The organism is Blastococcus sp. DSM 46786 (assembly GCF_900109665.1).
GTDB classification, from domain to species: Bacteria; Actinomycetota; Actinomycetes; order Mycobacteriales; family Geodermatophilaceae; genus Blastococcus; species Blastococcus carthaginiensis.
Map to the genome: position 1 here is coordinate 55,363 of NZ_FOAO01000015.1, position 55,746 is coordinate 111,108.

Sequence of the window (55,746 nt, forward strand, 5' to 3'; positions counted from 1 at the left end):
CTCCTGCACGGCGGGGACGACGGCGGCCCGCACGGCCGGGCCCATGGCGAGGAAGGCCCCGGCGTCCGGCGGCAGGCCGGTCAGCCTGCCCGCCACGCGCCGGTGCAGCGTGCCGGTGAGCCGCCGCAGCGGTGACTCGTAGCGGCCGCGCCGCCCGGCGAACACCGCCGCCACGTCCCCGGTGGCCAGCCGGTCCAGCAGCAGCGGCACCGCCTCCGGCGGGTCCTGCAGGTCGGCGTCCAGGCAGACCCAGACGTCGGCGGCCGCCTCGTCGGCGAGCCCGCGCGCCAGCGCCGCGTGCTGCCCGACGTTCACCGCCAGCTCGGTGACCGCGATCCGGGCGTCCCGGGCGGCGAGGGCGCGCGCCACGGCGGCGCTGTCGTCCGGTGACGCGTCGACGACCAACCGGAGCCGCCACGGCCGGCCGGCGAGCGCCGCAGCCAGCCGGCCCGCGAGCTCCCCGAGCGTCGCCTCGTTGCCGTACACGGGGACGACGACCGCCACCCGAGGCTCCGCTCCCCCGCCGGCGGTCACCCGGCCGCCCAGGTCCGGGCCAGGCCCTCCGCGAGGTCGACCGTCGGCGTCCAGCCGAGCAGCCGCCGGGCCAGCGCCGGGTCGCACACCCAGTCGGCGGTGTCCCAGCCACGCCCCGGGTGGGCGCCCGGTGCGGTCGTGATCGGGCGGCCGGTCACCCGCTCGGCGAGGGCCACGAGCTCCTCCGTGCTGGTCTGCACACCGGTGCCGATGTTGAGCACGGCGCCGGGGGGCAGCCCGTCGTCGACCGCGGCGCGGACGCAGGCGTCGACGACGTCGCCCACCCACACCCAGTCGCGCCGGCTCAGGTGGGCGGGCAGCGCCACGGTGCCGCCGCTGCGCGCGGCGGTCATGACGACGGGGACCAGGCGGGTGGGGTGGTCCCCCGGTCCGTAGACCTGGAAGGCGCGCAGCACCGCCGCCCGGATCCCGCGCTCGGCGGCCGCCGCCTGCAGGAGCAGCGAGCCCGCAGCCTTGGTGGCGCCGAAGAAGCCGCGCGGCGCCAGGGCGGCGTCCTCCGCCAGCGGGTGCGGCGCGGCGGCGTACTCGGTCGAGGAGCCCAGCCGCACCACGGCCCGGCAACGATCGGGCAGCGCGTCGACCAGCCACGGGCTGGTGTTGACCGCCGTGGTCGCGGTGCGCTCCTCCGGCGTGGCTTTCGCGCGGCCGGCGGCGAGCGCGAAGACGACGTCGGGGTCCGCGGCCCGGACGGCGGCCGCACCGGCGACCGGATCGGCCAGGTCGACGTCGCGGCGGGTCAGCCCGGTGACGTGCCAGCCGTCGCGCTCCAGCCGTGCCACCAGGTGCCGGCCGACGAACCCGCCGGCTCCGGTCACGAGCGCCCTCACGCCGGCTGCGCCACCCGTGCCGCGCTCTCCCGGCTCGTGGCCGTGACGGCGGAGACGAAGGCGCGGCGGTTCTCGGCGGCCTGCTCGGCGCCGGCCCGGCGCAGCTCGTCGAGGCCGGCGAGCAGCCGCGGCACCTCCACGAACGGGTCGCGGCCGGCCATGTCGGCGGTGAACGAGCGGCGCAGGAACGTGAACTGGGTGCTGATGCGGACCAGCTCCGCGGCCAGCAGGTCACCGGGCACGGGGAACCCGCCGCCGGGGAGCGTGAGGCCGCCGACCCCGAACGGCACGGTCACCTGCGCCCGCACCGCCTCCACGGTGCCGTCCACGAGTGGTGCGAACAGCGTGGTGGAGCCGCGGTCGATGCGCAGGTCGTTGAGGCCGACGTAGATCCGCGAGAGCGGCCGCCGCGCGAGCTCCGCCGCCCGGTCCACCGCGTCCTGGGTCTCCACGAGGATGCCCAGGCCGCACCGCCCCGCGACGAGGTCGAGGGCCCGGTCGACCTCCTCGGTGGAGCGGACCATGGGCAGCAGCAGCTCGTCGGCCCCGCGGGCGACCGCATCGGTCACCTCGCCGGCGGTCCACGGCCCGAGACCGTTGATCCGGCAGATCAATCGGCCGGGGGTCGCCGCACGCATCCGGCTCAGGTCCTCGGGGGTGTCCGCGTTGATCTGGGTGCCTTCCCCCGCCTGGCGCCGCAGCTTGCCGCGCCGTTCCCAGTCGACGACGATGCCGGCCGCGCCGGCGGCCACGACGTCGCGCCCCCACCGGGGGTCGACGGTGAAGAGGAACAGATCCATGCGCGGCAGCTTAGGCTTTCCTAACCTGTGCACGCGGCCGGGTCCCGGCGCGTCGGCTCAGAAGGCCGGATCGGCGACGACGGGGCGCGCGGCACGAACGGCGGCCGGGAAGGTCAGCGCCGCGCCGGCCACCTCGATCGTGACCTCCTGCCCGACCGCGGGCAGCTCCGCGCCCTCCAGCCGGGCGGTGACCGTCCCGCCGTCGGGCAGGGTCAGCCACACGCGGGAGTCGTGGCCGTAGAAGTCGACCTCCCGCACCCGCGCCCGGGCGCCCGTGCCGAGCGGCGGCCCCAGACGCAGCTGCTCCGGCCGCAGCAGAACCCGGGCCGGCCCGTCGGCCGCCGCCCCGGCGACCGGCAGCGCACCCAGGACGCAGAGCGCGCTGCCGTCCCGGATCTCGGCGTCGAGCACGACCGACTCACCGACGAACGCGGCCACGTCGAGGTCGGCCGGGCGCCGGTAGAGGGTGCGCGGGTCGGTGAGCTGCACCAGCCGGCCGTCGCGCAGGACGGCGACCTGGTCGGCCATCGACAACGCCTCGGCCTGGTCGTGGGTGACCAGCACGGCGGTCGCCCCGGCGGCGGTGAGCGCGGCCAGGACGGCTCGCCGGGTGTCCTCGCGCAGCGCGGCGTCCAGGGAGGAGAACGGCTCGTCGAGCAGCACGAGCGCCGGCTCGGGGGCCAGCGCCCGGGCGAGAGCGACCCGCTGCTGCTGGCCGCCGGAGAGCTGGTGCGGCGCCCGGTCGGCCAGGTCGACGTCCAGCCCGACCAGGGCCAGCAGCTCGGCCACCCGTCCCCGGTCGCCGCGCCGGCGGCGCGGCAGGCCGAAGGTGACGTTGCCGGCGACGCTGAGGTGCGGGAACAACCCGCCCTCCTGCGGCACGAACCCGATCCCCCGCTGCCGGGCGGGCACGCCCCGCCCGGCACCGGCCACGACGCGGTCGCCGAGGCTGACGGTGCCGCGGTCGGGGTCGTCGAAGCCGGCGACGAGCCGCAGCAGCGTCGTCTTGCCGCAGCCCGAGGGGCCGAGCAGGGCGGTGAACCCGCCGGCCGGCACGTGGAGGTCCACGCCGGTGAGCACCGGTGTGGCGCCGAAGGCCTTGGTCAGGCCGGTCACGGTGAGAGAGCTCATGGGGTCGGACCTCGTCGGGTGTCGCGGGACAGCAGCACGGTGGCGGGCGCGGAGAGCAGCACCATGACGGCCGCGTACGGCGCGGCCGCACCGTAGGCGAGCGCGCTGCTCGCCGACCAGAACGCGGTGGCGAGGGTGGCCGTCCCGGTGGGGGCGAGCAGCAGGGTGGCGGTGAGCTCGGTGACCACCGCGAGGAAGACCAGGGCCGCGCCGGCGCCCAGGCCGGGCGCGAGCAGCGGCAGGGTGATGCGGCGCAACCGGTCGGCGCCGGAGGACCCGAGGGAGGCGGCGACGTCGTCGTAGAGGGGTGGGGACTGCTCGACCGCGGCACGCACGGGGACGATCGCCCGGGGCAGGAACAGGATCGCGTAGGCGGCCAGCAGCACCGGCACCGTCTGGTAGAGCCACGGCGTCGCCCGGATGCTCAGCGTGACCAGGGCCAGCGCGACGACGATGCCGGGCAGCGAGCTGCCCAGGTACGTCGCCCGTTCCAGGAGCGTCGCCGTGCGCCCCCGGGCGCGGACGGCCAGCCACCCGGTGGGCACGGCCATGGCCGTGGTGACCGCGGCCGCGGCGGCGGCCAGCGCCAGCGTCGTCCCGGTCGTCGTTGCGAGGTCGCCCCAGGAGAGGCCGGCCGAGGCGCCGCCGGCCAGCCAGTAGGCCAGCGCACCCAGCGGGACCAGCAGCGCCAGGCCGACCAGCCCGGCCAGCGCCAGCAGCGCGGGCCCGGTCAGCGCGCGCAGCTGCACCGGCCGGACCGGTCGGGCCGCGCCGCGGCCGCTGCCGGCGTAACCGCGGTGCCCCCGCAACCGGACCTCGGCCAGCAGCAGGACCAGGCACAGCAGCACCAGGACCCCGGCCAGCGCGGTGGCGGCCGGGCCGTTGAAGGTGGCCCGGTACTGGTCGTAGATGGCGGTGGTGAAGGTCGGGTAGCGCAGCATCTGCAGCGCCCCGAACTCGGCCAGCACGTGGAGCGCCACGAGCAGGGCGCCGCCCAGCAGCGCCACGCGGAGCTGCGGCAGCTGCACCCGCCGGAAGACGGCCCAGCCGGAGAGGCCCAGCCCGCGGGCCGTCTCCTCCAGCGCCGGGTCCAGGCCGCGGAACGCGGCCACCACCGGCAGGTAGACGAACGGGAAGTACGACAGCGAGACGACCAGCAGCGCCCCCGCGTAGGTGTCCAGCCCGGGCAGGAGGGAGATCCAGGCGAAGCTGTTCACGAACGCCGGCACGGCCAGCGGCGCGACCAGCAGCACGTGCCACAGGCGCCGTCCGGGCACCGACGAGCGCGCCACCAGCCACGCCGCGCCGACGCCCAGGACCGCGCAGACCGCGACCGTGCCCAGGGCCAGGCGGGTGGTGTTCCAGAGCAGCTCGGCGACCCGCGGCCGGAACACCAGCTCGCGGACGCCCGCCCAGCCGACGTCCACCGTGTACGCGGCGATGTGGAGCAGCGGCAGCAGGGCCAGGGCGGCGACGCAGGCGGCCAGCGCGAGGGTGACCGGTGACCGCCGCAGCGGTCGCCGTCCCCGGCTCACGGACGCGCCGGAGCCCCGGACCGCCGGCGGGGCCGGCGCTCCGGGGCCCGGGGTGCGGAGCGCGGGAGGGGTCAGAGCAGGCCCACTTCCTGCATCAGCTCGGTGACCTTCGGTGCGTCCAGCGACCCCGGGTCCACCGGGGGCGCCTGCAGCTCCGCCAGCGGCGGCAGCGCGTCGGCGGAGGCGACGCCGGTGCCGACGGCGTACTCGAGGGCGCTGCTGTCGGCCAGCCGCTCCTGGGCGGCGCGGCTGGTGAGGTACGCGACCAGCTGCTGGGCCTGCTCGGGCTGGTCCGAGGAGGCCAGCACCCCGGCGCCCGAGACGCTGAGGAAGGCGCCCGGGTCCTGGTTGCGGAAGTAGTGCAGCGCGGCGTCGTCGCCGATGAGCCCGTTCTGGGCCTGGTCGCGGAACCAGTAGTAGTGGTACGTGATGCCGACCGGGACCTCGCCCTCGTCGACGGCCTTCATGATCGCGGTGTTGCTCGCGTAGATCTCGGCGTTGCGCTCCAGCCCGGCGAGCCACTCCCGGGTGGCCTCCTCGCCCTCCAGCGCCAGGACGGCGCTGACGATCGCCTGGAAGTCCGCCCCGCCGGCGGCGATGCCGACCCGGCCCTGCCACGCGGGGTCGGCGAGGTCGAGCATCGAGGCGGGGAGCTCCTCCTCGGAGATCTCCGACGGGTTGTGGATCAGCGCGGTCGAGCGGGCGGCGAAACCGACCCAGTTGCCCGAGGACGGCCGGTACTGCTCACCGACCTGGGACAGCGTCTCCTCCTCCAACGGCGCGAGCAGCCCCGCCCGGTCGACGACGTCGATCGCCGGGCTGTTCTCGGTGAGGAAGACATCGGCCGGCGACGCGTCCCCCTCCTCGATGATCTGGTTGGCCAGCTCGGAGTCGTTGGCGTCGCGGAACTCGAGCTCGATGCCCGTCTCCTCGGTGAAGTCCTCGAGCATCGTGCGGACCAGGCTCTCGTGCTGTGCGCTGTAGACGGTGAGCGTGTCCGCGTCGGAACTGCATGCAGCCAACGAGGCCGCGAGGGTGAGGGTGGAGACGACGGCGGTCGTGCGCCCGAGCCTGGTCACGTGGATCCTCCTGGAGATAGGCGAGGCACACCTAAGCATGCCCGCACCCGCGTCGACGAGCCCCCACCCCCGCCGCGCCGTGCGGTGCAATGGACGGCGTGACGGCCCGGAGCACCCGAGACCCGGCGGACGACGCCGCGCTGCTGCACAAGGCCGCGGACCGGCTGGAGGCGCTCGCCACCGCGACGACGCCCGGCCAGTGGCGCCTCGGGGGGCTGCTGGCCAGCCGTCCCGAGGTGGTCGCCCACGGGCCCGGCGGCCGCACCGAGCACGTCGCCGAGGCGCGCGCCCGCAGCGCGGCCTGGATCGGTGCGCTCTCCCCCGCGCTCGCCGGCCCCCTCGCCGCCTGGCTGCGCGCGGCGGCCGCCGGGGTCCCGTTGCCGGAGGCGGCCGCGGTCGCCCGCGTGCTGCTGAAGCGGCTGCCGTGATCCGGGGACGCACCGCCGCCCGCGCGGGGTAGGGGACGTCGATGCAGCGCCCGCACCCCGATCCTCCGGACAGCTCCACCGGGCAGCACGTCCCCGAGCTCGACGACACCCCGGAGCGGACGGGGCTGGCCCGGCGGCTGGACAAGCCGATGGGTGCGCTCGGGCTGGTGTTCGTGCTCGTCGTCCTCGGCCAGTCGCTGGCCCGGCAACCCTGGCTGACCACCACGCTGGGCGTCGTCGGCTGGGTGCTGTGGGCGGTGTTCGTGGCGGAGTTCGTGCACCGGGCGGTCACCGCCCGCGACCAGCGCCGGTTCTGGGTGCGCAACTGGTGGCAGGTCGTCTTCCTGGCGGTGCCGTTCCTGCGGTTCGCCCGCGCCCTGGCCCTGCTGCGCGCGGCGCGCGTCGGGGGCGTCGTGTCGGCGGCGGTCCGCGGTTCGCGGTCGGCCGGGCGCCTGCTCAGCGGCCGCATCGGCTGGCTCGGCGCGGTGACGGTCGTGGTGGTGCTGGCGACCAGCCAGCTGCTGTACGTGCTCGGCGCCTACGACTCCTACGGCACCGCGCTCTACGACGCCGCCCTGGCCACGATCAGCGGGCAGCCCCTCACGGCCGACGGGGGCCTGGCCCGCGTGCTCGACATCGCCCTGGCCACCTACTCGGTGGCGGTGTTCGCCACCCTGGCGGGTGCGCTCGGCGCGTTCTTCCTGGAGCGGCGCACGGACGACGACCCCGCCGCGCGGGAGGCCTGACCTCCGGGGGCGGGAACGCCGAGTGCCCCGCCGGCGGACCGGCGGGGCACTCGGCGGAGCAGAGGGATCAGACCGGCTCGGCGCAGTAGACCGTGCCGGGCTCGGCCTCGTCGGCACCCACCCAGATGGCGCCGACGGCGGACGCGAAGTCGAGGCAGACGTCCTGCTCCAGGAAGTCCGCGTAGTTCAGCTCCTGCTCGTCGATCCCGACGATGCGGGCCTCCGCCTCGGCGGCCTCGCACTCGACGGTCTCGACCTCCTCGCCATCGAGGTTGGCCACGCAGTCGCCGACCTCGGGCTCGCCGCCGCCGAGCATGCTGAACAGCAGGCCGACGGCGACGAGGGCGACCAGGACGCCGCCCACGGCGAGCAGGACCTTCTTGGCCGGGCTGCCCTTCTCCTCCGGCTGGCCCCACGGCGTCGCGCCGCCCTGCGGCGGCACCCACCCGCCGGCGGGCTGACCCGGCTGACCCGGCTGGTCGGGCTGACCGGCCTGGTCGAAGGGCTGGTACGGCTGACCCGGCTGCGCGGGCTGGCCGTACGGACCCGGCTGACCGTACTGACCCGGCTGGCCCGGCTGGCCCGGCTGGCCGAACGGGCCGGGCTGGCCCGGCTGCTGGCCGGACGGGTTCTGGTCCGGGCCGTTCCCGGGGTGGCTCATGGGTGCTCCTGAGATCACTGGACGTGGTGCGTACCCGGGGATCCTTGCTCATGGCGTGGCACCGGTGGCCACGCGGGACGACCCTCTGCCTCGGAGGGGTCACGAGGCGCGCCGCGCACCCCACCCGCCCCAGCCGTCCCGGGCTCCGGGGCGTGCGCCCGCACCCGCGGGGAGCACCTCACGGTGTGCGAGGCCGAGGTGGAACAGGAGGGCGAGGCCCTGGTGTTCGCCGTGGCGACGTTCGCCCTGTTCGAGCGCTGAGCCGGCGGGGTCTCAGCGGAAGGCGGGGACCGGCACCTCGAGGACGACGGCGGTCGCCGCGCCCTCGTTGTCGAGGATCTCCTCGTCGTCGCCGGTGCTGCCCAGGGAGATGACCAGCATGTAGGTGAAGATCCCCAGGATCACCAGCAGGATGCCCAGCGGGATCAGCACGCGACCGAGCCGCCTGCCCTTCGGGGTGCCCTCCCCCTCGCTCCGGTCGCGGTCACCCTGCGGGTGGGGCTGCGCCATCGGGTTCCTCCTGCGGTCCGGGATCGGCGGGGTGACCGGACGGCCACCCCCTCCTCCATGCCCACGCCGCCGCGCGTCACGCCCCACATCGCGACCGGCGCCGCGGCCGCGGGCGGAGGACCATCGGGGCATGACCACCGCTACCTGGAACGGCGTCGTCATCGCCGAGTCCGACGACATCGTCACCGTCGAGGGCAACGCCTACTTCCCCCGCGACTCGGTCCGGGACGACGTGCTGCGCCCCTCGGAGAAGCACACCGTCTGCTCCTGGAAGGGCACCGCCTCCTACGTCACCCTCGAGGTCGACGGGCAGCAGAACCCGGACGCCGCCTGGTACTACCCGGAGCCCGAGGACGCCGCGCGGGAGATCACCGACCGGGTGGCCTTCTGGCGGGGCGTCGAGGTGCGCTGACCCCGGTGCGCCGGCAGCCGCTCCGGCTCAGCGGCCGGGGCGGGTGCCGGCGAGCTCGCGGGCGCGCTCGGCGGCCTCGGACTCGAGCTGCCGCTCGATCGACTCGGTGAAGGAGTCCCACGCCTGCTGCGGGGAGACGCCCAGCGCGGCGGCGATCTGCTCCCACTCCGCCCCGCCGCGCAGCGCGGCGCGGATCCCGACCAGCTGGCTGTCGTGGGCGCGGCGCGAGACGACCTCGCCGAGGGCGAGCAGCTCCAGCGCCTCGTCGACGTCCAGCTGGGTCCCGGTGTCGCGCATGGACGCCGACCAGTCGTCGGCGTCGGCGTCGTCGCGGACGACGTTCAGCGCGGTGTCGCCGTTGTCGCGGCGGCTGAGGAAGTCCAGCCGCGTCGCGGCCGTCGTCAGCGAGAACTCCGCCTCGAGGGCCTCGGGTGTGATGCTCATGGGTGCAGGCTTCCCCTTCGTCGTCGGCGTGCCAAACCCGGGCGGCACGCGATCTGGCGCACGCGGAGGGCCCGCACCCCCCGTGGGGATGCGGGCCCTCCGCGTACCGGGCCCCGTCCGAGGCGGACGGGGCCGCGCCTCACTTGCTGACGCCCACGGCCTCCTTGGCCAGGGCGGCCAGCTGGGTCTGCGCGGCGCTGGCCACGTTGGACCGGTTCTTGTGGGTCTCCTCGTAGCGGATGACCACGTTGATGTCGTGCGGCGTCTTCAGCTGCTTGATCGCCTTGACCGCGTCCTGCACGGACATCGAGTCGTAGCCCTTGATCGGCAGCTCGTCGGCGGTGACGTCGCCGAGCTCCTCGCGGGCGGCCCGGGCCGCCTGCGCGGCGTCGTCGTTCCCCTCGCGCTGGGCGATCTGCTCGGCGCGGCGCAGCGAGGCGGCGCGGCCGACGGTCAGGGTCTCGCGGACGGCGCCGGTGAACGCGGACGCGCGGTCACCCACCGCGGAGAACCGGTCGGAGGTCTCCTCGCCGGCGTGGCGCACCGTGTCGACGGCGTTGTTCACCGTGTTGGCCCAGAAGCGCACGGGGGCGTTGACCGCGCGGGCGACGCCACCGGCCACCTTCTGCACCGGGGTGGGCTGGAGTGCGGCGGGGCCGCCCAGGGCTTCCTCGGCGAGGACGACGGTCAGCCACTCGACGGTCGCGCTGTGCGCCTCGACCAGCTTCTCGGCGAGGCGCCGGGTCTGCGTCTCACCGGCGGTCTCGGCGAGCACCTTGAGGTAGGTGGCGCGGTCGAGCAGCTGGTGCTCCAGCTGGAGGTCCTGCAGCAGGGCCTCCTCGACCGAGGTGGTCTGCTCGAACGTGGCCTTGAGGACGGCGGAGAGGCGGCCGACGACCGGCGTCACGACGTCCGGGACGCCGCCGAGGGCGCGCAGCTGCTCGGTGATCTCCAGCGAGCGGGCCGCGGCGTTGTCGGCGTTCTGGGTGAGCTCGCGGCGCACGGCGTCGGTGCGGGCCTGGCTGATGCGGGTGCGCGCGATCTGCTCCTCGGTCTGCGTGAGCAGGACGAGGGCGCGCAACTGGTTGATCATCTTGGCGTTGTTGTCGGTCATGGTGGGACACAGCTCCAGGGTTCGGGGATGACCTGACGGTTCTGTGTGTGCCCCGGATCCCCGGCGTGCTAACAACTGCAAGCGGATTGCTAGCAGTGAGCCTCGTCACCCGGTCGGGTGAACGACGCTCGGAAACGCATGCGGGCGCCGCCCCCCGGGAAGAGCGGCACCCGCGCGGACGGACCCGGTCAGCCGACGCGGGCCTGCAGCCGCTCCCCGGCCGGCGCGCGCCGCTGCTGGACGTCGAAGCGCAGCACCGGTTGGGTCATGTCGTCGGTGACCTCGTAGGGCGGACGCGGGGCGAGGCGGACCGGGCGGGGCGGCAGCGACGACGGCGGCATCGTCCTGCCGCAGCCGACGCAGAAGCGGCCTCGCTGGTGCACGGCTCCGCAGTGCGCGCAGTTCATGACGTCTCCTCGGGGTCGGTACCGGCACGGACAGGCGGACCCTCGCAGCCGGCACGCCCCGGCGTCAGCCCGATCTGACGGGTGGGACGAGCCGTTACCCGAAAGTCATGAACGGCCCGGTTCCGCAAAGTCCGGCCAGCGGCCGGCCGACCGCGCGACCGCCCCGCCCAGCTCGAGCGGCGGTTCGCCGGCTCCTGACGGTGTGCGCGGACGCGCAGTTCCCGGCCCAGAAATCGCGCATCCGTGCACACCGTCGGCGCCCTCGCCTGCTTTCAGCGGCCGGTCCAGCGCGGCGCCCGCTTCTCCAGCCGGGCCGCGATGCCCTCCTTGCGGTCCTCGCTGAGGTAGGGGTTGGGCCCGACGTCGAGCCGCAGCCCCTGCCAGAGCGGCAGCTCCAGGGCCTTGACCGCGGTCTCCTTCATCCGGCGGACCGAGATCGGGGCGTTGGCGGCGATCCGGTCGGCGAGCTCCAGGGCGGTGGGCAGCACCCGGTCGGGCTCGACCAGCCGGTTGACCAGACCCCAGCGCTGCGCCTCGGTGGCGTCGATCGGGTCGCCGGTGAAGAGCATCTCCAGCGCGATCCCGACCGGGATCCGCTTGGGCAGCACCACCGAGCCGAAGTTGGCCCCCATGCCGATCGCGGCCTCCGGCAGGGCGAAGCGCACCGCCGGCGAGGCGATCCGCAGGTCGCAGGCGAGCGCCAGCTCGAAGCCACCCGCCACTGCCGGGCCGTTGAGGGCGGCGAGCACCGGCACCGGCGTCTCGGTGACGACCTCGAACAGCGACCGCACGGGCCGGCTCATCGGCGGCCGGAACCGCTCGCCCCGCTCGTCCGCGGCGCGGATCTCCTTGAGGTCGAGACCGGCGCAGAAGGCCGGCCCCGTACCGGTGAGGACGACCGCGCGCACGCCGTCCTCGACCACCCGGAGGAGCTCCTCCACGAGGTCGGCCTGCACCTCGGTGGAGAGGGCGTTGCGCCGCTCGGGCCGGTCGAGGGTGAGCACGCGGACGTGCCCGCGCTCCTCGACCAGCAGCCCGGAGTCGTGCCGTCGCATGGCGTCCATGACGGGCAACCTCCCCCGCCGTGCCACCACTCGGCAACCCGGGTGTCGGCACCTCTCCGTCGGCGCTCTGCCTCTGAGTGCAGGAACACTCAGAGGCAGAGGATCCGCATGTCCCTGCCCACGGGCCGCGCGCCATCGGCAGGACCGCCCCGGACCGGAACCGTCGGCGGGCCCCGGATCAGTGATCCCCGGCAACGTTCGGGCTCTCCCGTCACATCCGCCCCTCCCGTCGGGGACCATGGGCGGACCAGTCCGTCCGACCCGGTAGACAGGTGACATGGAGAGCCCTGCCGACATCCAGCTCGGTGATGTCGTCGCGCCGCCGACGGTGGTCTCCATCGAGCTGACCTCCACCCCGGTGCTCAGCTACGCGCTGGCCCACAACCGCATCCCGGTCGTGTCGCGCCTGGCGCTCACCTCCGGGCACACGCTGCGCGGGGCGACCGTGCGGTTGGCGGTGCGCGACGCCGAGGGCCCCATCGCGCAGGCGGTGGAGCTGCTCGCCGACGTCGACGGCGGCCGCACCACCGTGCTCACCGGCATCGGGCTGGTCATGGACCCGGCGGCGATGCTGCACGTCGAGGAGCAGCGCCCCGGCGTGGTCGACGTCGAGCTGTGGCACGACGACGTGCTCGTCGGCGAGGCCACCGCGCCGGTGCAGGTGCTCGCCGCCAACCAGTGGCTGGCCAGCCCGCTCCCCCTGGCGCTGGAGATGCTCGCCGCCCACGTCATGCCCAACCACCCGGCGGTCACCGGGCTGGTCGCCGAGGCCGCCGGGCTGCTCGAGGAGCGGACCGGCAGCGGCGCCCTGGTCGGCTACGCGGCCACCGCCGAGCGGGTCGACGAGGTCGTCGCGGCGCTGGCCGAGGTCCTGCGCCGCCGCGGCGTGCGCCACTCCGAGCCGCCGCTGAGCTGGGCCGACCTCGGTCAGCAGGTGCGCTCGCCCGGCGACGTCCTCACCTGGCGCGTCGCCACGCCCCTGGACGCCGTCGTCCTCCTCGCCGCCGCGCTGGAGCAGGCCGGCATCCGGCCGCTGCTGTGGCTGGCCGAGGGCGCCGGCGGGGGCCGCGCCGGCGGGGCGCACGCCTTCCTCGGCTTCTGGCGGGAGGAGCGCAGCTCCGAGTCCGCCGCCACGACTGACGCCGCGCCGCTGGCCAACCTGGTCGACCTCGGCCTGATCGGCCTGGTCGAGACCACGCTCCTCACCGGCGGGGGCGAGCCCGTCGCCGACCTGCACACCCCGGCCCACGAGCGCTGGCTGGCCGGCGAGCTCGACCGCGTCCTCGGCGTCACCGACGTCCACCGCGCCCGGCGCGACGGCATCCTGCCGCTGCCGGCGCGCGCCCGTACGCCGGAGGGCCTGCTGCAGGTCGTCGAGTACCGGCCGGCCGAGCACGGCGCCCCCGCGCTCCCCGCCCCGCCCGCGAGCGCATCACCGCAGCGCCCCGAGGCCCCGCCCCGGGTGCAGCAGTGGAAGAACGCGCTGCTCGACCTGAGCCTGCGCAACCGGCTGATCAACTACACCGAGCGCGCCGGGCTGCCGCTGACCCTGCCCGCGACCGCGCTGCCGATCCTGGACAACTTCCTCCACGACGGCACCCCGATCACCCTCCTCCCCGGCGACCGGCTGGCCGCCGTCCAGACCGAGCGCGGTCTCACCGGCGCCGGGGAGCTGCCCGCCGAGCAGCTGACCGAGCTGCTCGTCGAGCGCCGCGAGGTGCACGCCGACGTCACCGAGGGCGGGTACCTGCCGCGGCTGCGCAACCTCGCCTACCGCGCGAAGACGGTGCAGGAGGAGACCGGCGCCAACAACCTGTACCTGGCGCTGGGCTCGCTGGTGTGGGAGCTGGACGGCCGGCCGCTGCGCTCGCCGCTGCTGCTGGTGCCCGTCGTGCTCGCGCCGGTGGGCCGCACCGGGTCCTACCGGTTGTCGCTGGACGAGTCCGGCGCGAGCACCCCGAACTACTGCCTGCTGGAGAAGCTGCGCCAGGTGCACGGCCTCGTGGTGCCCGCGCTCAGCGACACCGCCGAGAGCACCCCCGACCTGGAGCGCGCGCTGGAGGCGGTCCGGGTGGGGCTGGTCGGCCACGGCCTGCCCTACCGGGTCGAGGCGACCGCGGACCTCGCGATCCTGCAGTTCGCCAAGTACCGGCTGTGGAAGGACCTGGACGAGCACTGGGGCGACTTCGCCGGCAACCCGCTGGTGCACCACCTCGTGCACGAGCCGACCGAGCCCTTCCTCGACCCGGCCCGCGACTCCGGCGCCCACGTCGACCTCGACGACCTGGCCGCCCGTCTGCCGGTACCCGCCGACGCCTCGCAGCTGCGCGCCGTCGCCGAGGCCTCCGCCGGCCGGACGTTCGTGCTGGAGGGCCCGCCCGGCACCGGCAAGTCGCAGACGATCACCAACCTGCTCACCCGCGCGGTCGCCGACGGCAAGCGGGTCCTCTTCGTCGCCGAGAAGCGCGCCGCGCTCGACGTCGTGGCCCGGCGGCTGGACGCCGTGGGCATGGGCATGTTCGCCCTCGACCTGCACGACAAGGGGTCCCGCGCCTCGATGGTGCGGGCGCAGATCCGGCTGGCGCTGGAGCACGCCGTCGCCGTCGACGAGCAGGGGCTGGCCGCCGACGGGGAGCGGCTGCGCTCGGCCCGCCGCCAGCTGGCCCGCTACGCCGACCGGCTGCACGCCGAGAACGCCGCCGGCCTGTCGCTCTACACGGCGCGCACCGCTGAGCTGACCGCCGGCACCGACGTCCCGGCCCTCCCGGTGCCCAAGCCGTTCGTCGCGAACGCGCCGGCCGAGGTGCTCACCGCGGTCCGCCGGGCGCTGGCGCTGCTGCCCGACATCGCCGACCTCACCCGGCCCTCGCCGCGGCACCCGTGGGCGTTCGTCGACTCCCCGGAGATCGACCTGCCGGCGGCCCGCGAGGCGGCGGCGGAGGTGGACGCGGCCGTCCGGGAGGCCGCGGGCTTCCCCGAGCTCGGCGGCGTGCTGCGCCACGCCCGCACGCCCGAGGACCTCGACGCGCTGGTCCACCTGCTCTCGGGCCCCCCGGTGGGCCTCGACGTGCTCGACGAGACCTTCAGCGGCCGCTGGACGACGGCGACGGGCGCGGTGCTCGGCGAGGTGGCCGCGTTCACGGCCTTCCGGCACCCCGGTCTCGACGTCGCCGAACCGGAGGTGCTCGGGCTGCCGCTGGCCGAGGTCTACGTGCGCGCGCAGACGGCGGCGGCGTCGGGCTGGTGGGGCCGCCGCAAGCGGCTGATCGCCGTCCGCGAGGAGATCGCCGGCTGCCTGCGTCCCGGGGCCAAGGTGCGCCCCAAGGACGTCCCGCTGCTGGTGGAGAACCTGTGGCGGGTGCAGACGGCGGTCCAGGCGATCGCCGGCCGGGTCGACTCGGTCCCCGGGCTCTCCGTCCCCGGGGCCTGGAACCCGTTCACCGATCCGGGGCTGCTGGAGCGCGAGGTCGAGTGGCTGCGCCGGGCCGGCACCGCCGTCGACGGCTCCTCGGCCTTCCACGTGGCGCTGCGCAAGCTCATCGTCGCCGGCACGCCCGCCGCGCCGGCACCCGCCGCCGCCGTCGCCCGGCTGCGCGACGCCGTCGTCTCGCTGCTGGCCGTCTGCCGCAGCTCCTCGGACCAGCTGGCCGCCTGGGCCGGCGAGGACGGCCTGGTCCTCCGCTGGTCGATGACCCGCCCCGAGCGCGGCGTCGAGAACTCGGTGCTCATGTCGCTGCGCCGCTGGGTCTCCTTCCTCGACACCCTGGAGCCGCTGCGCTACGCCGGGCTCTTCGACGCCCGCACCATGCTGATCACCGGCGCGGTCGCCGCCGACGACGCGGTGCGCGCGCTGGACCGCGGCCTGGCGACGGCGTCGGTCGCCGAGCGGCTGGACGCCACCGGCCTGGACCTCTTCGACGTCGACGCCCACGAGGCGGCGATCGTCCGCTTCACCGACGCCTCGCGCGCGGTGCGCGCGCACCTGACCGAGGTGCTGCCGGCGTCGGTGCTCGCCGCCCGGCCCTTCGACGCCGCGATGGGCACCGGCCAGGTCGGCGCGCTGCAGCGGGAGCTGGCCAAGCAGCGCCGCGGGCTGGGCGTGCGCCAGCTGCTCGCGCAGTACGGCGAGCTGGTCACCGCCGTCATGCCGTGCGTGCTCGTGTCGCCGGACTCGGTGGCCCGCTTCTTCCCCGCGAAGGCCGGCCAGTTCGACCTGGTGGTCTTCGACGAGGCCTCGCAGATCCGGGTGGCCGACGCCATCGGTGCGCTGGGCCGGGCGAAGGCCGCCGTCGTCGTCGGTGACTCCAAGCAGATGCCGCCGACGTCGTTCCTCGAGCCGACGACCACCGCGAGCGACGACCCGATGGAGGTCGTGGAGACCGCGGTCGAGGACGAGGAGTCCATCCTCGGCGAGTGCGTGCAGGCACGGGTGCCGCGGCACTGGCTCTCCTGGCACTACCGCAGCCAGGACGAGTCGCTCATCGCCTTCTCCAACGCCCAGTACTACGACAGCCGGCTCTCCTCCTTCCCGGCGCCCACGCACGGGCGGGCCTCGGCCGAGGCCGACGGGCGCGGCGTCTCGCTGGTGCGGGTGCCCGGCACGTTCCACCGCTCCGGAGCGGGCCGGCTGCTGCGCACCAACCCGGTCGAGGCCAAGGCGATCGTCGCCGAGATCCGCCGCCGGTTCGACGCGGTGCCGCAGTGGGACGGCATCGACGCCGTCCCCTCGATCGGCGTGGTCACCTTCAACGCCCAGCAGCGGTCCTACATCGAGGCGCTGCTGCGCGACGCCGACGACGACCGGCTGGCCGCCGCGCTGGACCGCACCGACGGCGAGGGGCTGTTCGTCAAGAACCTGGAGAACGTGCAGGGCGACGAGCGCGACGTCATCTTCTTCTCCACCGGCTTCTCCCCCACCGCCGACGGCACGCTGCCGCTCAACTTCGGCCCGCTGAACCGGCAGGGCGGCGAGCGGCGGCTGAACGTCGCGATCACCCGGGCCCGGCGCCAGGTCGTCGTCTTCTCCTCCTTCGACCCCGCGCAGCTGCGGGCCGAGGAGACCTCCTCGGTGGGCATCAAGCACCTGCGGGCCTACCTCGACATGGCCGAGCAGGGCACCGACGTGCTGCCCCGCTCGCCGCGGTCGGCCGCCGTCGTCGACCGGCACCGCGAGCAGATCGCGACCGCGCTGCGCCAGCGCGGGCTGGTGGTCCGCACCGACGTCGGGCTCTCGGAGTTCCGCGTCGACCTCTCGGTGAGCCGGCCCGCCGACCCCGCGACGCCGGTCATGGCCGTGCTGCTGGACGGGCCGGCCTGGGCGCGCCGCGGCACGGTCGGTGACCGGGACGGCCTGCCGCCGGAGGTGCTCGGCGACATGCTGCGCTGGCCGGTCGTGCAGCGGGTGTGGCTGCCCGCGTGGCTGGCCGACCCGGCGTCCGTCGTCGACCGGCTGGTGGCCGCGCTCGACGCGGCCCCGGTGCCGAGCCGGCCGGCCGTGACGCCGGTGCCGCTGCCCACGGCCGCCGTCGAGTCGTTCAAGGGCGTGGCGGCGCTGCGCTCCTCGGTGACCTCGATGGCGGTGCCCGCGGTGACCGCCCGTCCGGCGCCGAAGCCGGCCGCGGCCGCGAAGCCCGCGGCCGCCCCCGCTCTGGAGGGCGAGACGCCGTTCGTGCCGTGGATCCCGAAGACCGCGGGTGAGAAGTCGGTGCTCGACGAGCTGCCGGTGTCCAAGGCCGCGCGGGCGGTGCGGCGGGTGCTGGTCGCCGGCATCAAGGCCGAGGGGCCCATCCACGTCGACCGGCTGGCCAAGCTGACCGTGGGCGCGTTCGGCCTCAACCGGGCCACCGAGGCCCGCAAGCAGGTGCTGCTCTCGCTGCTGCCGCCCTCGGCCGTCGACGGCGACCACCTGTGGCCCGAGGGGGTCGACCGGGCCACCTGGACCGGGTTCCGCCGGCAGGTGTCGAGCACCGACCGGCCGATCGAGCACGTGGCGCCGGAGGAGATCGCCAACGCGATGGCGGCGCTCTGCCGGGCCGCGGCCGGGATGCGGCGCGAGGAGCTGCTCACCGCGACCGCCACGGTGTTCGGCTACAAGCGGCGGGCCGCGTCGGTGACCCCGGTGCTGGAGAAGGCGCTGGCTGCCGCGCTGGACGCCGGCCGGCTCACCGAGTCCTCCGACGGCCTGCTCACGGGCTGACCGGTCGGCGCGGTCGGGACGCCGGAGCCGGTTCACAGCCGGGTCCGCGGCGAGGACAGTGGGGGTCGCGGCGATGCCGCAGGGGCGTCGCCTGATCCGAGAGGAGTGGGTGGCATGTACGCCCGGTCCACCACGATGAGCAACGTCCGCGACATGGACGACGGGATCGCCTACGTCCGGGACACCGTCATGCCGGCGGTGCAGGGGATGAGCGGCTGCGTCGGGCTGTCGATGGTCTGCGACCGCCCGGGCGCCCGGTGCATCGTCACCACCGCGTGGGCCGACGACAGCGCCATGCACGCCAGCGCGGAGAGCATCCGGGACATGCGGAACCACGCCGCGGAGATCTTCGGCGCGGTGGCCGAGGTGGACGAGTGGGAGATCGCGCTGCTGCACCGGCGCAGCGAGGCGCCCGAGGGTGCCTGCACCCGGGTCACCTGGACCCGTGGTGACCCGGCGGACACCGACCGCTCGGTCGATGCGGTCCGGACAGGGGTGCTGCCGCGCCTGGACGAGCTGCCGGGCTTCTGCAGCGTGAGCCTCCTGGTCGACCGGCGGACCGGGCTCGGCGCGCTCGCCGCCACGTACGCCAGCCGGCACGACATGGAGGCCTCGGCCGAGACGGTGCGCGGCATGCGCGAGCAGATCACCCGGGAGCTCGGCATGGAGATCACCGGCATGGCCGAGTTCGACCTGGTCCTGGCCCACCTGCGGGTACCCGAGACGGTGTGACCCCGGCGTCCGCTCGGTCCCGACCCGGCGGTGGGCAGCGCACCACCCCGGCATGCTCTCCCTCTGAGTGCACCGTGCACTCAGAGGCAGAGCTTCCGCGGGAGTCCCCGATCGGGGTGGGGACCTGGCCGGGCAGCAGCCCCCTGCGCCGCCCGGGTGGGCGGAACCGGAGCAGAGCACCGAACCGCCCCGACCCCAGCAGCCCTTTGCCCCGCCCGGGTGGGCAGAGCGCTACTACCCACAGGTGGTCACCATCCCCGGCGCCGCCGCGCGCACACCGGGCTCAGCGCAGGGTGACCGCGCCGGTCCGCACCGGGACCAGCTCCACCCAGGTCGTCCCGGGGGCGAGGAACACCGGGTTGCCGTCGGGGCCGGTCAGGGCCACCGGGTCCGCCGGTGAGCCCTTGGCCCAGGTGGCGGCGAGCGTCTTCCCGCCGGTCGCCACCAGCGCCTCTCCCCCGCCGACCATCACCGTCTCCGGCACCGGGTTGCCCGCCGGGTCGGTGGCGGAGGTGTTCACCACCTCCACCCGCAGCACCACGACGTTGGTGGCGCGCAGCGGCGTGCCGTCGGCCTCGACCGCGGGGGTCCCGGCCTCGGTTCGCACCCAGCGGCCCTCGGGCGGGCTCCACGTCCAGCTCGGCCGGCTGATGCCCGAGAGCTTCAGGTCCACCACGCCGGTGGGCGCCCCGGCGAGGACGGCGCTCGCCTGCGCACCGTCGGCCGCCAGCAGGAACTGGCCGGGCGGCGCGGCGAGGTGGGCGGGGTCGGCCTGCGCCAGCAGCGCGTGCGGATCGGCGTAGACGTCGTGCGGCGCCGACCGCCCGGCCAGCCGGTGGAAGCCCCCGGCGCCGCTGTCGCGGCTCACCACCTGGAGGCCTGCGGCGGCGATGGCGTCGACGTAGGGGCGTTGCCCGCCGGAGAACGCGAACACCCCGCGCAGCGGCGCGGCGATCGCCGGGTCCATCGGCCGCACCGAGCGCACCGGCCCGATCTCCGCCGGCACCGTGGAGTGGTAGACGGCGACGTAGCGGGGGATACCGCCCTCGACGACCTGCTCCCACACCATGTCGGCCGCGTTCAGGCCGGTCTGCGGGCGGGCGTCGACCGAGTTCTCGATCTTCACCGCGAGGGCGGGCCGCTCCGCGTACGCGCCGGCGCTGTCCACCCCGGTCAGCGGCCACAGCACCGGCGGGGGCGGGGGCGGCGGAGGCGGCGGGGCCGGCGTCGTCGTCGTCGGTGCGGCGGCCGGGGCCGCGGGCCCCGCGCAGGCGGTGAGCGCGACCGAGGCGAGCAGCACGGCCGCCAGCCGGCGGCCCCGGCGGCGGGGAGCACGGAAGGCGGTCGGCGGCACTGGCGGCTCCCCGGTCGACGGTCCGACCGCCGGACGCCGGTCGTCCGCGAGAGGCTAGGGCGCGGGCGCCGGCTCCCCTGCCGCGCCGCACCGCCGCCGGCCGGATCGTGTCGCGGCCGTGACCCGGCTCAGGTGCGCGCCAGGGCCAGCAGCGTCACGTCGTCGGTGCGCGGCGGGTCCAGGGCGGTGAGCACCGCGTCGAGCAGCGCCTGCGGTGCCACCGGGCCGCCGGCGACGGCGGCGCGCAGCTCGTCCAGCCCGGTGCTCAGCCCACCGGGCCCGCGCTCGACGAGCCCGTCGCTCACCAGCAGCAGGCGGTCGTCGCCGGCCAGGGTCAGCCGCGTCTCCCGGTAACCGGCGGCGTCCAGCAGGCCGAGCGCGGGACCCCGCCCCTCGTGCAGGTACCGGCGCCGCCGCCGGTGGCGTGCAGCACCGGCAGGTGCCCGGCGTTGGCGATGACCACCTCACCGGTCGCCGGGTCGAGCTCGGCGACGACGGCGGTGGCGAGCTTCCCGGGCAGCAGCGCGCCGATGACCTGGTTGAGCCCGTCGAGCGCAGCGGCCGGGCCGGCCGCCCGCAGCAGGTGGGCGCGCAGCGCGTGCCGGAGCTGGGCGGTGATCGCCGCGGCGGCCAGCCCGTGCCCGGCGACGTCGCCCAGCACGACCGACACCCGGCCCCCGGGCAGCGGCACCAGGTCGTACCAGTCACCGCCGACGACGTCGTCCTCGCTGGGCAGGTACCGCGCGGCCAGGTCGACGCCGGGCACCTTCGGCAGCTGCTCCAGCAGGAGCGTGCGCTGCAGCGCGGTGGCCAGCCGGTTGTCCTCCGTCGCCCGGTTCGCGGCGGTCGCGGTGAGCAGGGCGGCCAGGCCGCAGGCCGCCGCCACCTCGTGGTCGAGCCACGGCTGCGACCGTTCCCGCACCGTCTCGCTCCAGGCGTCGAACGACCGGCGCGGGCTCAGCCGCGGCCCGGCGTCGGTCTGCGCGGTCTTGGACGTGTGCGGGTTGCCGCCCCACGTGATCTCGCGCAGCGTCTCCGGCCGGAACCAGGCCAGGTAGTCACCGCGGCCACCGGCCACCTCGGCGACCAGCACGCCGCTGGCGGTGGCGGCGAGGTCGGCCGCCGCCGGGACGACCCGGCCCACCGCGTCGGTGGCGCGGACCCCGGCCGCCAGCAGGTCGTGCACCAGCGGGCCGATCCGCTCGGCCGGGGGCGTCGTCCCGAGGAGGTGCAGCTGGCCGCCGAGCCGCACGGCGGCGCCCGCGGCAGGCAGCAGGTCCAGCGCGGTGACCTCGCCGTCGGCGAGGGCCGCGGCGAGGCCCCGCGGGGTGCGGCCGATGACCGCGGCCAGCTCGGCCTGGCGCTGCGCCACCTGCACGACGCCGCCCTGCTCGCCGGCGTCCACCTTCGTCGGCAGCAGCAGCGAGGCGGGGCGGCCGAGGAACTCCGCGGCGGTGCGGTCGGTGTAGGAGGGCCGGTGCGGACCGGCGTAGTGGTGGCAGGCGATGAGGCCCCACAGCTTCCCCCGGTCGACCAGCGAGACCGACATCGAGGCCCCCACCCCCATGTTGGCCAGGTACTCCAGGTGCACCGGCGAGACGCTGCGGAGCATGGCGCCGGAGAGGTCGAGGGTGCGCCCGCCGACCGTCGGGGGCTCCAGCGGCACCGGCCGGTACGTCGCGTCGGGGATCAGCCGCATCCAGTTGGTCGCGTACAGCGCCCGCGCCTGGGCGGGGATGTCGCTGGCCGGGAACCAGAGGCCGAGCAAGGGTTCGAGGTCCGCGCGGCGGTCCTCGGCGATGACCTCGCCGTTCCACTCCGCGTCGAAGCGGTACACCATGACCCGGTCGAAGCCGGTCAGCGCGCGCACGTCGCGGGCGAGCACGCCGGACAGCTCGTCGAGCGTGGCGCCGGCCGACAGCCGCTGCAGCACCGTGGGCAGCCGGCGGTGCCAGGCGCTGCCGGCCTCCTCCGCGCCCCGGACCGGCTCCACTCGGTGACCAGCAGGCCGTCGGCCCGGTGCACCACGAGGTCGACGTCCTCCCTGCCCACGCGCACCCGCAGCGGGTTCAGCTCGGCGAGGTCACCGGCGAGCCCCGCCCGCAGGCGCTCGGCGTCGGCCGGGTCGAGCAGCTCGTCGAGGGCGCGACCGGCGACCGGGCCGCCGAACAGGTCCGCGGCGCCGGCGGAGGCGACGACCACCGCGAGATCGGGCTCGCTGACCGCCAGCAGCGCGCCGTGCGGCTGCACCGCACCGGGGACGGCGATCGGCTCGTCGGCGCAGCGGGCCAGCGCCTCCTCGTCGCCGGTGGGCGCCTGGCCGGCCGCGGAGCTCGTCACCGCGGCGACGTCACGTGGCGTCGCGGTTGACGGCGGGGCTGGGCACCTCGCCGACGGAGTTCACGATCGGCACCACCGCGCCGAGGTCGAGCAGGTCGATCGGCAGCCGGACGGGACGGTTGCCCCGCGGGGCCACCACGTGCAGCTCCGCGCCTGCGGCGGCGGCCTTGCGGGCGATGGCGATGAGGGTGCGGGAACCCGAGGAGTCGAGGAAGACCGTCGGCGTCAGGTCCACCACGATGCCCGCGTAACCGCTGCTCAGCAGGGCCTCGGCGGCCTCCGTCAGCTGCGGGGCCGTCGCGAGGTCCAGCTCACCCGTACGGTGAGGGCCGGACGCCCGGCGACCGTCGCACGTTCCACGTCGAAGAGCACCGTTCACCTCCCTCAGCGCGTCGTCCCGGACGTCCGAGGGCAGGCCACCGCGCAGGAGGAGGCTGGACGGCCATGAACATCGACTTCAGCGTGCGCCTGCCGACCGACGCGCACAGCGTGCCGCTGGTGCGCGGTCTGCTGCGGCAGGCGCTGGAGCACCTGACCGTCCCGCAGGCGGTCGTCGACGAGATCGTCCTGGCGCTGACCGAGGCCTGCGCGAACGTCGTCGACCACGCCGCCGACCACGAGGCCTACCAGGTCGACGTCGCGATCGACGACGAGACGTGCCGGATCAGCGTGGTGGACGACGGTGCCGGGTTCGACCCCGCGACCGCCGCGGACGCCCCCACCTCCCCCCTGGACGACCGCGGGCGCGGGCTGGTGCTCATGCGGGCGCTGGTCGACCAGCTGCAGTTCGTGCGGGACGACGACGGCCGGCACCGGGTGACCTTCGAGAAGCGGCTGGTCACCCAGCCGCACCTGCGGCTGCTCGACCCGCGCTGACCGGTCAGCCGCGGACCGGGATGCGGTGGGGGGCCACGAGCTCGGCCAGTGCCTGCCCCCACCGGCGGGCACGGTCCTCCTCGCCGTCGACCAACGGTCCGGCGACGTCGGCGACCAGGAAGTGCTCGGCGGGCGCGGCCAGGGTGGCGCCCAGCCGGCGAAGCAGCTTCTCCTCCGTCCGCGCCGCGTGGTCCAGCGCGGTGAGCAGCACCGGGTGGTCCGTGCGGGTGTCGAAGGCCGCCGCCTGGATGCCGCGCGGCAGGCGGACGGCATCCAGCCACTCGTGCAGGCCGAAGGTGATGTCGGGGACCCCCGCCGCGTGGTCCCGGACCGCGCCCTCGCGGGTGGCCGGGCGCGGCATGCCGAACGCGTGCGTCGGCACGCCGACCACGAGCAGCCGCACGTCGGCGGGCAGCAGCATCGGGGCCTCGCGCGCGCAGGCGACGTCGACCTCCAGCCGGCTGCACAACCCGTGGGCCACGGCCATCGCGACCCGTCTCGCATCGCCGAACACCGATTCGTAGACGACCAGGGCTCCGGCCACCGACCTCACCGCCTCGCGCGCCGCCTCCAAGGGGGGCGACGACCGTAGGCCCGCGCGCGACCCCGTGGGGCACATCACGCACCGAACCGTGACCTCCCGCTCCGGCTCGGGGGCGTGTCGTCGACGATGGGCGGTGTGAGCGGTACTCCTCGCGACGACGCGTCGCCCGACGACTTCTCCCCCGCGGTGCGGGAGGCGGGACGCCGGCTCGCCGGGGTGGCCGCGCAGACCCCGCTGCAGCGCAACGCCCGCCTCTCGGGGCTCACCGGCGCCGACGTGTGGCTCAAGCGCGAGGACCTGCAGGTGGGCCGCTCCTACAAGATCCGCGGCGCCTACAACACCATCGCCGGGCTGGACGGCGCCGCGCGCGCGGCCGGGGTGGTGTGCGCCAGCGCCGGGAACCACGGGCAGGGGGTGGCCTACGCCTGCCGGGCCCTGCAGGTGCGCGGGCGGGTCTACGTGCCCGGGACGACGCCGCGGCAGAAGCGCGAGCGGATCGCAGCGCTGGGCGGCGACATGGTGACCCTCGTCGTCGTCGGCGACTCCTACGACGAGGCCGCCGCCGCGGCCGCGGCCGACTCCGCCACGACCGGGGCGACGCTGGTGCCGGCGTTCGACGCGCTGAGCACGGTGACCGGGCAGGCGACGGTGGCGGTGGAGGTGCTCGAGCAGCTCGGGTGCGCACCCGACGTCGTCGTCCTGCCGGTCGGCGGGGGCGGGCTGCTGGCCGGGTGCGGCACGTGGCTGCGCCGGCACTCCCCCGGCACCCGGCTGGTCGGGGTGGAGCCGGCGGGCGCGGCGGGCATGGCGGCGGCGCTGGCCGCCGGCGAGCCGGTGGAGCTGCCGGAGATCGACACGTTCGTCGACGGCGCGGCCGTGCGGCGGGTCGGCGCGGTGACCCTCCCCCTGGTGCGCGACTCCGGCGCCGAGCTGCTGACCGTGCCCGAGGGGCAGATCTGCACCGAGATGCTCGACCTCTACCAGGCCGACGGGATCATCGCCGAGCCCGCGGGTGCGCTCTCCCCGGCGGCGGTCAGCGGCGGGCTGGTCGAGGTGGAGCCGGGGCAGACCGTCGTCTGCCTGCTCTCCGGCGGCAACAACGACGTCAGCCGGTACGCCGAGGTGATCGAGCGGTCGCTGGTGCACCGCGGGCTCAAGCACTACTTCCTGGTGGAGTTCCCGCAGGAGCCCGGCGCGCTGCGCCGCTTCCTCGACGAGGTGCTCGGCCCCGACGACGACATCGTGCTGTTCGAGTACGTGAAGCGGGACAACCGGGAGACCGGCGCGGCGCTCACCGGCATCGAGCTGGGCAGCGCCGACGGGCTGCCCGCGCTGCTGGCGCGGTGCGAGGCCAGCCCGCTGCGCATCCAGCTCGTGGCCCCGGGGACGACGGCCTACCGCTTCCTCGTCTGAGCCACGGGGCCGCTGCCGACGGGCGGGTCAAGCCGGCCCGCCGGACGTCGAGCCGCGTCACGGCGCGGCTGGACGTCCGGTGGAGCGGCTCGACCCCCGCGGAACGGCGTGCACTCAGGCGGTCATGAAGCCGCTCTCGTAGGCGGCGATGACCGCCTGGGTGCGGTCCCGGGCGCGCAGCTTGAGCAGCACGCTGCTGACGTGGGTCTTCACCGTCTCGCGGGACAGGAACAGCTCGGTGGCGATCTCCGCGTTGGACAGCCCGCCGGCCACCAGCCGCAGGACGTCGGCCTCCCGCCCGGTCAGCTCGGGCAGCGCGGCGTCCCCCCGGGCACGGGACGGCGCGTGCGAGGCGATCAGCCGCCGGGTGAGATCGGGCAGCACCAGCGAGGTGCCGCGCGCCACCACCCGGATCGCGTCGACGAGCTCGTCGGGGTCGGCGCGCTTGAGCGCGAACCCGCTGGCCCCGGCCTGCAGCGAGCGGAACAGGTAGTCGTCGTCCTCGAAGGTCGTCAGCACCAGCACGCGCGGGCGCTGCGGATCGCGCGCGACCAGCTCGCGGGTGGCGGCGATGCCGTCCATGTCGGGCATCCGCACGTCCATGAGCACGACGTCGGGATCGGTGCGCGCCGCCACGTCCAGCGCCTCCCGCCCGGTGCCGGCGTCGCCCACGACGGTGAGGTCGGGTTCGCTCTCGAGGATCACCCGCAGACCCGAGCGGACGAGCACGTCGTCGTCGACCAGCAGCAGCCGCAGTGTCATGCCGCCCCCGCCAACGGCAGCGTGGCGCACAGCTCGAAGCCGCCGGTGGGGGTCGGCTCGGCGCGCAGCGTGCCCCCGGCCGCCGCGGCGCGCTCGCGCAGGCCGGCCAGCCCCCGGCCGCCCCCCGGCCCCGGCCGGCTGTCCAGCTGCGAGGCCCGCTCGTTGACCACCCGGACGTCGAGGGTGTCGCCGCTGCGCACCACCTGCGCGACGGTCAGCGGGCAGCCGGCGTGCCGCAGCACGTTCGTCGTCCCCTCCTGCACCACCCGGTAGGCGAGCTCCTGCACGCCCGGCGGCACGTCGTCGACCTCGCCGTCGATCACGAGGGCCACCGGCAGGCCGCCGTCGCGCAGCCCGGCGAGCAGGTCGTCGAGGTCGGCCAGGGACGGCGCGGCGAACGCAGGGCCCTCGGACGGGCCGTCCCCGTCACGCAGCACGGTGAGCACCCGGTCGAGCTCGGCGAGCGCGGCCCGGGTGTTGGTCTCGATGTGGCCGAGCGCCTGGCGGGCGAAGTCGGGCTGCACCGGGCGGCCGTCGGCGGGGGTGAGCGTGCGGCGGGCGGCGGTGGCCTGCAGCAGGCTGGCGGTCAGCGAGTGCCCGATGGTGTCGTGCAGATCGCGGGCCAGCTTGTTGCGGTCGGCGAGGCGGCGGCTGCTCTGCTGGAGCGCGGCGATCTGCTGCTCGGCCCCGGCGCCGAGCAGGCGCGGTGCGACCGAGGCGGCCAGCCGGACGACCAGGTCCAGCACCACGAGGGTGACGACGACGTCGAGGGCGGCGAGCGCCAGCAGCGGCAGCGCGTTGACCAGGTTCCAGCCAACCTCGTCGAGGAGCCCGACGAGGACGGCGGTGCCGAAGAATGAGGTGGCGATCGTGGCCACCCCCAGGAGCACCCGCACCCCCACCCAGCCGAGCGCCCGCCAGGTACCCGCGGAGAGGACCAGCCGGCGCAGCGGGGTCAGGACGCCCGGCAGCCGGCGCACCCGCTCGCCGTCGGGGATGTCGACGGCCAGCAGCGTCCGGGCCAGTCGTCGGTCCAGGCCGGCGAACCCGCGGACGCTGGCCAGCACGAGCAGGATCAGCAGCACCCCGATGCCGTAGACCACCGCGACCACGGCGCCCACCAGGGCGGCGTAGATCGCCAGGCACAGCGCGCCGATCGGCACGGCCGCCAGCGCGTAGAGGACCCGCCCCGGCCAACCGGGGCCGGCCGCGGTGGCGACCACCGCGCGCAGCCGGGCGGCGATCTCGGCGGCGGTGCGCGGGAAGGTCGAGGGAGGCACGGCCCGATCCTCGCCGACCGGCGCGCCCGGCGGTTCCCCCGCGCGGGCGCTCCGGTCCTCCCCCGCGCGGGGGACCCAGGTCGGCGCCGTGGGGTGATCCGCGCGGTCCCTCTCGCGGGACAGGCTGCCGGTCATGACCAGATCCTTCTCCAGGAGCCCGGCGTGATCGAGGTGCGCGGGCTGACCAAGACCTACGGTGCCGTCCGCGCCGTCGACGACCTCACCTTCGACGTCCGCCCCGGTGCGGTGACCGGCTTCCTCGGCCCGAACGGCGCGGGCAAGTCCACCACGATGCGCATGGTCCTCGGCCTCGACCGGCCGACCTCGGGCTCGGCGCTCGTCGGCGGACGGCCGTTCCCCCGGCTCGGCGAGCCCCTGCGGGCGGCCGGCGCGCTGCTCGACGCCCAGGCGGTGCACCCGGGCCGCAGCGGCCGCGACCACCTGCGGGTGGCCGCCCGGACGCAGGGCCTCCCCCTGCGCCGGGTCGACGAGGTGATCGAGCAGGTGGGGCTCGGCCCCGCGGCCAGGCGGCGGGTGAAGGGCTACTCGCTGGGCATGCGGCAGCGGCTCGGCATCGCCGGTGCGCTGCTCGGCGACCCCGCCGTCCTGCTGTTCGACGAGCCGATGAACGGGCTGGACCTCGACGGGGTGCGGTGGGTCCGCCGGCTGGTGCGGGACCTGGCCGGCGAGGGCCGCACCGTGCTGCTGTCGAGCCACCTGATGAGCGAGATGGAGCAGACCGCCGACCACCTGGTCATCATCGGCCGCGGGCGGTTGATCGCCGACGCCCCGATCGCCGAGGTGATGCGCGGCGGCCACGCGCGCCGCCGGGTGCGGGTGCGGACGCCCGCCACCGACGACCTGGCCGGCGCGCTGCTGCGCCGGCGGCTGGGGGTGCACCCCACCGACGACGGCGACCTGCTGGTCGAGGGGGCCACGGCCGAGACCGTCGGCGACGTCGCGCTCGAGGTGGGCGCCGCGGTGCACGGGCTGGCCGAGGAGCACTCCTCGCTCGAGCAGGTGTACCTGGACCTCACCGGTGACAGCGTCCAGTACCGCGTCGGCGACGCCCCCGAGCTGGTGCAGCGGTGACCGCCACGACCGCCCGCGTCGGCGACCCCGGCACCCCGACCGTCCTCGCCCGGGCCGCGGGCGCCGAGTGGCTGCGGCTGCGCACCGTGCGGACGTCGTGGTGGTGCCTGCTCGCGGCCACCGTGACCGTCGTCGGCATCGGCGTCGTCATGGCGTTCGACGCCGAGAACGTCACCGCCACCGGCGAGCTGCCACCGGCGCCGGCGGCCGGGGAGTTCGGCATCATGCTCGGCCAGTTCGCGCTGCTCGTGCTCGTGCTGCTCGCGGTCACCCAGGAGTACGCCAGCGGGGCGATCACGCCGACGCTGCAGTGGACGCCGCGCCGCGGGGTGCTGCTGGCCGCGCGGCTCGGCGTGCCGGTCGCGGCCGCCACCGCGGCGGGCGTGCTGCTCGCGCTCGTCGCCGACATCGCCGCCTGGTTCATCGCGGATCTGCCGTTCTCGCCGGGCGAGGTGGCCGGCAGCCTCGGCCGGATCGCCGCCGTCCTCGCGGCGGGCGGGGTGCTGGCGGTCGGTGTCGGCCTGCTCCTGCGCAGCACCGCCGGCGCCCTGGCGACGGTCTTCCTGCTGCAGCTCGTCCTGCCGTTCCTGCTGCCCGCGTTCGGCGTGGAGTGGATGGCCGACCTGGGCGAGCTGCTCCCTGGCACCGGGGCGATCTGGACGCTGCTCGGCGAGCCGGACATGACCGCGCTGCAGGCGGGTGCCCTGCTGGTCGGCTGGGCGGCCGCGGCCCTGGCCGCCGGCGGCTGGTCGCTGCTGCGCCGGGACGCCGGGTGACCGTCGTGAGCGCCGGGCTCGACCGGGGGCGCCCGCCGGGCCGCACGGGTGCGGACCGGCGGGCGCCCCGCCGGGCGTGGCGGCGCCGGCTGGCCACCGCTCCGCCGCTCGAGCAGGCGTACCGGGTGGGCGGCCGTGCTGGCGCTGGGCGCGGTCCTGCTGGGCCTGGCGGTCGTCGGCGTCCCCGGGTGGCTGTGACGCCGCACCGGGTGGGGTCGGCCGGCCCAGCGGCTCTCCCGGCCGGGTGCGACGAACTCGTGGCCCTCACCCGCTGATCGCCACGAGCTCGTCACACTCGGCGGGCGCTGCCGGTCATGAGGGCTCGATCACCCGGACCGGGTTCCCCGCCATCCAGGCCGCGACGTCCTCCACCGACTCGCGGTAGAAGACCTCGTAGGTGCCGCGGGTGACGTAGCCCAGGTGCGGGGTGAGCACCGCCCGGCGCAGCTCGCGGAGCGGGTGGTCCCGCGGCAGCGGCTCGGCGTCGTAGACGTCGAGGCCGGCGCCGGCGATCGCTCCGCGGCGCAGCACGTCGACCAGCGCGGCCTCGTCGACGATCGGGCCGCGGCTGGTGTTCACCAGCACCGCGGTGTGCTTCATCAGCGCGAGGTCGTCGGCGCCGATCAGCCCGCGGGTGCGCTTGGACAGCAGCAGGTGCACGGTGACGACGTCGGAGGTCGCGAACAGCTCGTCGCGCTCGACCCGGCGCACCCCGACCTCGGCGGCGCGCTCGTCGGTGAGGTTCTGGCTCCACGCGACGACGTCCATGCCGAACGCCTGCCCGACGCGGGCCACCTGCGCACCGATCCGGCCGAGGCCGATGACGCCCAGCCGGGCACCGTGCAGGTCGCCGCCGATCGTGGTCTGCCACCCACCGGCGCGCATCGACGCGTCCTCCTGCGGCAGGTGGCGGAGGCTCGCCAGCGCCAGCGCCCAGGTGAGTTCCACGGTCGAGGTGGCCGAGGAGGCGGTGCCGCAGACGGTGATGCCCAGGTCGGCGGCGGCGGCGACGTCGATCGACTTGTTGCGCATGCCGGTGGTGACCAGCAGCCGCAGGTCGGGCAGCCGCTCGAGCACGGCGCGGTCGAACCGGCTGCGCTCCCGCATGGCCAGGACGACGTCGAAGCCGCGCAGCCGGGCGACGAGCGCGTCCGGGCCCGCGGCGGTGTCGTGGAACTCGACGACCTCCACGGGCCCGGGCAGCAGCGACCAGTCGCAGTACTCGGCGGCGGCGGACTGGTAGTCGTCCAGGACGGCGATGCGGTGCACGTCCGAAGGTCTACCGGATGCTCAGCCCTGCGGCCCGGTGGCGTCGGCCATGCCGCCCGGCTCGTCGCCGTCGGCCGGCCTGCGGGTGACGTCGTCGGACATCTCGCCCTGCGCCGCCCGCGGCGACTGCTCCGGCGCCGCGCCGACCTCGTCGTGCTCCGGGGTCTCCCCCGGCAGCCCCTGCTCGGCGGACCGGTCGTTCGTGCCGCCGTAGGGGCGGCCGGTCATGGATCCCTCGGTCATCGCTGCTCCTCCCCGGAGGCGCCCGCGCGGGTCAGCGCGGCGTGGTGCCGCTGGTGCCGCTGGTGCCGCTGCCCTTCCCCTTGTTGGAGAAGCTGGAGATCGCGTCCTTGATCTTCTTCTGGTTGTGCGGCTTGCGGGCCTCGTCCACGACCTTCTTGGCCATGCCGCCCTTGGCGAGCTTGCTCAGGATTCCCATGCGGGAGTGGGTGCCCGATCCGGTGCCGTCCATGCATCAGCGGCCGGAGCTGTCACGGCAGCCTCATGGGGTGCCGGGCGCGTCCTCGTCCTCGGCGTCGGCACCCGCGCCGGGGTCGCGGGCGAGCAGGTAGGTGGCCACGCCGAGGACGACCCCGGCGACCGCGGACAGGACGACGATCGCCGGCGTGCCGATGTCGCCGAGGACGGCGGTCAGCAGGTCGCGCGAGCGGGAGGTCGGGTCGGCGAGGACCACCCCCACGAAGACGGCGACCAGCACCCCGGACCCGGCGGCGGCGACGTGCGCGAGCCGCCCGCTGAAGCCCATCCGGTCGCTGACGCTGCGGGCCGCCTTGACGATGCGGCCGGCGCGCAGGATGCGCAGCGCGCCGACGGTGCGCACCAGCCGGAGGATCTGCACCGGGCCGAGGGCGAAGACGACGGCGACGACCACCGCGGCGGTGAGCGCGATCAGCCCGAGGTGGCCGCGGACCCAGGCGCGCTTGTTCTCGGCGACGACGAGCAGGATGACGGTCTCGGCGACGAGGACCAGGCCGCTGACCAGGTCGACGACGTGCCCGGCGGTGCCCAGCGTGCCCTCGGCGACGGTGAGGAACATCGCCGGGATCGAGGCCAGCGCGGCCACCAGGACCGGCAGGGCGAGGCGTTCCTGCCATCGCTCCTCGCGGGTCCTCACCGGGGTCCCGTGGGCGGACCCCGCAACGGGAGCGACCCCCGACCGCGAGGCGGCTGCCTCGGGATCGGGGGTCGCTCCGCGGCTCTGCACGGTGCGGGGCGGGGTCAGCGGACGGCGCCGCGACCCTTGCCGCCGCCGCCGCCACCGCTCTTCTTCTGGAAGTCCGCGATGAACTTCTTGATCTTCGCCTGGTTCTCCGGCTTCTTGGCCTCCTGGAAGACCTTGGCCGCCACCCCGGACGCGATCAGCTTCCGCATCATTCCCATGTCGTGCCTCCTCGTCGTCGCACCGGCTGCCGCCGGCGCGCAGTGCTCGTCGTCCTCCGTGCCCCGCCGCGCAGTTCGCCAACCACACGACCGGGCGGTTCACCAGGTGTCGACGTGCGGGCGCACCCGCCCCGCCGGCCGCGGCATGGCCGCCACCTCGCGGGTCAGCGTAGCGATCCAGCGGCGCGTGTCGGCCGGGTCGATCACGTCGTCGATCTCCCAGTGCGCGGCGACGTTGAGCCCGCGGCCCTTCTCGTAGGCGGCGGTGACCGCGGCGTCGTAGGCCGCCGCCCGCTCGGCGTCGTCCTCGATGGCCGCGAGCTCCCGGCGCATGCCGAGGCGCACCGCGCCCTCCAGGCCCATCGGCCCGAATTCGCTGGTGGGCCAGCCGACGGTGAACCGCGGCACCTTGGTGCTGCCGCCGGCCATGGCCTGCGCGCCGAGCCCGTAGGCCTTGCGGACGACGACCGTGCCGATCGGCACCGACAGGTTGGCGCCGATGACGAACAGCCGGGAGAAGTGGCGCACCGTCGCCGTCTTCTCCGACTCGGGGCCGACCATGAAGCCGGGGGTGTCGCAGAGCGAGAGCACCGGCAGGCCGTGGGCGTCGCAGAGCTGCAGGAAGCGGGCGGCCTTGTCGGCGGCGTCGGCGTCGATCGCACCGCCGAGGTGGGTGGGCACGTTGGCGATCACGCCGAGCGGCGCGCCCTCCACCCGGGCCAGGGCGGTGACCATGCCGGCACCCCAGCCGTCGCGGAGCTCGAGCACGCTGCCCTCGTCCGCGAGCGCGTGCAGGACGGCACGCACGTCGTACACCCGCTTGCGGTTCTCCGGCACCAGGTGGCGCAGCAGCCGCTGGTCCGGTGCGGTCCAGTCGGCGACCGGTCCCTGGAAGTAGGAGAGGTACTGCCGGGCCACGGCGACGGCGGCCGCGTCGTCGGCGACCCGGATGTCGACGACCCCGTTGGCGTGCTGCACGTCGATCGGCCCGATCTCCTCGGGGGCGACGACGCCGAGCCCGCCGCCCTCGATCATCGCCGGGCCACCCATGCCGATGTTCGCGTCCTCGGTGGCGATGACGACGTCGCAGGTGCCCAGCAGGGCGGCGTTGCCGGCGAAGCAGCGGCCGCTGGCGATGCCGACGGTGGGCACCAGGCCCGAGAGCCGGCCGAAGAGGTGGAAGGCGGCGGTGTCGAGCGCGGAGACGACGGGGTGGTCGACGTCGCCGGGCCGCCCGCCCCCACCCTCGGCGAAGAGGACGACGGGCAGCCTTCTTGCCTCCGCCAGCTCGAACAGCCGGTCCTTCTTCAGGTGCCCGCGCATGCCCTGGGTGCCGGCGAGCACGGTGTAGTCGTAGGAGACGACGACGGCCGGGTCGCCGTTGATGTCGGCCAGCCCGCCGACGACGCCGTCGGCCGGGGTCCGCTCCTGCAGCTCCTCGCGGCTGCGGCGGCGCTCCTGCGCGGCGAACACCAGCGGCCCGTACTCCAGGAAGCTGCCCTCGTCGACGAGGTCGGCCAGGTTCTCCCGCGCGGTGCGCCGGCCCTGCGCGTGCCTCTTGGCGACCGCGTCGGTGCGGTGCTCGTCGAGGCCGATCTCGTGGCGGCGGCGCACCTCGGCGAGATCGGGGCGGTCGGCGTCGGGGTCGATCGCGGCGATGCCGGCCGCGGCGTCGCCTCCGGCGTGCGCGACGTCGGCCAGCAGCTGGCCCTGCCGCACGGTCTCGCCGACCCGCACCGCGATGCGCCGCACGGTGCCGCCGGCGGGCAGCGCGACGACGTGCTCCATCTTCATCGCCTCGAGGACGACGACCGCTGCCCCGGGATCGAGCGTCGCGCCCTCCGCCGCCTCGATCGCGACGACGGTGCCGGGCACCGGTGCGCGCAGCCCCTCCCCTGCTTGCGCCGCGGGCGCCTCGCTGCCCACGAGCTCGTCGAGGTGGTCCTCGACGAAGGTGGTCGTGGCCTCGGCGACGCCGGGGTGCGCGAGCAGGGCGCGGAGGAACGCGGTGCTGGTCGGGACGCCGTCGACGCGGACCTCGCCGAGCGCCCGGTGCAGATGACGCAGGGCGTCGGCGAGCGAGCCGGCGCGCTCGTGCACGACCACCTTGGCCAGCAGCGGGTCGTAGCGGGGGCTCTGCTCGGCGCCCGGGCGGGCGGCGGTGTCGACGCGCACGCCCGGGCCGCCGGGCAGCGCGAGGGTGGTGATCGTGCCGGCCGAGGGGATGGCGCCGTCGGCGGTGACCGTCTCGGCGACGACGCGCGCCTGGACGGCGGTGCCGACCGGCCGCGGGGCACCGTCGGCCAGCTCGAGCTCGGCGAGCGTGGCCCCCGCGGCGACCCGCAGCTGCAGCCGCACGAGGTCCAGCCCGAGCGTCTCCTCTGTGACGGTGTGCTCGACCTGCAGGCGCGGGTTGCACTCGAGGAAGACGAACCGGGCGGGGTCGTCGGCGGGGACGAGGAACTCCACGGTCGCCAGGCCGCGGAAGGTGCTGCCGACGACGGCGCGCGCCGCCCCGGCCAGCGCTGCGCGGACGCTGTCGGGTAGCCGCGGTGCGGGGGCGATCTCCACGACCTTCTGCCGGTTGCGCTGCAGCGAGCAGTCGCGGTCCCCGAGCGCGACGACGCTGCCCCGGCCGTCGCCGAGCAGCTGCACCTCGATGTGGCGGGCCCGCTCGACCAGCTCCTCGGCGAGCACCTCGCCGCTGCCGAAGGCGACGTGCGCCTCGCGCTGCACCGCCTCGAGGCTCGCGGCGACGTCCTCGCCCTGGCGGAGCACACGGGTGGCCCGCCCTCCGCCGCCGAATCGGGCCTTGAGCATGACCGCGCCGACGTGGTCGAGGAGTCCCGCGACCGCGGCGGCGTCCCCGTCGGCCGCGCGCGGGACGGGCACGCCGGCCTCGGCGGCGCGGGTGCGGGTCAGTGCCTTGTCGCCCAGGACGGCCAGGTCCTCGGCGGCCGGCCCGACGATGGCGAGGCCGGCCGCCGCGCAGGCACGGGTCAGGTCGGGGGTCTCGGAGAGGAAGCCGTAGCCGGGGTGGACGAGGTCGCAGCCGGTGGCGAGCGCGGCCTGCACGATCGCGGCGGCGTCGAGGTAGGCGGCCGGCCCGCTGCCGGGGAGGACGTGCGCCTCGTCGGCGGCGGCGAGGTGCGGGGCGTCGGGCTCGTCGACGGCGGTGACCGCGACCGAGGTCCAGCCCTCGGCAGCAGCGGCGCGAGCGATGCGGACGGCGATCTCGCCCCGGTTGGCGATCAGCAGACGGGCCACCCGGCGATGCTGCCATGCGCCCCGGACCGCGCTGTGGTGCCGGTCACCGCCAGGGGCGCGTCTGCTGCCGATCCCGCGCAGGCTCAGAGGTCCCCCTGGGACAGTCAGCCTCTGCCCACTCCGGAACGGTCACAGAGCCGGAGCGCCGGCAGGACCCATCCCCACCGGCACGGTCAGCGCCTGCCCCGCGGGCGTGGGCAGAGGCGTAGCGCGCCGACCCCGCACACCCCCGTCCGCAGTCACCCTCTGCCTACTCCCGAACGGGTACGGCGCCGGAGCTCCGGACGGGTACGGAGCCGGAGCACCGGCCTCCACCCCGCCGGCACGGTCACCGCCCGCCCCGCCGGTGTGGGCAGAGGCGTAGCGCGCCGAACACCTCTCCACGCGGTCCCCCTTCCCAGGTGTGGACAGAGGGTGACTGTCCACAGAAGGGCGCATGGGCTCGTGCCGGGCCCCGTGCGCGGACAGGCTCGGCCGGTGACCGAGGACGGCGTACCGGCGGAGTTCGACCTGTGCGGCCTGCTGCGGCGGATCCGCCGCCGGGCCGACCTCTCCCAGCGGGAGCTGGCGGCCCGGCTCGGTGTCTCCAAGGCGACCGTGGCCGCCGTGGAGTCCGGTTCCCGCAGCATGGGCACCGGGGCGTTCGCAGCCGCCGCGGAGCTGGCCGGGCTCCGGCTCGAACTGCTCGACGACGCAGGACAGCCGGTCGCGGGGGTACCCACGGGTGCCGTCCGCTACCTCGACGAGGGCTGACCGACGGAACACCGGCGGAGCGGCGCGACGCCAGCCGGCACCCGGCTACGTCCGCGGGCGGAGTCACGCACGCAGCGTTGAGCCACACCGCCGTCCGGAGAAGTACACGGCCGACAGCGGTCCGTCACCGGACCCCGACACAGGCATCCGGCCGTCGGCGCAACCCCGGTGGTCGGGCCGCGAGTCGCGCTCGGCGACGGCCGGTCGGCCACCACCCCCGAGCACCGGCGAGCGGCGTGTCGGCGGCTTTGTGACCTTTCCGTGACCGACCTAGCGTCGTCGCCGGTCCGCCCGGGACCCCGCCGTCACCACCCCCGGTGACACCCGGACGGGCACCGCCGAACCGGGCACCGGCACCCTGCCGTCGCCCGGACCGGGGACCCACCGAAGTTCTGGGGTGAAGCGCCACCGGCCAGTCCGGGGCGCCGGGCGCGTTCCCCGCCCGAACCCGTCAGCTCACCCGGTAGGCGGTCACGGAGAACAGGAGAAACCGTCGTCCATGACGACCACTCGCACGTCCACCACCCGTCGTTCCGCCCGCGGGGCGGCGCTCGCCCTGCTCACCGGTGCGGGCATCGCCCTCACCCCGTTCGCCGCCACCGCCTCGACCGGTGACGCCGGGGGCGGCGGCACGGGGACCGTCGTCACCAGCACCGTCGTCGCCCCGAACCACGCCGCGCAGGTCGCCGTCGACACGGCTCTGGCGCAGCAGGGCAAGCCCTACGTCTGGGGTGGCACCGGCCCGGGCGGCTACGACTGCTCCGGCCTGACCTGGTCGGCCTACCAGGCGGCGGGCGTCGAGATCCCGAGGACCTCGCGGGCCCAGTCGACGGCCGGGGTCCACGTCGACCGCGCCAACCTGCAGCCCGGCGACCTGATCTTCTTCTACGACCCGGTCGGCCACGTCGGCATGTACATCGGCGACGGCCTGATGGTGCACTCCTCGACCTACGGCAACCCGGTCGCGGTCGTGCCCGTGGACTCGATGTGGGGCTACAACACCGCGCGTCGCGTCGCCTGATGCGCTCCGGTTCCCCGGCCGTGCGCGCACGGCCGGGGAACCGCACCGCGGCCGGGAGACCCCCGCGCGGCTACACGTGGCGCAGCGTCGCCCGCTTCAGCCGCACGATCAGCCGCATCCCGCCGGACTCCTCGAGCTCCCGCTTCCGGGCGCGCAACTGCTCGCCGAGCTGCTCGAGGCGCTCCTCCCCCAGGGCGTGCGACTGGGGGAACATCCGCTGCTCCTCCTCCATCGTGTGGTGGCGCACCGTCTTCTCCAGCATGCGGACCTCGGTGGTGAACTCCGGGTCGGTGACGTCCAGGCGCATCACGGTGGCGACCTGGTCGTCGATCTGCCGGTGCTCGGCGTGCGCGAGCGCCAGCAGCGGCGAGACGTCGGGGACCGCGGGGTAGAACAGCTCGTCCTCGATCTGGGCGTGGACCTCGATCTCGCGCAGGAACCGGTCGCGCAGCTCCTCGCGCCGGCCGGTCTGGTCGTCGGTGGTCTCCGCCAGCTCGCGGAGCAGCCCGCGCAGCACGTCGTGGTGTGCGATCAGGACCTCGTCGGCCTTCACCGGGACGCCTCCTCCACCGTGGTGATCGCCGTGGGGGTGCGCCGGCGGGCCCGCCGCCGCACCTCGACCGCTCCGTCGCGGACCCGGGTGTCGTAGCAGGGCAGCGGCGCGGTGGCCGGACCCTGCACCGGCTCCCCGGTGTCGACGTCGAACCGCGAGCCGTGCCACGGGCAGACCAGCTCGTCGCGGTGCAGCCAGCCCTCCGCCATGGGGCCGCCCAGGTGCGGGCAGCGACCGGCGAGCGCCCGCACCTCGTCGTCGCTGCGGAGCAGCACCACCGGCACCCCGTCGGCGGCGACCTCGATCGGCTCGCGGTCGGGCAGGTCGGCGAGCCGGGCCACCGGGGTGAAGACCCGCGGCGACCGGCCGGCCGCGGAGTGGTCGACGCCCAGCCGGTGGCGGTAGGAGAGCACGCCGCCCAGGTAGCCGCTGGCGAGCACGAGGGCGTACCCGGCGGCGGCGGTCGCCCGCGCCCGCCCGGCCCGCCCGCGGCCCCGGTCGGCGAACGACCAGGTGTAGAGCGCCAGCGCGACGCTGTTGAGCGCGCCGTGCACCATCCCGACCCGGCGGGCCTCGTCGTGGGCGTGCTGCCAGTCGGTCATCCCGGTCGCGGCCGAGCCGACCGCGCCGGCGATCCCCAGACCGACGACCGCGCGGGCCGCCTGCCCGGCACCCGGCCCACCGCGACCGGTCGCGTCGAGGCCGTCGAGCAGGGCGGCCGCGCTCCACGAGCCGATCGGCACCGCGACGAGGACCGGGTGCAGCGGGTGCCCGAGCCAGACGCCGTGCAGCAGGTCCTGCAGCGGGCGGGCGTACCGGCCGGCCAGCAGGAAGGTCAGCGAGACCCCGTGCTCGACCTGGTAGCCGGGCGCGTCGAGCACCTGCCACCCCTCGACGCGGCTCACCGCGCGCTGGAGCAGGCCCCGGACGCTCACCGGTGCGCGTCTTCCGTCGCCATGGCCTCCCCCTGCCCAGGCCCGCGGAGGCGGAAACGGCAGGTGGTCGGCGGGTCCGGATGGTCGTAGCGTCCGGCGGCATGGCTGATCGAGCGTTCGCGACGGTGCTGGAGGGCGGTTCCTACTTCGAGGCGCCGCGGTGGCGCGACGGGCAGTGGTGGGTGTCGGACTTCTATCGGCGCACGGTCAGCCGGGTGGCGGCCGTGGGCGGCCCGGAGACCGTCGTCCTGGAGGTGGAGAACCAGCCCTCGGGCCTGGGCTGGCTGCCCGACGGTTCGCTGCTGGTGGTCTCCATGAAGGACCAGCGGCTGCTGCGGGTCGCCGACGGCGAGGTGTCCACCCACGCCGACCTGTCGGCGGTCTGCGGGGGGCACCTCAACGACATGGTGGTCGACGCCGCCGGCCGGGCCTACGTCGGCGACTTCGGCTTCGACCTCATGGGCGGCGGCGCCCCGGCCCCGGCGTCGCTCAAGCGGGTCGACCCCGACGGCACGGTCACCGTCGTCGCCGAGGGGCTGCGCTTCCCGAACGGCTCGGTGATCACCCCGGACGGCGGCACGCTGCTCGTCGGCGAGACCTGGGGCAACCGCTTCTCGGCCTTCGACATCGGCGCCGACGGCTCGCTCGGCCCGCGGCGCACGTGGGCGGAGTTCGGTCCCGAGCCGGTGGGCGGCTCGGTCGAGGAGCTGCTCGGCCAGGTCGTCGTCGCCCCGGACGGGTGCAACCTCGACGCCGAGGGGCACGTGTGGGTGGCCGACGGCTTCGGCTCGCGGGTGCTGCGGGTCGCGCCGGGCGGGCAGGTGGTCGAGGAGATCGCCGCGCCGGACGGCCTGGGCACCTACGCCTGCGCGCTCGGTGGCGACGACGGCCGCACGCTGCTGCTGTGCTGCGCGCCGGACTTCTACGAGCACGCGCGGGCGCCGGTGCGCGAGGCGGTGCTGGTGGCCACGGAGGTCGCCGTCCCGCACGCCGGGCTGCCCTGAACCCGCCCCGGCGGACCACGAGGGCGGCCGGGGAACGTCCCCGACCGCCCTCGACGGCCCTACCGGCGAATCAGGGCGCCGGGGTGAAGGCGCCCGGCCCGACCTTCTGGATCTCCCCGGCCGACGGCATGCCGAGGAATGCGGCGATGCTCCACGCCGAGGCGTAGAGGTCGCGGCCCTCGAACTCCAGGCCGGTCGGCATGGTCACCTGCGCGGTGGCCCGGTCGCCGTCCCGCTCGATCCGGGTCAGCTCGCCGACCGTCGACGGGTCGAAGTCCGCCGGCGGCGGGCCCTCGCCCATCGGCGCGCCCTCGAGCACGTTGGAGACGTAGACCGTGCCCTTGTGGTCCACCGCCACCCCGGTGACGCCGGTCAGGCCGTCGATGACGCCGACCTGCGTGCCGTGCTGGTCGAGCACGTACACCCGCGCCGCGCCGGGCACCTCCGCGCCCAGCGTGCCGACGTAGATCTTCCCGTCCGGCCCCTCGGTGATCTCCGTGGGCACCGGGTCGCAGCCGACCGTGCCCGGGTTGTTGAACGCCTCCGCGCAGCCCTCGACGTCGGTGATCACCGGCGGGATGAAGAAGGTGCTGATCTCCCCGGTCTTGCGGTCGATGGAGAGGACTGCGTTCGCACCTGCGTCGGAGACGAGGATCCGGTGCGGCTGGGCGAGCACCGAGAACGGGTTGGACAGCGTCTCGAACGGCTCGCCGTCGACGAACTGCTGCTGGCCGTCGGGGTTGTTCTCCAGCTCGTAGGCCAGGAGGTCCCAGGTGCGCAGGATCTCCCCGCCCGGCGTCGCCTCGACCAGCTGCTGGCTCGGCGGCACGGGCCCCTCCGCCGGGGGCGGCCCGAAGGATTCGCCGACGGCGACGTAGATCAGGCCGCGCACGTAGTCGACGCCCTGGGCGTTGCCCAGGCCGGACAGGATGGTCTGCGACCGCCCCCCGCGCGGGTCGATCCAGGTCACCTCCCCCGTGTCGGCCTCGGCGACGATCAGCCGGCGCCCCTTGTACTCGCTGAGCTGCCGTGGTCCGTCGAGCCCTCCGACGACGGTGGTGACGTCCCCACCCGGGGCGTGCCCCTTGCCGTCGTCCGCGCCGGCCGCCGCCGGTGACACGACGACCAGCGCCATGGCCGCGGCTGCACCCGCCGCCGCCTTGAAGTACCGCATCCCTGTTCTCCCTCGATCGACTCCCCGTGGAATGCGGGCGAACCTGCCAGGGAGCCGGGTGCCGCAGGCCATGCTCTGTCTCGCCGCGATCACGACCGTGCGCGCCGTCACGGACTGCGATGCATCCGACCTGCTGGGTGACCCGGTTGGGGAACTCCCGGGTGACGGGGCGGTGACCTGCAGTTTCTCAGCCGCGAGGCGGCCGCACGCCGGGCAGCGCGCCGTCGGGGCGGACGGCGGGACCGGGGAAGAGCTCCGCCCGGCCGCGGCCGAGGAGCTTGGCGTCGTAGAGCGCGCGGTCGGCGCCGCGCATCAGCTGCGAGGCGCTGTCGCCGGTCGCGTGCTGGGTGACGCCGCAGGAGAGCGGGACGTCCGCGTGCAGGGCGCAGATGCGGCGGACGAGGGCGAGCGCGTCGGGGCCGCGCGTCCCGGGCAGCAGCAGCGAGAACTCGTCGCCGCCGTGCCGGGCGAGCACCGCACCGGCCGGCAGCTCGGTCTGCCAGACGTCGGCGACCCGGCACAGCACCCGGTCGCCGGCCTCGTGGCCGTAGGTGTCGTTGACCAGCTTGAAGTGGTCGACGTCGAGGAGCGCGGCCGACAGCGGCTCGCGGGTGCGGGCCGCCTCCGACAGCAGCTCGTCGAGCGCCTCGTCGAAACCACGGCGGTTGCGCAGCCCGGTCAGCGGGTCGCGGCTGGCGCCGGAGGCCCGGATGACCAGCCGGCGGATGACGACGCCGAGGCCGACCAGGACCGCGTCCAGGCCCAGCGCCGTGGCCGGCGGCACCTGACCGGAGGCGTGCAGCGCCGCGGTGACGGCGCCGACGGCGAGCGCCAGGTGCACCCACGCCCGGCGGCCGGTGAAGAACAGGTGCGCGTCGACGACCACGAAGGCGAAGAGCGCGGCGGACGCCAGCGCCGTGGCGGGGTCGGGGCTGACCAGCACGCCGATCGAGATGAGCACGGTCGCCGCACCCACGACGACGTCGAAGGCCGGGCGCGGCCACCGGGCACCCCAGCGCCCGACGACGACCGCCGCGGCCAGCGCGGTGAGCGCCAGGGCGAGCAGGACCGGGCGGTGCGCACCCGGCCCGGCCCCGGCGGTGATGAGCAGCCCGGCCGCGCCGCCGAACCCGTAGAAGATGGCGAGCGTCTGCGCCATGACGCGCAGCGTCGCCACCTCGGGCGCTCGGGAACGGCTCACCCGTCGTACATCGGAACCGCGTGGTCCCACCTTGAGACACCGGCCGGGGTGATCCCCCTCGCAGTGGTCAGCCGGCGACGTGTGCGGCCAGCCGGTCGAGGAAGGGCAGCTGGGCCTGCACGATCTTCGCCCGCGCGGTGGCGAGGTCGAACCACGCGGCCCGGTCGATCTCGGGGAACCCCTGGACGCGCCCCGACCGCGGCGGCCACTCCAGCGGGAAGGTGCCGCTGGTGATCGCCGTCGCGTCGAGGTCGCCCTCGGCCGCCCAGACGGTGAGCAGCTTGCGGCCCCGCACCTCGCCCAGCGGGTGCAGCGCCGCGGCGGGCACCGGCCGGCCGAGCTCCTCGGCGAACTCGCGGCGCGCCGCGGCCTCGCCGTCCTCGTCCGGGTCGTGCTCGCCCTTGGGGATCGACCAGGCGCCGTCGTCCTTGCGCGCCCAGAACGGGCCGCCCATGTGGCCGAGCAGCACCTCGACGCCGTTCCCGCCGCGGCGGAACAGCAGGACGCCGGAGCTGCGGACGGGCGGCACGCGCCCAGACTCGCAGAAAGTGCGGGGCGCCCGGCCGCGCATCGGCTACGTTCGCCCCGCCATGGCCTCGCCGCACCCCGACGCGCTCCCTGTCGAGCTGTCGTTCCTGGGCCCGCTGCGGGCGGCGGTGGCCGGCGCGCCGGCGGCGCTGGGCGGGCCGCGGCAGCGCTCGGTGCTGGCCCGGCTGGCGGTCGCCGGCGGGCACGTCGTCTCCACCGACCGGATCGTCGACGATCTGTGGGACGGCGAACCGCCGCCGAAGGCGCTGGCCTCGCTGCAGGTGCACGTCTCGCACCTGCGCCGCGCGCTGGAACCGGCCCGCCGGACCCGCGCCGAGGCGACCGTGCTGGTCAGCCGGGCCCCCGGCTACGCGCTGCACCTGCCGCGGGATGCGGTCGACGCCTGGCGCTTCGCCGACCTGGTCGCCCGGGCGCAGGGCGAGCCGGACCCCGCCGGCCGCCGGGAGCTGCTCGAGCGGGCGCTGGCCTGCTGGCGCGGGCCGGCCTACGCCGAGGTCGCCGACACCGCGTGGGCGGCGCCGGAGGTCACCTGCCTCGACGAGCTGCGGCTGACCGCGCTGGAGGCCCGCGCCGAGGCCGACCTGGACCTCGGTCGCGCCGCCGCCGTCGTCCCGGAACTCGACCGGCTGGTGCACGACCACCCCGGCCGCGAGCGGGCCGTGCGGCTGCTCGCCCTGGCGCTCTACCGCGGCGGCCGGCAGGGCGACGCGCTCGGCGTGCTGCGCCGGGCCCGTGAGCACCTCGCCGACGAGCTGGGGGTGGATCCCGGCCGGGAGCTGCGCGAGCTGGAGGCGGCGGTGCTCGCCCAGGACCCCGTGCTGGAGGCGCCGCCCGCGGTCGTGCCCGCCGTCCCGGTCGCACCGCCCGCGGTCGGGCCCGCCGTCCCGGTCGCGCCGCCGGCCCCGGAGCCCGCTCCCCCGTCGGTCGGCCGCACCGCCGAGCTCGGCCGGCTGCTGGCCGCGGCCGACGAAGCGCGCCGCGGGACGCGGGTGGTCTGGATCGGCGGCGAGGCCGGCGCGGGCAAGACCACCCTGGTGGAGGCGGCGGCCGGCGAGCTGCGCCGGCGGGGCTGGCGCACCGCCTGGGGCCGCTGCCCCGAGGTGGAGGGCGCGCCGCCCGCCTGGCCGTGGAGCGAGGTCGTGGGCGAGCTGGACGACGCGGCGCTGCCCGAGGACGGCAACCCGTTCTGGCTCTCCCGGTCGGTGGCCGACCAGCTGGCCGCCGCGGCCGGCGGGCAGCCGCTGCTGGTCGTCCTCGACGACGTCCACCGCGCCGACGACCTCACCCTGCAGCTGCTGCGCCAGGTGGTCGGCCGGCTCGCCGGGCAGCCGGTGCTGGTGCTGGCCACCTACCGCTCGACCGAGGACGACGAGGCGCTGGCCGCGACCCGGGCCGCGCTGGCCACCGCGACCGCGGCGCACCTGGCGCTGGGCGGGCTCGACGCGGCCGGGGTCGCCGTCCTCGCCCGCGACAACGGGCTGGAGCACCCGGGTGAGGACGTCGTCGCGCTGCTGCGCGAGCGCACCGGGGGCAACCCGCTGTTCGTCCGGGAGCTGACCCGGCTGATCGTCTCCGAGGGGGCGGCCGCGGCGCGGGCCGGCGTGCCGGTGGGCGTGCGGGAGGTGCTGCGCCGGCGGGTGGACCGGCTGCCCGGCCCGGCGGTGACGGCGCTGCGCCAGGCGGCGGTGCTCGGCCGCGAGACCGACGTCGACCTGCTGGCGGCGGTCACCGGGCACGACCCCGACGAGCTGCTCGACGCGCTGGAGACCGCCGTGCTCGCCGGGCTGCTGGTCGAGCCCGCACCGGGGCAGGTGCGGTTCAGCCACGCGCTGGTGCGCGACACCCTGTACGAGGACCTGCCGCTCATGCGCCGCGCCCGCGTGCACGCCGCGGCGCTCGCCGCGCTCGAGGCGCGGGACGCCGACGCGACGGCGCTGGCCCACCACGCCGTCGCCGCGGCCGGGCCCTCGACCGCGGCCGCCGCCGTCCCGTACGTGGTCGCGGCCGCGCGGGAGGCCGAGCAGCTCGGTGCGCACGCCGACGCCGCGCGCCAGTGGGCGACCGCGCTGCGGCTGCTCGAGCTGGCGGGGCCGCGGCCGGGCGGCGACGAGGCGCTGCTCGCGCTGCTGCTGCCGTCGATCCCGGCGCACGCGCGGGCCGGCAACGCCGTCGTGGCCCGGGAGCAGCAGCGGCTGGCGGTGCGGGCCGCCGCCCGGCTGGACCGCCGCGACCTGCACGTCGCCGCGCTCGCCGCCTGGGATGCGCCGCTGGTGTGGACCGTCCGCGACGACGGCGCCCAGGACCCCGAGCTGCTGGACCCGCTGCGGCAGCTGCTGGAGACCCCCGCGGGCGAGGACCTCCCCGACGACGTGCGCGCCCGGCTGTTCGTCGCGCTCTTCCGCGAGGTGGAGGGCGTCGACGGCGTGCGGGCCGAGCGGGCGAGCGCCGAGGCGCTGGCGCTGGCCCGGCGGGTGCCCGACCAGCCGCGGCTGCTCTGCCTGGCGCTGAACGCGCGGGCGTACGCGGCGCTGGGCCCCGACCTCGCCGGCCGGCGGGAGGAGCTGGCCGGGGAGCTGCTCGCCGCCGCGACCGCGGCCGGCGCCCCCGACCACCAGGCGGTCGCCCACTGGCTGCTGTTCCTCGCCGCGTCGGCGCGCACCGACCTCGCGCTCGCCCGGCGGCACGGCGACCGCGCGGTGGCGCTGTCGGGCAGCGGCCAGCTGGGGCACGTGCTGGGGGCGCTGGGCGTGCACGCCGGCGCGCTGCTCGTCCTCGCGGGGCGGGTGGACGAGGGCCGGGCGCGCTATGAGCAGATCGCGACCCGGCTCGCCGAGACGGGGCAGACCAACGGCGGGCTCATGGCGCTGATCGGCCGGTTCGTGGCCGGCTTCGCCCGCGGCGACCTCACGCCGTCGGTGGCGGACATGGAGTGGCTGGACACCGCCATGCCCGGGGCGCTCGGCGACGCCGTCGTCCTCGCGTTCCTGGACGCCGGGCGCGAGGGCGACGCACGGGAGGTGTGGGCGGTCCGCCGCCCGGTCGCGCGCGACTACTACTGGCTGGTGACGACGACGCTGCGCGCGCACGCCGCCGTCCGGCTCGGTGACGTCGAGGTCGCCGTCGCCGCCCGCGAGGAGCTGCTGCCCTGGGCGGGCCGGGTCGCCGGGCTCGACTCGGGCACCCTCGTGCTCGGCCCGGTGGATGACGCGCTGGCCGCCGTCGCCGAGCTGGTGGGCGACGCGGCCGGCGCCGCGGCGCACCGCGCGGGGGCGGCCGAGGTGCGGCGGCGGCTCGCGGCCGAGCTCGCCGCCGTCGGCCTCTGACTCACCCGCCGAACACCCGGCGCTCCCGGCGGCGGAACGGCGGCACGAGCAGCGCGAGCATCAGCCGGACGGCGAGCCCGCCCTCGGCGACCAGGGTGGCGCGCTCCTCGGGCGTGACGACGTCGACGACCCGCGGCACCTCGAAGGAGAGCTTCGCCCGCTTCCGGATGCGGGCCTCGACGGCGGCCCAGTCGCCGACCGACACGTGCTGCTCGATGGCCGGGAGCACGGAGGCCTCCTCGTCGGCGATGTGCTCCTCGAGGGTGTCGCGCAGCTCGGCGAGGTCGACGGCGAGCGCGGTGACGGCGTCCTCGTCGGCCGGGCGGGCCGCGAAGGCGGCCGCGCCGGCGCGGATGCGGTCGAGCAGCGGGTCGAGTGCTGCGTGGTCGTCGCTGAGCTCGGCGAGGTCGACGGACGGGCCGGCGGAGGCGGCGAGGACCGGCCACAGGGCGTCGTCCTCGGCCGAGTGGTGGTGGTGCACGGAGTCGCAGTAGTCGCCGACGTAGCCGGCGATGCCGGCCGCCCGCTTCGCCTCGACGGCGGTGCGGCCGGCGGCGACCTGCTGGAGCAGGTCGGTGAGGCGGCGGACGTCGCGGAGCATCGCGCGGTGGGCCAGGCGCATGCCGAGGGTGTCGGGGCGGGGGTCGCCCTCGGTGCGCGGGGTGACGGGGACGGGCGGGGTGGTCATGCCGGGCTCCTCCTGTGGTGGGGGTCGGCGCCGACCCTGCGCGGGTGCACTTGCGGGCCACTTGTCGCCGGGACGACAAGTCGGCCGTCAGCGCATGGCAAGTGGGGGGCGCGAACGTCGGTGCCGACCGGGTCGCCCGACCCGACGCACCCCGAGTCCGAGGACCGCCATGACCACCGCACCGCCCCTGCCCGCTCCGACCTCCTCCCCCGAGCTCCGCGACCACCGCCCGGGCGACGCGCTGAAGGCGATGAGCCTGGTCGCCGGCGGCGTGCTGTTCGCCGTCGGCAACGCGCTGCACCCGCTGACCCACGACGAGACCGCACCCGAGGCTTCGACCTGGGTGCTGTCGCACCTGACGTTCGCCGTCGGGGCCCTGTTCATCGCCGCCGGGCTCGGCGTGCTCGCCCGCCGATTCCGCGGGTCCCGGACGGCGCTCGCCGGTCTGGGTGTGACGTGGGTGGGGATGGTGCTCATGCCCGTGAGCTCGGTGGCCGAGGCGTACGTGCGACCACTGCTGGGCCACGAGGGCTACCACGCCTTCGAGGAGGCGACCGTCGGGTTCGGCATCGTCACCGCGATCGCCGCGCTGCTCGGTCCGGTGCTGGTGGCGGCCGTGGCGCTGCGCCGCCGGCTGCTGCCGCCGGTGGTGAGCACCGCACTGGCCTGCATGACGGTGGGCGCGCTGCTGGTGCCGGTGCTGCCGGCGGAGGGCTACGGCTTCATCCCGGGCTCGGTCCTGTTCGGGCTGGGCATGGCCGCCGCCGGCTGGCTGTCCCGCACCCCCTGATCCCGCTGACCACCGGCGCCCGGGCCTCCGCCCGGGCGCCGGTGCGTCGCCGTCCCGGCGCCCCGTTCCACGAAACGGTCCCGTCCGGACCGGGACGTCCGCCCCTGTCGGCCGGGACGTCCCCGTCCCTAGCGTCGACCCCAGCTCCAGCCGACTCCCGACGAGGTGCCATGACCGCCGCGGTCCTCCCCCGCCCCGAGTGCCCGACTCCCGTCCCCTCCTCTCCTCCTCCGCCCGCGCCGGGCGGCGCCGCGACCGCCTACCAGCGGGTGCTGCACCGGGCCGTGCACCGGGAGCTCCGGCTGCTGGCCGAGCTCGCGTCGTGGGGAACCACCGTCGCCGCCGGCCGCACGACCGAGCTCACCGCGCACGCCGACCTGGTCGCGCGGGTGCTGATCGCCCACCACGCGGTCGAGCGGGAGCGGCTGTGGCCCGCGCTGCTCCGGTCGCTGCCGGCCGCGGAGGTGGACGGCGCCCGGCGGCACCTGCTCGCCTGGGCGGACCGGACCTCCCCGCTGGACTCCCGGCTCCGCGACCTCTCGACCGCGGCCCGGCAGTGGGCCGTGGCCGGCACGGGCCCCGCGCGCGACGCCTTCGTCCGCGCCTGCGGGCTCGTCGCCGACGCCCTGGCGGAGTCCACCGCGGCGGAGGAGGCCGACGTGCTGCCGCTGCTCGCCGCCCACCTGCCGGCCGGGGAGTGGGCCGCCGTGATCCGCGCGTCGGGGTCGACCCTCCCGGGCCGCGAGCAGATGCTGGTGCTGGGCCTCGTGCTCGAGGACGCCTCGGCCATCGACCGCGCCCGCGTGCTCGCCGCCCTCCCGCCCGCCGTCCGGACCGCGTGGCGCGCGGTCGGCCGCCGCAACCACCGCGCCGCCGTCGTCCGGCTGCGCGGCGCACCGCCGGCCCTCTGAGCACCGCCGCCCGGGCCGGAACCGTCGGTCCTCCGCCGTAGCGTGGCCGCCATGGGGGACGACGGGCTGGACGCGCACTACTGGCTGAGCTACCTCAGCGAGGTGGGCACCGGCCTGCTCGTGCGCGCCCAGTGGGAGGGCATGCGGTACGCCCGCGACGCGGAGGTCGCCGGCGCGGTGGCCGACCCGCCGGCACTGCTGCCCGAGGGCGCGGAGATCCGGCTGGACCAGCAGCTGGGCGACCAGCGCACGGTCGTCGCCGCCTGGGGCGGGGTGCTCGCCCGCATCGACGGGGGCGGGCAGGTCACCGAGATCGACGTCGTCGGCCGGGAGCGCGCCGAGGTCGAGGCGGCGGTGGCGCTGCTCGCGGACGGCGCCCGGCGTGCCGCCACCCTGCCCGAGGGCTCGGTGCGCATGCGCTTCTGGGCCGAGCGGGACGGCGAGGGCTCGATGACCACCCGCCGGGTCGAGGCGCCGGCGTGGGAGGAGGTGGCGGGCAACTACACCGCCCGGACGGCGGCCGCGCTCGACGGCCTCGTGGCCCTGCGCTCGCCCGCCACCCGGGCCGGCCGGCTGCTGCTCTGGCACGGCGCGCCGGGCACCGGGAAGACGACGGCGGCCCGCGCGCTCGGGCGGGCGTGGGCGGGGTGGTGCCAGACGCACTACGTCATGGACCCGGAGCGGCTGTTCGACGGCCCGCAGTACCTGCTGGACGTGGCCGGGGCCAGCGCGGACCGGGACGACGGGAAGTGGCGCCTGGTGATCGCCGAGGACTGCGACGAGTACCTGCGCTCGGACGCGAAGCTGCGCGCCGGCGCCTCGCTGGGCCGGCTGCTCAACCTGTGCGACGGCATCCTCGGCCACGGGCTGCGGGTGCTCGTGCTGCTCACCACCAACGAGGACGTCGGCCGCCTGCACCCGGCGATCACCCGCCCGGGCCGGTGCCTGAGCCAGGTCGCGTTCGAGCCGCTGACGGCCGCCGAGGCGCGCCGGTGGCTCGGCAGCGGGGCCACCGCGCCGGAGGGGCCGATGACGCTGGCGGAGCTGTACGCCGTGCGGGAGGACCGGGCGCAGGACCCGGCGCACCGGGAGGAGCCCGGCGGCTACCTCTGACCCGGCGAGCACACCGGATGCGACCCGGCGTTCACACCGGATGCACAGGTGCCGTCCAGGCCGGTCGCATCCGGCCTCGCCATCGTCGGCCGGGTGAGCCCCAGCCCCTCCGCGCAGCGGCGGTCCCCCGCGGCCGGTGCGTCGTGCTGATGTCGCTCCTCAGCGCGGATCACCTGGTGATCCTGGCGGTGCTGCTGCTGCCCGCGCCGCTGGCCGCCGTCGGCCAGCGGTGGCGGGAGCAGCCGTCGCTGCGCGGCACGCTGACCCGCGCCGGGCTGCTCGTCGCCGCGTGCTTCGGGGGCTTCGCGCTCGGGGTCGTGTTGTCGGGCGGGGTGCCGGCGGCGGCGCTGGAGGTGCTGGTGGCGGCGGCGACCGTGGTGGCGGCGGTGCACGCGGTGCGGCCGCTGGCGCGGCACGGCTCCGGGTGGCTCGCCGGGCTGTTCGGGGTGCTGCAGGGCGCGGCGGTGGCGACGGATCTGCTCGGCACCGGGCTCGCCCTCCTGGCGGCGGTGGCGGTCCTCCTGCCGCTGGTCGTGCTGGTGAGCCGGTCGCGGGCCTACCCGGGGGTGCGGGTGGTCGTGGCGGTCGTCGGCGTGGTCGTGGCGGGGGCCTCCGGAGTCGCGGCGCTCACCGGGGGCGAGTCGGTGCTGCAGCCGCTGTTCGACGTGGTGGCCGGGGACCCGTGGGTGTCGCTGCTGGTGCTCGCCGCGGCGGCGTTCCTGGTGTGGGAGCTGTTCCCGCCGGTCGCGGCCGAGGAGCCACCGGTCCCGGTCGAGGAGGCACTGGTCCCGGCCGAGCGGGAGCCGGTCGGCGTTCGGTAGCCGGTCCGACCGGCCGGCCGCCGTACCATCGATTCTCGACGCCGACCTGAGGAGCACCGCCTCGTGGCCTCCGTCCCGCCCGACTCCCGCTCCACCCGCTGGCTCCGCCGTCGGCCCACCGAGCCGCTGCCGCAGCAGGAGCCGGCCCGCCGGCCGCGGTTCGACCAGCCGCCGCCCCAGGGCAACGACTGGTACGCCGGGCCGCCGTCCGCCGGTGGTCCGCCGCCGCCGCGCACGTGGCCCGGGGAGGCACCCCAGGCCCCGTGGCCGTCGGCGCCGCCCGGGGGCTCGTACCCGCCGCCGCAGGGGCCGTTCCCGCCACCGCAGGGCTCGTTACCGCCGCCGCGGGGCCCGTTCCCCCCGCCGCCGCGGGGGCCCTTCCCGCCGTCCGCGCGCCCGGCCCCGCCGGCCGGCCCCGAGCGCGGTCGCCGTCGTCGCCTGCGTGCGCCGCGGCGCCGGCGCGGGCTGGTCCGCCGCATCGTCCGGGTGCTCGCGGTGCTCGGCGTCGTCCAGGCGCTGGTCGTGCTCTCGCTGCGCTGGGTGGACCCGCCGACGACGGCGTTCATGGCGGCCAACCCCGAGGGCTCGATCCAGCAGTCGGTGCCGGTCGAGCACGTGTCGCGGAACTTCCTCGCCGCGGTGATCGCGCACGAGGACGCCCAGCTCCCCTACCGCGACGGCGCCTTCGAGTGGGACGCGCTGTGGGCCCGCGCAACGGCGCACCTGTCCGGCGCGGAGGACCCGTCGGGGTCGACGATCCCGCAGCAGGTGGCGAAGAACCTGTTCCTGAACCAGGAGCTCAGCGCCTGGCGCAAGGGGCTGGAGGCGGCGCTGTCGGCGGAGCTCGCGGCGTTCGTCGACGACCGGCGCATGCTCGAGTTGTACGTCAACTACGCGCAGTTCGGCCCGACGATCTACGGGGTCTGCGCGGCCGGCTGGTACTACTTCGACTCCCCGCCCGCCGAGCTGTCGGCCGAGGAGGCGGTGATGCTGGTCGGTCTGCTGCCCTCGCCGGGGCACGTCCAGCGGGCGCCCGGTGGCGGCATGGACTTCGAGGTCGAGGACGGCATGGGCTGGCTGTCCCGCTCGCACGTGCTGAACGCGCAGGCGCGGGTCCCCCGCCACCTCGACCGGCTGGGCTTCACCCCCGTCGAGGACGCCGGCGTCGAGGGGCTGGCCTCCGAGCAGGAGCCCTCGGGCGACGACTGCTCGACGCCCCCGCAGGAGGTCACCGATCTGATCACGTCGGAGGGCACCGCCTGAGGGCATCGCACGCCGGGAGCCCGCGGGTGGGCTCCCGGCGTCGCGCTCAGCGGTCGTCGGCGTCCTTGCCGAGCTGGGGGTTGGGGACGACGGGGCGCGGTCGCTGCAGACCCGCGTCGAACCGCTGGGTGGCCTCGAGCTCGGCCGTCTCCGGAGCGGCGTGCCGCCCCAGCTGAGGCATCTTGAACTCGGCCGTCTCATCGAGCAGGTGCTTGCCCACACCATGTCCTTCCGTGGAGGGTTTGGGCGAGCGTACGAGCGAATTCCGACGGTTCGCGGGACCCCGGCCAAAGGTGCAGGTCGGCTGTGACGCGTGTGGTGTCCGGGGTGTCCCGGCCCGGCCGAGCGGCAGCGTGACCGACGGCGATGCGCTGCCGTGCCCAGTCCGGCGGGTGACCGACGCGCCCGTCCCACCCTGGCCGGGTGGCCCGCCCGGTGCCGAGGCCGCCCGAACGGTTCTTCTCGTCCCCTCGTGGTAGCTCACGCAGGTGGACACGCGCACCCTGCTGCTGGGCGACTGGACGCCGGTGATCCGGGACGGCATCGACGTCCTGCGGCTGGCCATCCTGGGCGGGGCTGTCGCGTACGCGGTGGCCGGCGACTGGGGTGCGGCGGCGCTGCTCGCCTTCTTCGGGGCCATCACCGTCGTCGCGCGGCTGCTGAACCTGCCGCGGCCCTACGACCTGTCGCTGACCGTGGCGATGGCGCTGCAGGGGTTCGGCGAGGTGCTCGGCCTGTACGACGAGTGGGTGCGCTTCGACGACCTCGTGCACTTCACGCTGCCGATGCTCACCGCGCCGGTGGTCTACATCGCGCTGGCGCGGGCTGAGGTGGTGCCCGACCCCCGCGACGAGACGCACCTGCCGCACTACGTGGGCATCGCCGTCGTCACCGCGGCGCTGGGCATCTCGCTCGGCGCGCTGTGGGAGGTCTACGAGTGGCGCTCCGACGCGTGGCTGGGCACGGACCTCTCGATCGACAACGACGACACCAACGGCGACCTGGTGCGCGACTCCCTGGGGTCGCTCGTCGGGGCCGCGCTACTGGTGGTGTGGGCGCGGTTCGGCTGGGGCTCGGTGCGGCGCATCCCCGGGGTGAACACCCACGAGGACGTCGACGCCTGACCGTGACACCGCGACCAGCCGTCGGCCTCAGCGCCCGACCGGCGTGAGCGGCGGCTCGCCGCCCAGCACCGCGCGGACGTTGGCGACGGCGAGCCGGCCCATCGCGTCGCGGGTGGCCCGGCCCGCGCTGGCGACGTGCGGCAGCAGGACGACGTTGTCCAGTTCCCGCAGCCCCGGGTGCACGCGGGGCTCGTGCTCGTAGACGTCGAGCCCCGCCCCGGCGATGCCCCTGGTGCGCAGCGCGTCGACCAGCGCCGCCTCGTCGACGACCGGGCCGCGGGCGGTGTTGACCAGGATGGCGGTGGGCTTCATGGCGGTCAGCTCGGCCGCGCCGATGAGGTGGTGGGTCTCCGGGGTCAGCGGGCAGTGCAGGGTGACGACGTCGCTCTCGGCCAGCAGCCGTGGCAGCTCGGCCGGCTCGACCCCGAGCGCGCGGGCCTCGTCGCCGGACGCGCGGCTGCCGGTGGCGAGGATGCGCATGCCGAACGCCGCGGCCCGCCGGGCCACAGCGGTGCCGACGCGGCCCAGGCCGACGATGCCCAGGGTCGCGCCGGCGCTCACGTCGAGGCCGACCAGCAGCTGCGGCCCCCAGACCCAGTCCGCACCGCTGCGGACCAGGCGATCGGCCTCGACCAGCCGTCGCGACGCGGCGAGGACCAGCCCGAAGGCGACGTCGGCGGTCGCCTCGTCGAGCACCCCGGGGGTGTTGGTGACGGCGACGCCCCGCGCGGCCGCCGCGCCGAGGTCGACGTTGTCGAACCCGACGGCGCAGTTGGCCACGATCCGCAGCTGCGGGCCCGCGGCGTCGAGCAGCTCGGCGTCCACCCGGTCGGTGAGCAGCGTGATCAGCGCAGCGGCGCCGCGGACGGCGTCCAGCAACTGCTCCCGGGACGGGGGCCGGTGGAGGTCGTCGTGCACGACCACGGGCAGGTCGAGTGCGCGGGCCGCCGCCATCGCACCGGGGGTCAGCTCCCGGCTCAGGTACACGTGGGCCACGGCTGCCGATCCTGCACCGCGACCACCGGGGTGGCCATCAGGGCTCACCCCGGCGGCGCCGTCGGCAGCAGAGGTGCGGTGGCCGGCGACGGACGGACGGGGCCTACCGTTCGGCGTGCCCACCCACCCGAGGAGCCGCACCGTGACCGCATCCGCACGCCCCTCGCAGGCGTCGCCGTCCCGCGCCGGTGCCCCGTGGAGCCCGGGTGTGGCGGGTCCCCCCGTCGCGGTGGTCACCGGGGCGGCCCGCGGGCTGGGCGCGGCGGTCGCCGAGGCGCTGCGGGCGAACGGACGGCGCGTGGCCGGCCTGGACCTGCGCACCTGCGACGGCGTCGACTTCTCGGTGGAGGTCGACGTGACCGACGCCGCGGCGGTGGCCGGCGCCGTCGCGCGCGTCGAGCGCGAGCTCGGCCCGGTGGACGAGCTGGTCACCGCGGCAGGCATCTACGAGATGGCGCCGATCGAGGAGATCGACGACGCACGCTGGGAGCGGATGCTCGGTGTCAACCTGTCCGGGACGGCGACCGTGTGCGCCGCCGTGCTCCCCGGGATGGTCGCCCGCGGCCGCGGCGGCGTGGTCACCATCTCCTCCGACCTCGGCGTCGGGGGCAGCGAGGGCGATGCGCACTACGCGGCGAGCAAGGGGGCGATCGTGGGCCTGACCCGGGCGCTGGCCACCGAGGTGGCCGGCAGCGGGGTGAGCGTGAACAGCGTGGCACCGGGCGCGGCGGACACCCCGATGCTCGAGGAGTCCTCCCCGTGGCGGGCCGCGGAGTTCCTGGGCACCCTGCCGGTGCAGCGGCTGGTCCGCCCCGACGAGATCGCGGCCGCGGCGCTGTTCCTGCTCGAGGTGGGGACGGCGGTCAGCGGGCAGGTCGTCTCGCCGAACGCCGGGGCGACGATCTGATGGCCGGCCGCACCGCCCTGGTGTCCGGCGCCGACCCGGGGCTGCAGCGCGCCCTGGCCGGCCGGCTCGCCGTCGACGGCTTGGCCTTGGCCGACGATCTCGGCGAGCGGCTGGACGCGCTCGTGCACGTCGTCGCCGTCCCGCCGCCGGCGCCGTTCGTCGGCGCGGACGCCGGCCGGTGGTCCGCCTCGGTGATGGGCGAGCTGACCCCGGCCTTCCGCGCCGTCCGGGCCGCGGCGCCGGCGCTGCGCCGGTCGCCGTCCGGGCGCCTGGTGCTCGTCGGCGCCGGCTGGTTCCCCGCCGACCGCGCGGACGGGACCGCCGCGGCCGCCGTCCACGGCGCCCTGGTGGCGCTCACCAAGACGCTGGCCCGGGACCTCGGCCCGGACGGCGTCACGGTCAACCAGGTGGTCGTCGACCCCGCCTCCCCGGCCGACGCCTCCGGCGTCGCCGCCGCGGTGTCCTACCTGTGCAGCCCTGCGGCCGGAGCGACCACCGGGCAGCTGGTCACCGTGGGGCGTGGCGGGCCACTGCGTCCCTGACCGGGGTCACCCGACCTCGAAGGCGACCGCCCGGACCGGCGCCCCGTCGGCGCCCACCAGCCGCAGCGGCAGCACGCTGACCACCGGCTCGGCCGAGCGGACGGCGGCCAGGCCGCGCAGGTTCTCCACGATGACGCCGCCGGCGCCGAGGACGGCGTGGTGGGCGGCGAACCCGCCCGCCGGCTCCCCGTCGAGGACGGTCTCGTCCAGGCTCAACGCGTCCAGCCCGATCGTGCGGACGCCGGCCGCGACGACCCGCTCGGCCGCGTCGCCGTCCAGGAACGGGTGGTCGAAGTAGGCTTCGGTGCCCCAGTGCGCGTCCCACCCGGTGTGGAGCAGGAGCATGCGGCCCGGCGCCAGCCGGTCCGCCACGGGCCGGAGGTCGGCCCAGGTGAGGGCAGCGTGCGGCGCCCTGCCGCGGACGTCGGCGATGACCGCGGGAGCCAGGAACAGCTCGAGCGGCAGCTCGTCGATGCGGGGACCGTCGGCCAGGAAGTGGTACGGGGCGTCGACGTGGGTGCCGGTCTGCGAGCCCATGCGCACGTGCAGCACGTTGTAGCCGTGCTCGTCGATGGTGGTCGCCGGGGTGAACCGGGCGACGGGGTCGCCGGGGTAGACGGGGGTGTCGTCGTCCAGCGGGTGGGAGAGGTCGACGACGTTCCGGACGGGCGAGGGGGTGCGCACGGTGGACTCCCGGGGATCGGTGGCGGGTCGGGGGCCGGTCACGGGGCCGGGGTGAGCGCCCACAGCACCTCGGCCGGGCAGGTGGCCGACGGGTTGAACCAGGTGTGCGGGGTGGCGCCGGGCATGGTGAACGCGTCACCGGCGGCGAGGTCGACCGTCTCGCCGGGCAGCGTCAGCCGCAGCTCGCCGGCGACGACGTAGACGAACTCGACGTCGCAGGCCAGGGAGTACAGCTCGGGGCCTCCGCCGCCGCCCGGGTCGACGACCGAGCGGATGACCTGCAGCTGGCGCTGGGTGCCCGCGGTCAGCAGCTGCTCGTGGAGACCGGCGCCGCCGAAGTTGATCGGCGGGGCCTCGCCGGCGCGCACCAGCGAGGTCT

At 76.2% G+C, this 55,746-nt stretch carries 57 protein-coding genes and 1 riboswitch (2 of these 58 cut by a window edge); of the genes, 21 read left to right on the top strand and 36 right to left on the bottom strand.

Features of this window, described 5'->3' with window-relative positions:
- The 6 genes from BMW62_RS14625 to BMW62_RS14650 form a co-directional block, all read right to left on the bottom strand.
- Positions 1-504, bottom strand: the 5' portion of a protein-coding gene (locus tag BMW62_RS14625; RefSeq protein WP_091931879.1) for a glycosyltransferase. 168 nt of this gene lie to the left of the window's left edge; 504 of the gene's 672 nt are visible here — the first part of the coding sequence; it begins with the start codon at positions 502-504; its stop codon lies beyond the left edge, outside the window.
- A 26-nt stretch (positions 505-530) separates the two neighbouring features.
- Complete coding sequence (locus tag BMW62_RS14630; RefSeq protein WP_091931881.1) at positions 531-1,382, bottom strand: NAD-dependent epimerase/dehydratase family protein; 852 nt, start codon at positions 1,380-1,382, stop codon at positions 531-533.
- Positions 1,379-2,182, bottom strand: coding sequence for an aldolase/citrate lyase family protein (locus BMW62_RS14635; protein WP_091931884.1), 804 nt, complete (start codon positions 2,180-2,182; stop codon positions 1,379-1,381). The genes BMW62_RS14630 and BMW62_RS14635 overlap by 4 nt, the downstream gene beginning before the upstream one ends.
- Before the next feature lie 57 nt (positions 2,183-2,239).
- The gene (locus tag BMW62_RS14640; protein ID WP_091931887.1) at positions 2,240-3,313 is read right to left on the bottom strand and encodes an ABC transporter ATP-binding protein; all 1,074 of its coding nucleotides are present in this window, start codon (positions 3,311-3,313) and stop codon (positions 2,240-2,242) included.
- Positions 3,310-4,848, bottom strand: a complete 1,539-nt coding sequence (locus tag BMW62_RS14645; protein WP_091931889.1) for an ABC transporter permease — start codon at positions 4,846-4,848, stop codon at positions 3,310-3,312. The genes BMW62_RS14640 and BMW62_RS14645 overlap by 4 nt, the downstream gene beginning before the upstream one ends.
- A gap of 71 nt (positions 4,849-4,919) precedes the next feature.
- The gene (locus tag BMW62_RS14650) at positions 4,920-5,927 is read right to left on the bottom strand and encodes an iron ABC transporter substrate-binding protein (RefSeq protein WP_211435132.1); all 1,008 of its coding nucleotides are present in this window, start codon (positions 5,925-5,927) and stop codon (positions 4,920-4,922) included.
- Between the two features lie 98 nt (positions 5,928-6,025).
- On the opposite strand from BMW62_RS14650, the gene BMW62_RS14655 reads away from it, so the two are divergent.
- Positions 6,026-6,355 (top strand): hypothetical protein, encoded by a 330-nt coding sequence (locus BMW62_RS14655; protein WP_244524058.1) that lies wholly within the window; start codon positions 6,026-6,028, stop codon positions 6,353-6,355.
- A 41-nt stretch (positions 6,356-6,396) separates the two neighbouring features.
- Complete coding sequence (locus tag BMW62_RS14660; protein ID WP_244524059.1) at positions 6,397-7,101, top strand: hypothetical protein; 705 nt, start codon at positions 6,397-6,399, stop codon at positions 7,099-7,101.
- Positions 7,102-7,168: 67 nt separating this feature from the next.
- Here the strand turns inward: BMW62_RS14660 and BMW62_RS22975 are convergent, their stop codons facing one another.
- Entirely contained in the window at positions 7,169-7,762 is a 594-nt protein-coding gene (locus BMW62_RS22975) for a hypothetical protein (RefSeq protein WP_211435133.1), read from the bottom strand.
- A 273-nt stretch (positions 7,763-8,035) separates the two neighbouring features.
- A complete protein-coding gene (locus tag BMW62_RS14680; RefSeq protein WP_091931899.1) occupies positions 8,036-8,272 on the bottom strand; it encodes a hypothetical protein in 237 nt (78 codons plus the stop codon).
- A gap of 130 nt (positions 8,273-8,402) precedes the next feature.
- Between BMW62_RS14680 and BMW62_RS14685 the strand changes: the two genes are divergently transcribed.
- On the top strand, positions 8,403-8,684 hold the full coding sequence (locus BMW62_RS14685; RefSeq protein WP_091931903.1) for a DUF427 domain-containing protein: 282 nt from the start codon (positions 8,403-8,405) through the stop codon (positions 8,682-8,684).
- Between the two features lie 27 nt (positions 8,685-8,711).
- Here BMW62_RS14685 and BMW62_RS14690 read toward each other — a convergent pair whose 3' ends face one another.
- The 4 genes from BMW62_RS14690 to BMW62_RS14705 all read right to left on the bottom strand — a co-directional run bounded on the left by BMW62_RS14690 (position 8,712) and on the right by BMW62_RS14705 (position 11,713).
- Positions 8,712-9,128, bottom strand: coding sequence for a hypothetical protein (locus BMW62_RS14690; RefSeq protein ID WP_091931906.1), 417 nt, complete (start codon positions 9,126-9,128; stop codon positions 8,712-8,714).
- 139 nt (positions 9,129-9,267) lie between these two features.
- On the bottom strand, positions 9,268-10,242 hold the full coding sequence (locus BMW62_RS14695; RefSeq protein WP_091931908.1) for a ferritin family protein: 975 nt from the start codon (positions 10,240-10,242) through the stop codon (positions 9,268-9,270).
- Between the two features lie 188 nt (positions 10,243-10,430).
- Positions 10,431-10,649 carry a hypothetical protein gene (locus tag BMW62_RS14700; RefSeq protein WP_091931910.1) on the bottom strand — a complete coding sequence of 73 codons (219 nt, stop codon included), beginning with the start codon at positions 10,647-10,649 and terminating at the stop codon, positions 10,431-10,433.
- A 272-nt stretch (positions 10,650-10,921) separates the two neighbouring features.
- The gene (locus BMW62_RS14705; protein WP_091931913.1) at positions 10,922-11,713 is read right to left on the bottom strand and encodes an enoyl-CoA hydratase/isomerase family protein; all 792 of its coding nucleotides are present in this window, start codon (positions 11,711-11,713) and stop codon (positions 10,922-10,924) included.
- Between the two features lie 277 nt (positions 11,714-11,990).
- On the opposite strand from BMW62_RS14705, the gene BMW62_RS14710 reads away from it, so the two are divergent.
- Both BMW62_RS14710 and BMW62_RS14715 read left to right on the top strand, forming a co-directional pair.
- Positions 11,991-17,909: a DUF4011 domain-containing protein gene (locus tag BMW62_RS14710; RefSeq protein ID WP_091931915.1), complete on the top strand. Its 5,919-nt coding sequence runs from the start codon at positions 11,991-11,993 to the stop codon at positions 17,907-17,909.
- A gap of 114 nt (positions 17,910-18,023) precedes the next feature.
- Complete coding sequence (locus BMW62_RS14715) at positions 18,024-18,641, top strand: hypothetical protein (protein ID WP_091931918.1); 618 nt, start codon at positions 18,024-18,026, stop codon at positions 18,639-18,641.
- A gap of 283 nt (positions 18,642-18,924) precedes the next feature.
- On the opposite strand, the gene BMW62_RS14720 is transcribed toward BMW62_RS14715, so the two are convergent.
- From BMW62_RS14720 to BMW62_RS14740, 5 genes are all read right to left on the bottom strand, one after another.
- Positions 18,925-19,995, bottom strand: a complete 1,071-nt coding sequence (locus BMW62_RS14720; protein WP_244524060.1) for a DUF3048 domain-containing protein — start codon at positions 19,993-19,995, stop codon at positions 18,925-18,927.
- Between the two features lie 128 nt (positions 19,996-20,123).
- Entirely contained in the window at positions 20,124-20,396 is a 273-nt protein-coding gene (locus tag BMW62_RS14725) for a SpoIIE family protein phosphatase (RefSeq protein ID WP_091931923.1), read from the bottom strand.
- A complete protein-coding gene (locus BMW62_RS14730; RefSeq protein ID WP_170852384.1) occupies positions 20,330-21,928 on the bottom strand; it encodes a GAF domain-containing SpoIIE family protein phosphatase in 1,599 nt (532 codons plus the stop codon). The genes BMW62_RS14725 and BMW62_RS14730 overlap by 67 nt, the downstream gene beginning before the upstream one ends.
- Entirely contained in the window at positions 21,853-22,335 is a 483-nt protein-coding gene (locus tag BMW62_RS14735; protein WP_091931928.1) for a hypothetical protein, read from the bottom strand. Before BMW62_RS14735 ends, BMW62_RS14730 begins: the two co-directional genes overlap by 76 nt.
- 10 nt (positions 22,336-22,345) lie before the next feature.
- Complete coding sequence (locus BMW62_RS14740; RefSeq protein ID WP_170852385.1) at positions 22,346-22,714, bottom strand: STAS domain-containing protein; 369 nt, start codon at positions 22,712-22,714, stop codon at positions 22,346-22,348.
- A 65-nt stretch (positions 22,715-22,779) separates the two neighbouring features.
- Here BMW62_RS14740 and BMW62_RS14745 point away from each other — a divergent pair, with 65 nt between their 5' ends.
- Positions 22,780-23,211: an ATP-binding protein gene (locus tag BMW62_RS14745; protein WP_091931933.1), complete on the top strand. Its 432-nt coding sequence runs from the start codon at positions 22,780-22,782 to the stop codon at positions 23,209-23,211.
- 4 nt (positions 23,212-23,215) lie between these two features.
- On the opposite strand, the gene BMW62_RS14750 is transcribed toward BMW62_RS14745, so the two are convergent.
- A complete protein-coding gene (locus BMW62_RS14750) occupies positions 23,216-23,755 on the bottom strand; it encodes a hypothetical protein (RefSeq protein WP_211435134.1) in 540 nt (179 codons plus the stop codon).
- A gap of 135 nt (positions 23,756-23,890) precedes the next feature.
- Between BMW62_RS14750 and ilvA the strand changes: the two genes are divergently transcribed.
- A complete protein-coding gene (gene ilvA, locus BMW62_RS14755) occupies positions 23,891-25,168 on the top strand; it encodes a threonine ammonia-lyase IlvA (protein WP_211435135.1) in 1,278 nt (425 codons plus the stop codon).
- A gap of 114 nt (positions 25,169-25,282) precedes the next feature.
- On the opposite strand, the gene BMW62_RS14760 is transcribed toward ilvA, so the two are convergent.
- Together BMW62_RS14760 and BMW62_RS14765 are read right to left on the bottom strand one after the other, a co-directional pair.
- Entirely contained in the window at positions 25,283-25,930 is a 648-nt protein-coding gene (locus BMW62_RS14760) for a response regulator (protein WP_091932067.1), read from the bottom strand.
- Positions 25,927-27,210, bottom strand: coding sequence for a sensor histidine kinase (locus BMW62_RS14765; protein WP_170852386.1), 1,284 nt, complete (start codon positions 27,208-27,210; stop codon positions 25,927-25,929). Before BMW62_RS14765 ends, BMW62_RS14760 begins: the two co-directional genes overlap by 4 nt.
- Positions 27,211-27,372: 162 nt before the next feature.
- On the opposite strand from BMW62_RS14765, the gene BMW62_RS14770 reads away from it, so the two are divergent.
- On the top strand, positions 27,373-28,302 hold the full coding sequence (locus BMW62_RS14770) for an ABC transporter ATP-binding protein (protein ID WP_091931941.1): 930 nt from the start codon (positions 27,373-27,375) through the stop codon (positions 28,300-28,302).
- Positions 28,299-29,078 (top strand): hypothetical protein, encoded by a 780-nt coding sequence (locus BMW62_RS14775; protein WP_091931944.1) that lies wholly within the window; start codon positions 28,299-28,301, stop codon positions 29,076-29,078. The genes BMW62_RS14770 and BMW62_RS14775 overlap by 4 nt, the downstream gene beginning before the upstream one ends.
- A gap of 312 nt (positions 29,079-29,390) precedes the next feature.
- Here BMW62_RS14775 and BMW62_RS14780 read toward each other — a convergent pair whose 3' ends face one another.
- From BMW62_RS14780 to BMW62_RS14800, 6 genes are all read right to left on the bottom strand, one after another.
- Entirely contained in the window at positions 29,391-30,347 is a 957-nt protein-coding gene (locus BMW62_RS14780; RefSeq protein WP_091931947.1) for a D-2-hydroxyacid dehydrogenase family protein, read from the bottom strand.
- 21 nt (positions 30,348-30,368) lie between these two features.
- A complete protein-coding gene (locus BMW62_RS14785) occupies positions 30,369-30,590 on the bottom strand; it encodes a hypothetical protein (RefSeq protein ID WP_091931950.1) in 222 nt (73 codons plus the stop codon).
- Positions 30,591-30,621: 31 nt separating this feature from the next.
- Complete coding sequence (locus BMW62_RS22690) at positions 30,622-30,786, bottom strand: hypothetical protein (protein WP_170852387.1); 165 nt, start codon at positions 30,784-30,786, stop codon at positions 30,622-30,624.
- 63 nt (positions 30,787-30,849) lie between these two features.
- The gene (locus BMW62_RS14795) at positions 30,850-31,482 is read right to left on the bottom strand and encodes a hypothetical protein (RefSeq protein WP_091931957.1); all 633 of its coding nucleotides are present in this window, start codon (positions 31,480-31,482) and stop codon (positions 30,850-30,852) included.
- A 104-nt stretch (positions 31,483-31,586) separates the two neighbouring features.
- On the bottom strand, positions 31,587-31,748 hold the full coding sequence (locus BMW62_RS22695; RefSeq protein WP_170852388.1) for a hypothetical protein: 162 nt from the start codon (positions 31,746-31,748) through the stop codon (positions 31,587-31,589).
- Positions 31,749-31,847: 99 nt separating this feature from the next.
- Positions 31,848-35,015: an acetyl-CoA carboxylase family protein gene (locus BMW62_RS14800; protein ID WP_091931960.1), complete on the bottom strand. Its 3,168-nt coding sequence runs from the start codon at positions 35,013-35,015 to the stop codon at positions 31,848-31,850.
- Positions 35,016-35,492: 477 nt separating this feature from the next.
- Here BMW62_RS14800 and BMW62_RS22700 point away from each other — a divergent pair, with 477 nt between their 5' ends.
- Both BMW62_RS22700 and BMW62_RS14810 read left to right on the top strand, forming a co-directional pair.
- Positions 35,493-35,768, top strand: coding sequence for a helix-turn-helix transcriptional regulator (locus tag BMW62_RS22700; protein WP_170852389.1), 276 nt, complete (start codon positions 35,493-35,495; stop codon positions 35,766-35,768).
- A 326-nt stretch (positions 35,769-36,094) separates the two neighbouring features.
- Positions 36,095-36,254: riboswitch (cyclic di-AMP (ydaO/yuaA leader) on the top strand.
- Between the two features lie 13 nt (positions 36,255-36,267).
- Entirely contained in the window at positions 36,268-36,789 is a 522-nt protein-coding gene (locus BMW62_RS14810) for a C40 family peptidase (RefSeq protein WP_091931965.1), read from the top strand.
- Positions 36,790-36,859: 70 nt separating this feature from the next.
- Here BMW62_RS14810 and BMW62_RS14815 read toward each other — a convergent pair whose 3' ends face one another.
- Both BMW62_RS14815 and BMW62_RS14820 read right to left on the bottom strand, forming a co-directional pair.
- Positions 36,860-37,342: a hemerythrin domain-containing protein gene (locus BMW62_RS14815; RefSeq protein ID WP_170852390.1), complete on the bottom strand. Its 483-nt coding sequence runs from the start codon at positions 37,340-37,342 to the stop codon at positions 36,860-36,862.
- Entirely contained in the window at positions 37,339-38,277 is a 939-nt protein-coding gene (locus tag BMW62_RS14820; protein WP_091931970.1) for a Rieske (2Fe-2S) protein, read from the bottom strand. Before BMW62_RS14820 ends, BMW62_RS14815 begins: the two co-directional genes overlap by 4 nt.
- 101 nt (positions 38,278-38,378) lie before the next feature.
- Here BMW62_RS14820 and BMW62_RS14825 point away from each other — a divergent pair, with 101 nt between their 5' ends.
- A complete protein-coding gene (locus BMW62_RS14825; RefSeq protein ID WP_091932070.1) occupies positions 38,379-39,281 on the top strand; it encodes an SMP-30/gluconolactonase/LRE family protein in 903 nt (300 codons plus the stop codon).
- A gap of 70 nt (positions 39,282-39,351) precedes the next feature.
- Here the strand turns inward: BMW62_RS14825 and BMW62_RS14830 are convergent, their stop codons facing one another.
- From BMW62_RS14830 to BMW62_RS14840, 3 genes are all read right to left on the bottom strand, one after another.
- On the bottom strand, positions 39,352-40,455 hold the full coding sequence (locus tag BMW62_RS14830) for a ScyD/ScyE family protein (protein ID WP_091931972.1): 1,104 nt from the start codon (positions 40,453-40,455) through the stop codon (positions 39,352-39,354).
- A gap of 187 nt (positions 40,456-40,642) precedes the next feature.
- Positions 40,643-41,656, bottom strand: a complete 1,014-nt coding sequence (locus tag BMW62_RS14835) for a GGDEF domain-containing protein (protein WP_139206274.1) — start codon at positions 41,654-41,656, stop codon at positions 40,643-40,645.
- Positions 41,657-41,723: 67 nt separating this feature from the next.
- Complete coding sequence (locus BMW62_RS14840; protein ID WP_170852391.1) at positions 41,724-42,185, bottom strand: NUDIX hydrolase; 462 nt, start codon at positions 42,183-42,185, stop codon at positions 41,724-41,726.
- Positions 42,186-42,246: 61 nt separating this feature from the next.
- On the opposite strand from BMW62_RS14840, the gene BMW62_RS14845 reads away from it, so the two are divergent.
- Entirely contained in the window at positions 42,247-45,528 is a 3,282-nt protein-coding gene (locus BMW62_RS14845; protein WP_091932073.1) for a BTAD domain-containing putative transcriptional regulator, read from the top strand.
- Position 45,529: 1 nt separating this feature from the next.
- On the opposite strand, the gene BMW62_RS14850 is transcribed toward BMW62_RS14845, so the two are convergent.
- Positions 45,530-46,216 (bottom strand): hemerythrin domain-containing protein, encoded by a 687-nt coding sequence (locus tag BMW62_RS14850; RefSeq protein ID WP_091931981.1) that lies wholly within the window; start codon positions 46,214-46,216, stop codon positions 45,530-45,532.
- Between the two features lie 169 nt (positions 46,217-46,385).
- Here BMW62_RS14850 and BMW62_RS14855 point away from each other — a divergent pair, with 169 nt between their 5' ends.
- The 5 genes from BMW62_RS14855 (at position 46,386) to BMW62_RS14875 (ending at position 51,114) form a co-directional block, all read left to right on the top strand.
- On the top strand, positions 46,386-47,006 hold the full coding sequence (locus BMW62_RS14855) for a hypothetical protein (protein WP_091931984.1): 621 nt from the start codon (positions 46,386-46,388) through the stop codon (positions 47,004-47,006).
- A gap of 170 nt (positions 47,007-47,176) precedes the next feature.
- Entirely contained in the window at positions 47,177-47,917 is a 741-nt protein-coding gene (locus BMW62_RS14860) for a hemerythrin domain-containing protein (RefSeq protein WP_091931986.1), read from the top strand.
- A gap of 51 nt (positions 47,918-47,968) precedes the next feature.
- Positions 47,969-49,030, top strand: coding sequence for a DUF5925 domain-containing protein (locus BMW62_RS14865; protein WP_091931989.1), 1,062 nt, complete (start codon positions 47,969-47,971; stop codon positions 49,028-49,030).
- A 143-nt stretch (positions 49,031-49,173) separates the two neighbouring features.
- On the top strand, positions 49,174-49,851 hold the full coding sequence (locus BMW62_RS14870) for a hypothetical protein (protein ID WP_091931991.1): 678 nt from the start codon (positions 49,174-49,176) through the stop codon (positions 49,849-49,851).
- A gap of 63 nt (positions 49,852-49,914) precedes the next feature.
- On the top strand, positions 49,915-51,114 hold the full coding sequence (locus BMW62_RS14875; RefSeq protein ID WP_091931995.1) for a transglycosylase domain-containing protein: 1,200 nt from the start codon (positions 49,915-49,917) through the stop codon (positions 51,112-51,114).
- Positions 51,115-51,160: 46 nt separating this feature from the next.
- Here BMW62_RS14875 and BMW62_RS22705 read toward each other — a convergent pair whose 3' ends face one another.
- The gene (locus tag BMW62_RS22705; RefSeq protein WP_170852392.1) at positions 51,161-51,334 is read right to left on the bottom strand and encodes a hypothetical protein; all 174 of its coding nucleotides are present in this window, start codon (positions 51,332-51,334) and stop codon (positions 51,161-51,163) included.
- A gap of 268 nt (positions 51,335-51,602) precedes the next feature.
- Here BMW62_RS22705 and BMW62_RS14880 point away from each other — a divergent pair, with 268 nt between their 5' ends.
- Positions 51,603-52,238, top strand: a complete 636-nt coding sequence (locus BMW62_RS14880; protein WP_091931998.1) for a DUF2238 domain-containing protein — start codon at positions 51,603-51,605, stop codon at positions 52,236-52,238.
- Between the two features lie 27 nt (positions 52,239-52,265).
- On the opposite strand, the gene BMW62_RS14885 is transcribed toward BMW62_RS14880, so the two are convergent.
- Positions 52,266-53,234 carry a 2-hydroxyacid dehydrogenase gene (locus BMW62_RS14885; protein ID WP_211435136.1) on the bottom strand — a complete coding sequence of 323 codons (969 nt, stop codon included), beginning with the start codon at positions 53,232-53,234 and terminating at the stop codon, positions 52,266-52,268.
- A 208-nt stretch (positions 53,235-53,442) separates the two neighbouring features.
- On the opposite strand from BMW62_RS14885, the gene BMW62_RS14890 reads away from it, so the two are divergent.
- Entirely contained in the window at positions 53,443-54,141 is a 699-nt protein-coding gene (locus BMW62_RS14890) for an SDR family NAD(P)-dependent oxidoreductase (RefSeq protein ID WP_211435137.1), read from the top strand.
- Entirely contained in the window at positions 54,141-54,683 is a 543-nt protein-coding gene (locus tag BMW62_RS14895; RefSeq protein ID WP_091932001.1) for an SDR family oxidoreductase, read from the top strand. Before BMW62_RS14890 ends, BMW62_RS14895 begins: the two co-directional genes overlap by 1 nt.
- Positions 54,684-54,689: 6 nt before the next feature.
- Here BMW62_RS14895 and BMW62_RS14900 read toward each other — a convergent pair whose 3' ends face one another.
- Positions 54,690-55,409, bottom strand: a complete 720-nt coding sequence (locus tag BMW62_RS14900; RefSeq protein ID WP_211435138.1) for a cyclase family protein — start codon at positions 55,407-55,409, stop codon at positions 54,690-54,692.
- Positions 55,406-55,746: the 3' portion of a helix-turn-helix domain-containing protein gene (locus tag BMW62_RS14905; RefSeq protein ID WP_091932004.1), read on the bottom strand. The gene runs 244 nt beyond the window's last position; only the last 341 of its 585 coding nucleotides appear in the window; its start codon lies beyond the right edge, outside the window; it ends in the stop codon at positions 55,406-55,408. Before BMW62_RS14905 ends, BMW62_RS14900 begins: the two co-directional genes overlap by 4 nt.

What these genes read in the sequence shown, in the direction of transcription:
- BMW62_RS14690 (WP_091931906.1), bottom strand. Translation starts at nt 9,128, where the DNA reads ATGAGCATCACACCCGAGGCCCTCGAGGCGGAGTTCTCGCTGACGACG.
- BMW62_RS14825 (WP_091932070.1), top strand. Translation starts at nt 38,379, where the DNA reads ATGGCTGATCGAGCGTTCGCGACGGTGCTGGAGGGCGGTTCCTACTTC.
- BMW62_RS14695 (WP_091931908.1), bottom strand. Translation starts at nt 10,242, where the DNA reads ATGACCGACAACAACGCCAAGATGATCAACCAGTTGCGCGCCCTCGTC.
- BMW62_RS14635 (WP_091931884.1), bottom strand. Translation starts at nt 2,182, where the DNA reads ATGGATCTGTTCCTCTTCACCGTCGACCCCCGGTGGGGGCGCGACGTC.
- BMW62_RS14745 (WP_091931933.1), top strand. Translation starts at nt 22,780, where the DNA reads ATGAACATCGACTTCAGCGTGCGCCTGCCGACCGACGCGCACAGCGTG.
- BMW62_RS14710 (WP_091931915.1), top strand. Translation starts at nt 11,991, where the DNA reads ATGGAGAGCCCTGCCGACATCCAGCTCGGTGATGTCGTCGCGCCGCCG.
- BMW62_RS14845 (WP_091932073.1), top strand. Translation starts at nt 42,247, where the DNA reads ATGGCCTCGCCGCACCCCGACGCGCTCCCTGTCGAGCTGTCGTTCCTG.
- BMW62_RS14895 (WP_091932001.1), top strand. Translation starts at nt 54,141, where the DNA reads ATGGCCGGCCGCACCGCCCTGGTGTCCGGCGCCGACCCGGGGCTGCAG.
- BMW62_RS14850 (WP_091931981.1), bottom strand. Translation starts at nt 46,216, where the DNA reads ATGACCACCCCGCCCGTCCCCGTCACCCCGCGCACCGAGGGCGACCCC.
- BMW62_RS14865 (WP_091931989.1), top strand. Translation starts at nt 47,969, where the DNA reads ATGGGGGACGACGGGCTGGACGCGCACTACTGGCTGAGCTACCTCAGC.
- BMW62_RS14855 (WP_091931984.1), top strand. Translation starts at nt 46,386, where the DNA reads ATGACCACCGCACCGCCCCTGCCCGCTCCGACCTCCTCCCCCGAGCTC.
- BMW62_RS14640 (WP_091931887.1), bottom strand. Translation starts at nt 3,313, where the DNA reads ATGAGCTCTCTCACCGTGACCGGCCTGACCAAGGCCTTCGGCGCCACA.
- BMW62_RS22690 (WP_170852387.1), bottom strand. Translation starts at nt 30,786, where the DNA reads ATGGGAATCCTGAGCAAGCTCGCCAAGGGCGGCATGGCCAAGAAGGTC.
- BMW62_RS14705 (WP_091931913.1), bottom strand. Translation starts at nt 11,713, where the DNA reads ATGGACGCCATGCGACGGCACGACTCCGGGCTGCTGGTCGAGGAGCGC.
- BMW62_RS14760 (WP_091932067.1), bottom strand. Translation starts at nt 25,930, where the DNA reads ATGACACTGCGGCTGCTGCTGGTCGACGACGACGTGCTCGTCCGCTCG.
- BMW62_RS14830 (WP_091931972.1), bottom strand. Translation starts at nt 40,455, where the DNA reads ATGCGGTACTTCAAGGCGGCGGCGGGTGCAGCCGCGGCCATGGCGCTG.
- BMW62_RS14680 (WP_091931899.1), bottom strand. Translation starts at nt 8,272, where the DNA reads ATGGCGCAGCCCCACCCGCAGGGTGACCGCGACCGGAGCGAGGGGGAG.
- BMW62_RS14785 (WP_091931950.1), bottom strand. Translation starts at nt 30,590, where the DNA reads ATGACCGAGGGATCCATGACCGGCCGCCCCTACGGCGGCACGAACGAC.
- BMW62_RS14660 (WP_244524059.1), top strand. Translation starts at nt 6,397, where the DNA reads ATGCAGCGCCCGCACCCCGATCCTCCGGACAGCTCCACCGGGCAGCAC.
- BMW62_RS22695 (WP_170852388.1), bottom strand. Translation starts at nt 31,748, where the DNA reads ATGGGAATGATGCGGAAGCTGATCGCGTCCGGGGTGGCGGCCAAGGTC.
- BMW62_RS14810 (WP_091931965.1), top strand. Translation starts at nt 36,268, where the DNA reads ATGACGACCACTCGCACGTCCACCACCCGTCGTTCCGCCCGCGGGGCG.
- BMW62_RS14715 (WP_091931918.1), top strand. Translation starts at nt 18,024, where the DNA reads ATGTACGCCCGGTCCACCACGATGAGCAACGTCCGCGACATGGACGAC.
- BMW62_RS14700 (WP_091931910.1), bottom strand. Translation starts at nt 10,649, where the DNA reads ATGAACTGCGCGCACTGCGGAGCCGTGCACCAGCGAGGCCGCTTCTGC.
- BMW62_RS14685 (WP_091931903.1), top strand. Translation starts at nt 8,403, where the DNA reads ATGACCACCGCTACCTGGAACGGCGTCGTCATCGCCGAGTCCGACGAC.
- BMW62_RS14860 (WP_091931986.1), top strand. Translation starts at nt 47,177, where the DNA reads ATGACCGCCGCGGTCCTCCCCCGCCCCGAGTGCCCGACTCCCGTCCCC.
- BMW62_RS22975 (WP_211435133.1), bottom strand. Translation starts at nt 7,762, where the DNA reads ATGAGCCACCCCGGGAACGGCCCGGACCAGAACCCGTCCGGCCAGCAG.